This is a genomic window from Pseudoxanthomonas sp. LH2527, assembly GCF_022539275.1.
In the GTDB taxonomy this organism is placed as follows: Bacteria; Pseudomonadota; Gammaproteobacteria; order Xanthomonadales; family Xanthomonadaceae; genus Pseudoxanthomonas_A.
The window spans coordinates 1-43046 of sequence record NZ_JAKZBW010000036.1 but is presented as its reverse complement, the minus strand read 5'-3'; the positions used below and the strand labels follow the sequence as shown (position 1 = coordinate 43046).

General features: G+C 68.6%; 44 protein-coding genes and 1 tRNA gene. 24 read left to right on the top strand and 21 right to left on the bottom strand.

All coding sequences use genetic code 11. The features are described 5' to 3' along the window. Positions 1–625 (top strand): hypothetical protein (locus MMG85_RS16645; RefSeq protein ID WP_241047050.1); only part of this gene is annotated, 625 nt, incomplete at its 5' end. A gap of 95 nt (positions 626–720) precedes the next feature. On the opposite strand, the gene MMG85_RS16640 is transcribed toward MMG85_RS16645, so the two are convergent. From MMG85_RS16640 to msrB, 5 genes are all read right to left on the bottom strand, one after another. Further along, on the bottom strand, positions 721–1011 hold the full coding sequence (locus MMG85_RS16640) for a DUF4031 domain-containing protein (RefSeq protein WP_241047049.1): 291 nt from the start codon (positions 1009–1011) through the stop codon (positions 721–723). Next, positions 1008–1415, bottom strand: coding sequence for a DUF3037 domain-containing protein (locus tag MMG85_RS16635; protein WP_241047048.1), 408 nt, complete (start codon positions 1413–1415; stop codon positions 1008–1010). Before MMG85_RS16635 ends, MMG85_RS16640 begins: the two co-directional genes overlap by 4 nt. Then, positions 1402–2175 (bottom strand): HipA family kinase, encoded by a 774-nt coding sequence (locus MMG85_RS16630; RefSeq protein ID WP_241047047.1) that lies wholly within the window; start codon positions 2173–2175, stop codon positions 1402–1404. The genes MMG85_RS16635 and MMG85_RS16630 overlap by 14 nt, the downstream gene beginning before the upstream one ends. Positions 2176–2209: 34 nt before the next feature. Next, entirely contained in the window at positions 2210–3265 is a 1056-nt protein-coding gene (locus tag MMG85_RS16625) for a CorA family divalent cation transporter (protein WP_241047046.1), read from the bottom strand. A gap of 91 nt (positions 3266–3356) precedes the next feature. Beyond that, entirely contained in the window at positions 3357–3824 is a 468-nt protein-coding gene (msrB, locus tag MMG85_RS16620) for a peptide-methionine (R)-S-oxide reductase MsrB (RefSeq protein ID WP_241047045.1), read from the bottom strand. Positions 3825–3941: 117 nt separating this feature from the next. Here msrB and MMG85_RS16615 point away from each other — a divergent pair, with 117 nt between their 5' ends. Then, positions 3942–4736 carry a hypothetical protein gene (locus tag MMG85_RS16615; protein ID WP_241047044.1) on the top strand — a complete coding sequence of 265 codons (795 nt, stop codon included), beginning with the start codon at positions 3942–3944 and terminating at the stop codon, positions 4734–4736. 36 nt (positions 4737–4772) lie between these two features. Here the strand turns inward: MMG85_RS16615 and MMG85_RS16610 are convergent, their stop codons facing one another. Both MMG85_RS16610 and MMG85_RS16605 read right to left on the bottom strand, forming a co-directional pair. Beyond that, a complete protein-coding gene (locus MMG85_RS16610; RefSeq protein WP_235578516.1) occupies positions 4773–5288 on the bottom strand; it encodes a DUF3016 domain-containing protein in 516 nt (171 codons plus the stop codon). 168 nt (positions 5289–5456) lie between these two features. After that, a complete protein-coding gene (locus MMG85_RS16605) occupies positions 5457–6365 on the bottom strand; it encodes an AraC family transcriptional regulator (RefSeq protein ID WP_241047043.1) in 909 nt (302 codons plus the stop codon). A gap of 199 nt (positions 6366–6564) precedes the next feature. Between MMG85_RS16605 and MMG85_RS16600 the strand changes: the two genes are divergently transcribed. From MMG85_RS16600 to MMG85_RS16585, 4 genes are all read left to right on the top strand, one after another. After that, positions 6565–7299, top strand: coding sequence for an SDR family oxidoreductase (locus tag MMG85_RS16600; RefSeq protein ID WP_241047042.1), 735 nt, complete (start codon positions 6565–6567; stop codon positions 7297–7299). A gap of 78 nt (positions 7300–7377) precedes the next feature. After that, positions 7378–8412 (top strand): aldo/keto reductase, encoded by a 1035-nt coding sequence (locus MMG85_RS16595; protein WP_241047041.1) that lies wholly within the window; start codon positions 7378–7380, stop codon positions 8410–8412. 171 nt (positions 8413–8583) lie between these two features. After that, entirely contained in the window at positions 8584–9864 is a 1281-nt protein-coding gene (locus tag MMG85_RS16590; protein ID WP_241047040.1) for an amidohydrolase family protein, read from the top strand. Between the two features lie 10 nt (positions 9865–9874). Then, the gene (locus tag MMG85_RS16585) at positions 9875–10531 is read left to right on the top strand and encodes a DsbA family oxidoreductase (RefSeq protein ID WP_241047039.1); all 657 of its coding nucleotides are present in this window, start codon (positions 9875–9877) and stop codon (positions 10529–10531) included. On the opposite strand, the gene MMG85_RS16580 is transcribed toward MMG85_RS16585, so the two are convergent. The 3 genes from MMG85_RS16580 to MMG85_RS16570 form a co-directional block, all read right to left on the bottom strand. Further along, positions 10521–11021, bottom strand: coding sequence for a DUF1579 family protein (locus tag MMG85_RS16580; protein ID WP_241047038.1), 501 nt, complete (start codon positions 11019–11021; stop codon positions 10521–10523). The two genes, MMG85_RS16585 and MMG85_RS16580, sit on opposite strands and share 11 nt — an antisense overlap. A gap of 89 nt (positions 11022–11110) precedes the next feature. Further along, entirely contained in the window at positions 11111–11323 is a 213-nt protein-coding gene (locus tag MMG85_RS16575) for a hypothetical protein (protein ID WP_055939429.1), read from the bottom strand. Positions 11324–11458: 135 nt separating this feature from the next. Further along, the gene (locus tag MMG85_RS16570) at positions 11459–12091 is read right to left on the bottom strand and encodes an arylesterase (RefSeq protein WP_277399924.1); all 633 of its coding nucleotides are present in this window, start codon (positions 12089–12091) and stop codon (positions 11459–11461) included. Between the two features lie 142 nt (positions 12092–12233). Between MMG85_RS16570 and MMG85_RS16565 the strand changes: the two genes are divergently transcribed. After that, positions 12234–12914, top strand: a complete 681-nt coding sequence (locus MMG85_RS16565) for an ABC transporter ATP-binding protein (RefSeq protein WP_345778864.1) — start codon at positions 12234–12236, stop codon at positions 12912–12914. Continuing rightward, positions 12911–15412 (top strand): FtsX-like permease family protein, encoded by a 2502-nt coding sequence (locus MMG85_RS16560; protein WP_241047037.1) that lies wholly within the window; start codon positions 12911–12913, stop codon positions 15410–15412. Before MMG85_RS16565 ends, MMG85_RS16560 begins: the two co-directional genes overlap by 4 nt. 134 nt (positions 15413–15546) lie before the next feature. Here MMG85_RS16560 and MMG85_RS16555 read toward each other — a convergent pair whose 3' ends face one another. From MMG85_RS16555 to MMG85_RS18495, 4 genes are all read right to left on the bottom strand, one after another. Continuing rightward, the gene (locus MMG85_RS16555; RefSeq protein WP_241047036.1) at positions 15547–16770 is read right to left on the bottom strand and encodes an RtcB family protein; all 1224 of its coding nucleotides are present in this window, start codon (positions 16768–16770) and stop codon (positions 15547–15549) included. Positions 16771–16977: 207 nt separating this feature from the next. Further along, positions 16978–18096 (bottom strand): slipin family protein, encoded by a 1119-nt coding sequence (locus tag MMG85_RS16550; RefSeq protein ID WP_241047035.1) that lies wholly within the window; start codon positions 18094–18096, stop codon positions 16978–16980. Between the two features lie 431 nt (positions 18097–18527). Continuing rightward, positions 18528–18596, bottom strand: a tRNA-Ser gene (locus MMG85_RS16545). A gap of 432 nt (positions 18597–19028) precedes the next feature. Next, positions 19029–19154, bottom strand: a complete 126-nt coding sequence (locus tag MMG85_RS18495; RefSeq protein WP_277399923.1) for a hypothetical protein — start codon at positions 19152–19154, stop codon at positions 19029–19031. Positions 19155–19372: 218 nt separating this feature from the next. Here MMG85_RS18495 and MMG85_RS16540 point away from each other — a divergent pair, with 218 nt between their 5' ends. The 4 genes from MMG85_RS16540 to MMG85_RS16525 all read left to right on the top strand — a co-directional run bounded on the left by MMG85_RS16540 (position 19373) and on the right by MMG85_RS16525 (position 22369). Further along, positions 19373–20386, top strand: a complete 1014-nt coding sequence (locus tag MMG85_RS16540; protein WP_241047052.1) for a class I SAM-dependent methyltransferase — start codon at positions 19373–19375, stop codon at positions 20384–20386. A 4-nt stretch (positions 20387–20390) separates the two neighbouring features. Next, positions 20391–21098 (top strand): pseudouridine synthase, encoded by a 708-nt coding sequence (locus MMG85_RS16535; protein ID WP_241047034.1) that lies wholly within the window; start codon positions 20391–20393, stop codon positions 21096–21098. After that, positions 21095–21784 carry an HAD family phosphatase gene (locus MMG85_RS16530; RefSeq protein ID WP_241047033.1) on the top strand — a complete coding sequence of 230 codons (690 nt, stop codon included), beginning with the start codon at positions 21095–21097 and terminating at the stop codon, positions 21782–21784. Before MMG85_RS16535 ends, MMG85_RS16530 begins: the two co-directional genes overlap by 4 nt. 72 nt (positions 21785–21856) lie before the next feature. Then, positions 21857–22369: a transposase gene (locus tag MMG85_RS16525; protein WP_241047032.1), complete on the top strand. Its 513-nt coding sequence runs from the start codon at positions 21857–21859 to the stop codon at positions 22367–22369. 58 nt (positions 22370–22427) lie between these two features. Here MMG85_RS16525 and MMG85_RS16520 read toward each other — a convergent pair whose 3' ends face one another. The 3 genes from MMG85_RS16520 to MMG85_RS16510 are packed head-to-tail and all read right to left on the bottom strand — an operon-like array spanning position 22428 to position 24195. Continuing rightward, positions 22428–22973 (bottom strand): DUF1415 domain-containing protein, encoded by a 546-nt coding sequence (locus tag MMG85_RS16520; RefSeq protein ID WP_241047051.1) that lies wholly within the window; start codon positions 22971–22973, stop codon positions 22428–22430. A 10-nt stretch (positions 22974–22983) separates the two neighbouring features. Next, entirely contained in the window at positions 22984–23466 is a 483-nt protein-coding gene (locus MMG85_RS16515) for a YajQ family cyclic di-GMP-binding protein (protein ID WP_055939451.1), read from the bottom strand. Between the two features lie 30 nt (positions 23467–23496). Then, on the bottom strand, positions 23497–24195 hold the full coding sequence (locus MMG85_RS16510) for a DUF2306 domain-containing protein (protein WP_241047031.1): 699 nt from the start codon (positions 24193–24195) through the stop codon (positions 23497–23499). A 78-nt stretch (positions 24196–24273) separates the two neighbouring features. Here MMG85_RS16510 and MMG85_RS16505 point away from each other — a divergent pair, with 78 nt between their 5' ends. Both MMG85_RS16505 and MMG85_RS16500 read left to right on the top strand, forming a co-directional pair. Beyond that, positions 24274–25158 carry a DMT family transporter gene (locus tag MMG85_RS16505; RefSeq protein WP_241047030.1) on the top strand — a complete coding sequence of 295 codons (885 nt, stop codon included), beginning with the start codon at positions 24274–24276 and terminating at the stop codon, positions 25156–25158. A 24-nt stretch (positions 25159–25182) separates the two neighbouring features. Next, on the top strand, positions 25183–25740 hold the full coding sequence (locus tag MMG85_RS16500; protein ID WP_241047029.1) for a DUF1453 domain-containing protein: 558 nt from the start codon (positions 25183–25185) through the stop codon (positions 25738–25740). Positions 25741–25848: 108 nt separating this feature from the next. Here MMG85_RS16500 and MMG85_RS16495 read toward each other — a convergent pair whose 3' ends face one another. Then, on the bottom strand, positions 25849–26484 hold the full coding sequence (locus MMG85_RS16495; RefSeq protein ID WP_241047028.1) for an OmpW family outer membrane protein: 636 nt from the start codon (positions 26482–26484) through the stop codon (positions 25849–25851). Positions 26485–26816: 332 nt separating this feature from the next. Between MMG85_RS16495 and MMG85_RS16490 the strand changes: the two genes are divergently transcribed. The 7 genes from MMG85_RS16490 (at position 26817) to MMG85_RS16460 (ending at position 36515) form a co-directional block, all read left to right on the top strand. Next, positions 26817–27266: a DUF1801 domain-containing protein gene (locus MMG85_RS16490; RefSeq protein WP_241047027.1), complete on the top strand. Its 450-nt coding sequence runs from the start codon at positions 26817–26819 to the stop codon at positions 27264–27266. 5 nt (positions 27267–27271) lie between these two features. Continuing rightward, positions 27272–28297 carry a LacI family DNA-binding transcriptional regulator gene (locus MMG85_RS16485; protein ID WP_241047026.1) on the top strand — a complete coding sequence of 342 codons (1026 nt, stop codon included), beginning with the start codon at positions 27272–27274 and terminating at the stop codon, positions 28295–28297. A 241-nt stretch (positions 28298–28538) separates the two neighbouring features. After that, positions 28539–31553, top strand: coding sequence for a beta-phosphoglucomutase (pgmB, locus tag MMG85_RS16480; protein WP_241047025.1), 3015 nt, complete (start codon positions 28539–28541; stop codon positions 31551–31553). Positions 31554–31627: 74 nt separating this feature from the next. After that, positions 31628–34030, top strand: coding sequence for a TonB-dependent receptor (locus MMG85_RS16475; protein WP_241047024.1), 2403 nt, complete (start codon positions 31628–31630; stop codon positions 34028–34030). Between the two features lie 162 nt (positions 34031–34192). After that, positions 34193–35437 (top strand): MFS transporter, encoded by a 1245-nt coding sequence (locus MMG85_RS16470; protein WP_241047023.1) that lies wholly within the window; start codon positions 34193–34195, stop codon positions 35435–35437. Positions 35438–35498: 61 nt separating this feature from the next. Further along, entirely contained in the window at positions 35499–35954 is a 456-nt protein-coding gene (locus MMG85_RS16465) for a DMT family transporter (RefSeq protein ID WP_241047022.1), read from the top strand. A gap of 3 nt (positions 35955–35957) precedes the next feature. Then, on the top strand, positions 35958–36515 hold the full coding sequence (locus tag MMG85_RS16460) for a DNA-deoxyinosine glycosylase (RefSeq protein ID WP_241047021.1): 558 nt from the start codon (positions 35958–35960) through the stop codon (positions 36513–36515). Here MMG85_RS16460 and MMG85_RS16455 read toward each other — a convergent pair. Continuing rightward, positions 36477–37235, bottom strand: a complete 759-nt coding sequence (locus MMG85_RS16455; RefSeq protein ID WP_241047020.1) for a hypothetical protein — start codon at positions 37233–37235, stop codon at positions 36477–36479. The two genes, MMG85_RS16460 and MMG85_RS16455, sit on opposite strands and share 39 nt — an antisense overlap. 274 nt (positions 37236–37509) lie before the next feature. Here MMG85_RS16455 and MMG85_RS16450 point away from each other — a divergent pair, with 274 nt between their 5' ends. From MMG85_RS16450 to MMG85_RS16440, 3 genes are all read left to right on the top strand, one after another. After that, positions 37510–38937, top strand: coding sequence for a dihydrolipoyllysine-residue acetyltransferase (locus tag MMG85_RS16450; protein WP_241047019.1), 1428 nt, complete (start codon positions 37510–37512; stop codon positions 38935–38937). A 77-nt stretch (positions 38938–39014) separates the two neighbouring features. After that, complete coding sequence (lpdA, locus tag MMG85_RS16445; protein ID WP_241047018.1) at positions 39015–41189, top strand: dihydrolipoyl dehydrogenase; 2175 nt, start codon at positions 39015–39017, stop codon at positions 41187–41189. After that, positions 41186–41794, top strand: coding sequence for a hypothetical protein (locus MMG85_RS16440; RefSeq protein WP_241047017.1), 609 nt, complete (start codon positions 41186–41188; stop codon positions 41792–41794). Before lpdA ends, MMG85_RS16440 begins: the two co-directional genes overlap by 4 nt. Before the next feature lie 40 nt (positions 41795–41834). Here MMG85_RS16440 and MMG85_RS16435 read toward each other — a convergent pair whose 3' ends face one another. Together MMG85_RS16435 and MMG85_RS16430 are read right to left on the bottom strand one after the other, a co-directional pair. Then, entirely contained in the window at positions 41835–42038 is a 204-nt protein-coding gene (locus tag MMG85_RS16435) for a DUF2061 domain-containing protein (RefSeq protein WP_241047016.1), read from the bottom strand. 106 nt (positions 42039–42144) lie between these two features. Then, positions 42145–43046: hypothetical protein (locus MMG85_RS16430; RefSeq protein ID WP_241047015.1), on the bottom strand; the 902-nt coding region annotated here is incomplete at its 5' end.

Below are 43046 nucleotides of genomic sequence, written 5' to 3'. Positions count from 1 at the left end.
TGCACCCGCGCCACCTCCTGCGCCGTCCGCGATGCGCGGCACGTGGAGCATCGGCGGCGCGCGCAACGGCGACGCGTATGTACTGATCGACGACGACCGGGTGACGATGGCGGGGCACAGCGACGACATCCGCATCGCCAGGACGCTGCAGCAGGGCAAGACGCCGGTGCTTTGGCTGCGTCAGGACGGCAAGGAATACATCGTGCGCGACGTCGCCACCGTCAAGCAGGTGAAGGCGGCGCACGCGCCGGTCGAAGCGCTGGGCGCGGAGCAGGGCAAGCTGGGCGAACGGCAGGGCGCGCTCGGCGAACGCCAGGGCGAGCTGGGCATGAAGCAGGGCGAGCTGGGCATGAAGATGGCCGCCATCGGCGTCGAGCGGGCGGCCGCTTCGTTGCGGGACAACGACACTCGAGACGCCGCCAACGACCGCCGCATGAAAGCGCTGCAGGACGAACAGGAGGCCTTGGCCCGCCAGCAAGAAGCGCTGGCCCGTCAGCAGGAGCCACTCGCGCGGCAGCAGGAAGCGCTGGCGCGCAAGCAGATGGCCGCCACCGACCAGCTGCGGCGCGATGTCGACCGCCTGCTGGACGAGGCGATCCGCAGCGGCAAGGCCCAGCGACTCTGATCGCCCTGACGTAGAGCGGAGCTTGCTCCGCTGCCCTCCGATCCGATGACCGGATCCTGGAAAGGCCGCGGCCGAGCAAGCCCGGCTCTACGCCATCACGGGGCTGCCGCCGCGCCGCTCCACTGCGAGCGCGCGATGCGGATGATGGCGCGGACCTGCTCGCGGTCGCGGTGGCGGGAAATGGCGATGGCGCCGTGGCGCAACGCCGCCTCCCGCAAGGCCGCGGTCACGTCGTAATGCGCGCCGCTGCGTTTGTCCTGGAAGGCGCGCCGGGGCATCCCCAGGCGCGCGGCCATCGCATGCAGTTCGTCCAGCGTATCGGCCATCAGGTGCGCCCAGCGCTGTCCCCGCCACAGCGTCACCGCATCGTCCACGTACACGCTCATCGCGGCGCGGTGGCCTTCGGGGGCCGCACCATGCGGTCCATCAGGTGGTCCAGCGTCGCCGGCAGGTCGCCGCAGCGGCCCATGTGCACCGGCGAGGTCTGGATGATGGAACTGCGCTTGGCGGTCAGCCAGTGGAAGCGCGCACGCGGCGGCAGCAGGCCGATCGGCGCGGCCGCTTCGCCGCCACGGCAGATCGCCGGGATGGACGCCAGGTGGCGGCGCAGCGAGTCGATGTCCAGCGTGGGATCGAGCGCGCGCAGGCGCGCCTCGTCCAGTTCGATGCGCGCTTCCAGGAAGCCCGCGCGCTCGCACGACAGGATGATGCCGACGTTGGCGAATTCCTCGCGCTCCACGCGCGGCACCACACGGATCACCGCGTAGTCGTAGGTGTCATGCGCGTGCACGGATCGCCTCCTGCACGAACGCATCCCGCTGCGCCACGCGCCGCGTCAGGTACTCCACATAGGCGGCGCGCTGCGCGTCCGGCGCGCCGAACGCATCCGGTCCCTGCAGCCAGGCATCGGGTACCGTCGCGACGATACCGGCGATCGCATCGCCGGACAGCCGCGACGCCAGTTCCGCATCCACCTGCGCCAGTCGCGATGCCCAGCGCAGCAGCACGTGGTCGCGGATCAACGGGAAAGGCTTGCCCGCGCCTGCGACGTCGCCGTCCCAGCCATGGTGGAAGTACAGCGCCGCGCCGTGGTCGATCAGGTAGAGCCGGCGGTGCCACATCAGCAGGTTGGGATTGCGTGCGGTGCGGTCGACATTGCTGATGAAGGCGTCGAACCAGACGATGCGCGAAGCGAGGTCGTCGTCGGGCTGTTCGGCGACCGGATCGAAATTCACCGCGCCCGGCAGGTAGTCCATCGCCAGGTTCAGGCCGGCGCTGGCCTTGATCAGGTCCTGGATCTCCGGGTCGCCTTCGGTGCGGGCGAGGTCCGCGTCCAGTTCCATCAGCGCCAGTTCCGGCATCGGCAACTGCAGCGTCTTGGCCAGGCCGCCGGCGATCAGTTCGGCGACCAGCGCCTTCGGTCCCTGGCCGGCGCCGCGGAACTTGAGCACGTACAGGCCGTCGTTGTCGGCTTCGACCACGGCGGGCATCGAGCCGCCTTCGCGCAGCGGGGTGACGTAGCGGGTGGCGATACGGAGCGGGAGGGTCATCAGGCCGGCAGGATACCGCGCCTGCGCCCCCGGCTCAGGTCGAACGCGACACGCCCATCCGCCGCAGCGCCAGATACACCACCACGCTCGATGCCACGCCGAGCAACAACGCGAACGCCAGGCCGTGCGTGCTGTGGGCGAACGGCAGCCCGGGCAGGTTCATGCCGAACAGGCCGGCCACCAGGCTGGGCGGCAGCAGCAGGGCGGTGATCATCGACAGCACATACAGGTGCCGGTTGGTGCGCTCGGCGAGCTTCGCGGCGACTTCGTCCTGCAGCAGGCGCGCGCGCTCCTGCAGCGTGGCGACGTCGCCATCCAGATCGTCGAAGCGCTGGTTGAGGCGCGACACCGCGGGCAGCAGTTCGTGCCCGGTGTCGGCCGGATGGCGCTGCTCGAACTGCTTGAGCACGCGCCGCATCGCGGTGAGCGGACGGTGCAGGCGCACGGTCTGGTGGCGCAGCTGCGCGAGGTCGCGCCGCTCCTCGCCGATGCTGTCGGCCAGCACGCGGTCCTCGATGCGGTCCAGCCGCACCGACAGGCCATCGCTGCTGCGCTCGACGGTGTCGGCGAAACGCGCGGCGACCAGTTCCAGCAGCCGCACCGGCGAATCCGCGTCGGCGCCGGCACCGACCGCACGCCGCGCCGCCTCGACCGAACGCAGCGCCTGCCGCCGCGCGGTGACCAGCAGCGTCGGCGTCAGCGCGAAATGCAGCCAGCCGATGCCGTCGTCGCCGCGCAACTGGCCTTCGGCGGCAAGGTCGACGCCGCGCTGGTGCGTCCAGTCGACGAAGACGCCGTGGACCGCATCGTCTTCGAGTTGCAGGTTGACGTGAGAGTCCGGCGCCAGCAGCGTGGCGCACGCATCCTCCGGCAGGGCCAGCCCTGCGACCACCTGGGCACTGCGGGCATCGCTGAGGTCCAGGTGCAGCCAGTGCCAGTGACCGTCGGTGGCCTGCACGGCATCCAGGTCGCACCGCCCGGCATCCAGCGCGCGGGCGCGGCCGTCCGCGTCGAACCGGTACAGCCAGAGCGCGCCGGGCAGGCCGGAGAACGGCGACGGGCGGGCTTCGGGATCGACGGGCGGAGCCATGTGTTGCAGCCGTGCGGCAGTCGCGAGACGGTGGGATGACCGTCAGGCTACCGTCGTCATGTGCCGGTCTCGTGACAGGCGTCGCGGCGGCCTATCCGGCCGGTTGCGCCTCGGCACCGCCGCGCTGCAGGGGGTCGGGCAACGCCTCGCCGTTGGGGGTGAAGGCCAGCGACACCGAATTCAGGCAGTGGCGCTCGCCGGTCGGCGGCGGACCATCCGGGAACACGTGGCCCAGGTGCGACTGGCAACGCGCGCAGACGATCTCGGTGCGGACCATGCCGTAGCTGCGGTCGTGGATGCGGCCGACATGCGCTTCGTCGACGGGCTGGAAGAAGCTCGGCCAGCCGGTGCCGGAATCGAACTTGGCGCTGGAACGGAACAGCGGCAGGCCGCACAGGCGGCAGGTGTAGACGCCGTCCTTCTTGTTGTCGAGGAACACGCCGCAGAACGGCGCTTCGGTGCCGTGCTGCAGCAGCACGCGCCGCTCCTCGTCGCTCAGTCCGGCGACCAGGGTGTCGCGCTGCGCGGCGGTGGGCGGGGTGAGGTCGAAAGCCGTCATGGGCGTGCTCCGCAGAAAAGGTGTGACCGATATGGTGCCGCCATCGGCGTGCTGCAAGTCTGCACTATGATCGGCAGACCCAAACGAGAGGCAGGGATGCGCAGGCTTTCGACTTTCATGATCATGCTGCTCGCTACGCCTGCCGCTTCAGCACAGTCGCCGGCCGCATCGACGGCGCCCGCATGCCTCGATGCACGGCAGGTGTCCGAACTGCACCAGGCCTCGCCCAGGCACCTGGCGGCGCTCGATCGCAGTGGCCAGCGTTTCCGCATCGACCTGGGGGAAGACTGCCCGGGCAGTCCGGGCGTCCATGCGCAATTGCTGGTGCGTGGCGGGCGCGCCTGCGGCAGCGCCGGCGAAGCGGTGCGTATCGGCGCCGCCACGTGTCCGATCACGGGCGTCACGCCGGTGGAGGCACGCGACTACGCCGCGCTCGCCCGCGCAGCCTCCGCGATGGCCGAACAGACCGTCGCGACCACGCTGCCGGCGGTCGAAGTACGCGGCGAGCGCCGTCGCGGTTTCGGTGGCTCGTCGAGCTACTGCTTCGACACCCGCTATCTGCGTTCGTGGTCCGAGGACGGCAAGGGCATGCTGGTGGAGGTGTCGCCCAAGCGCTCCGGCGGACACCGCTACTACCGCGTCGAACTGCCGCAGGCCTGCCCCGATCTCGATTCCGCGCCGGCCATCAGCTTCCGCTCCGGCGTGGGCATCAGCCTGATCTGCGGCAACCCGGGCGACCGCGTGGTCGCCGACGGAACCGGCGACAGCGTGTCGTTCGACGCTTCGTCGGCGTACCCGGTCAGCGACGACGTGCGCGCGTCGCGCTTCCGTGCCGGCATGCGCTTCCAGTGCACGGTGTCGGCGGTCTACCCGCACGAATCGGAAGACGGAAACGGACAGGCCCCGCGCTGAGCGGGGCCTGCGTGCGTTGCGCGCCGTGCCGGGGGATCAGGGCGTCGAGCTGAGCGCCGCCGCGTTGTTGCGGAATTCCTTGCGCAGCCAGTCGTCGATCAGGCGCTTCTCGTAGCGCAGGTGGTCGTTGTTGTTGATCTGCGTGCCCATCAGGAAGGCGTGGTCGACCAGCTTGCGTTCGCCCTCGGCCACGACCTGGCCGTCCGCCCCCTTCAGGGTGAAGGTCAGCGTCATGCGCGGCGGATACAGATCCTTGACCACCCGGATGTCGTTCATGCCGATCCGCACGGTGGGATCGTAGTGGCCGGCGCGGTCGATGTCGGAGATGGTGACGTCCAGGGTCTGGCCGCGCGCGAGACGCTGGCCCGCTTCATCGCGCAGATAGGTGGCCAGTTGGGTGACCCAGGTGCCCCGTTCGGCTTCCCAGCGGTTGCCGCTGAACTTGATCTCGCTGAACTGCGCGGGATCGGACCAGCTGACGCTGACCGCGCCGCCCTCGGCGGGCACGCTGCGGGGCAGGTTCGGATCGGTGACGGTCTTCGGTGCCGCCATCGCGGGCGCGGCGGTGGCGAGCGCGACCAGGGCGGTGAGGAGCAGGGCAGGCGCCTTCATGACGGATCCTCCGTGGGAGTCACATGAAGTGTGCGCCCGCCGGTGGGGTGAAACAACACGGCGGCGCGCCACGCGCCGCGCGGCGTTCAGTCCCGGTTTGCAGGCCGTTCACAGGCTGCGCAGTCGCTCCACGTCGCGCACCGGCGGTGCGCCGAACATGCGGCTGTACTCGCGGCTGAACTGCGAGGGGCTTTCGTAGCCCACGCGATGGCCGGCGCTGGCAGCGTCCAGCACTTCGCTGAGCATCAGCCGGCGGGCTTCCTGCAGGCGCAGCTGCTTCTGGTACTGCAGCGGGCTCATCGCGGTGACCGCCTTGAAGTGATGATGCAGCGCTGAGGTGCTCATGTGCACCTCGCGGGCGATGTGGTCGATGCGCAGCGGCTTGGCGTAATGCTGGCGCAACCAGTGGATCGCCTTCGCCACGCGCTGGCCCTGGCTGTCGGCGATGCCGATGTGGCGCAGCATCGCGCCCTGCGGGCTGCACAGCACGCGGTAGAGGATCTCGCGCTCCACCAGCGGCGCCAGCAGCGGGATGTCGCGCGGCGTATCGAGCAGCTTCACCAGCCGGATGGTGGCCTCCAGCAGTTCCACGCTGCTGGGTGCCAGGCACAGGCCGCGCGAGGGGGGTGGCAGCGGGGCTTCCGCCGATTCGGCCTGGGTGACGAGCTCGGCGATGGTGGACGGCGAGAGCTTCAGGATCAGGCACAGGTAGGGCGCGTCCGCGGAGGCCTGGGTCACCTGCGCGGTGACCGGTAGGTCGACCGAGGCCACCACGAAGCGGCTGGCGTCGTAGTCGTACACCTCGTCGGCCAGGATCGCGCGCTTGGCGCCCTGCACGATCAGGCACAGCGCGGCTTCCTGCACGCCGCGCATCGGCAGCTGCATCGGCGCGCTGAGGCGGGAGAACTGCAGCGTGGGGATGGCGGTGGTGTGCAGGCCGTCACCGTGGGCGGATCGTTCAATCAGGCCGGCCAGTTCGCGGAGGCAGCCGTCGTGGGCGGGCGTGGTGTCGGGCATGGCAAGGCCTTGGCGGGGGCGGACGTGGGGGTGAAGCGAGTCTACGCAGCGCGCCGCCGGATGGAACCGCTTGAAGGTGCCCGGCGCAGGATCAGGCAAGCATCGTGGAGGAACCGGATATCGACGCCCCGACCCCGGCGCCCAGACTGCGCACCGTCCCGGCGCAGCCCGCGCCGTGCTTCCCCCAACGAGGTGCCCCATGTCCGGAATCGAAGGAAAAGTCATCGCCATCACCGGTGCCAGCAGCGGTATCGGCGAAGCCGCCGCGCGAGAACTGGCGCGCCGCGGCGCCCGCGTGGTTGTCGGCGCGCGCCGCACCGAGCGGCTCGAACAGCTGGTCGCCCGCATCGAGGCCGACGGCGGCATCGCCCGCCAGCGCGCGCTCGACGTCACCCGTCTGGACGACGTGCAGGCCTTCGTCGAATTCGCCCGTGAGCAGTTCGGCCGGCTCGACGTGATCGTCAACAACGCCGGCGTGATGCCGCTGTCGCCGTTGTCCGCGCTGAAGATCGACGAATGGAACCAGATGATCGACGTCAATATCCGCGGCGTGCTGCACGGCATCGCCGCCGCACTGCCGGTGATGCAGGCGCAGGGCGGCGGCCAGATCATCAACGTCGCCTCCACTGCCGGCCATCGCGTGTGGCCGAGCGCGGCGGTCTACTGCGCCACCAAGCACGCTGTGCTGGCCATCTCCGAAGGCCTGCGGCAGGAACACGACACCCTGCGCGTCACGGTGGTGTCACCGGGCGTGACCACCAGCGAGCTGGCCGAAACCACCAGCGATGCCGGCATCAAGGCGTGGCTGCAGGACTTCCGCCAGGTGGCAATCCCCGCCGAGGCCGTCGCGCGTGCCATCGCGTACGCGGTTGAGCAGCCCGATGATGTCGATGTGAGCGAAGTCATCGTGCGTCCGGCGGCGAGCGCGAACTGAGCGTTCCACCCCGAGGGGTTGCCGTCGCAGGGTCGGGGGAGTGCAATGGCGCACTCCCCCCGCTTCAGGAACCTCTCCATGGAATACCGTTACCTCGGCGCGTCCGGTTTCCGCGTGCCCGTCCTTTCCTTCGGCACCGGCACCTTCGGCGGCCAGGGCGCACTGTTCAGCGCGTGGGGCAGCACCGACGTGGCCGAGGCGCGGCGCCTGGTCGATGTCTGCCTCGATGCGGGCCTGAACATGTTCGACAGCGCCGACGTCTACTCGAAGGGCGCGGCCGAGGAAATCCTCGGCGAGGCCATCAAGGGCCGGCCGCGCGATTCGCTGATCATTTCCACCAAGGCCACGTTCCGCTTCGGCGACGGCGAGAACCAGGTCGGTTCCTCGCGCCACCACCTGATCAACGCGGTCGACGGCGCGCTCAAGCGCCTGGGCACCGATTACATCGACCTGTTCCAGCTGCACGGCTTCGATGCGCGCCCGCCGGTGGAGGAAGTGCTGTCCACGCTCGACACGCTGGTGAAGGCCGGCAAGATCCGCTATCTCGGCGTGTCCAACTTCTCCGGCTGGCATCTGATGAAGTCGCTGTCCGCCGCCGACCGCCACGGCTGGACGCGCTACGTCGCGCACCAGGCGTACTACTCGCTGGTCGGTCGCGACTACGAGTGGGAGCTGATGCCGCTGGCCGCCGACCAGGGCGTGGGCGCGGTGGTGTGGAGCCCGCTGGGCTGGGGCCGGCTGACCGGCAAGATCCGCCGCGGCCAGCCGCTGCCGGAAACCAGCCGCCTGCAGTCGCAGACCGCCAACGACGCCGGTCCGCAGGTCGACATGGATTATCTGTACGACGTCGTCGACGCGCTGGACGAGGTCGCGCAGGAAACCGGCAAGTCGATCCCGCAGGTCGCGCTGAACTGGCTGTTGCAGCGCCCCACCGTCAGCACCGTGGTGATCGGCGCGCGCAACGAGGAACAGCTGAAGCAGAACCTCGGCGCGGTCGGCTGGCACCTGACCACGGAACAGGTGGCGAAGCTGGATGCCGCCAGCCAGCGCCCGAAGCCGTACCCATACTGGCACCAGGCCGGCTTCGCCTACCGCAATCCCACGCCGGTCTGATTGCGCCGCCATGACCCCGTAGGAGCGCCCCATGGGCGCGATGCTCTTTGTGCGGTCGTTCGGAAAGCATCGCGCCCATGGGGCGCTCCTACAGGAGATCGATCGAGGGATAGCCATGCCTGGTGGAAGGACTTGCTAGAGTCACGCCTCTTTGCCCGTTACGGAGTTCCGATGCGCCTGTGCGTCCTCGCCGCTGTCCTGTCCGTTGCCTGCGCACCCGCGTTCGCCGCCACCACCTACATCAAGGCCGGGCGCCTGCTCGATGTCGAATCCGGGCGCCTGCTGGCCGACCAGGCCATCGTCATCGAGGACGCGCGCATCACCGCCATCGGCCCGGCCGCGAGTACGCCGGTACCGGCCGGCGCCACGGTGCACGACCTGTCGGCGAAGACGGTGCTGCCCGGCCTGATGGACGCACACGTGCACCTGCATGGCGACGCCGACCTGCAGGGCTATCGCCGCCTCGCGATCTCGCTGCCGGCAGCCGCCATCAAGGGCGCGAAGAACGCACGCACCACGCTGCTGGCCGGCTTCACCACCGTGCGCGTGCCCGGCTCGCCCGGTTACGCCGACGTGGCGCTGCGCGACGCGATCGCCACCGGCGAAGTCGACGGACCGCGCATCCTCGCCGGCGGCGTGTCCATCGGCATCACCGGCGGCCATTGCAGCGACAACAACCTGCTGCCGGCCGAATACAAGGCCGTCGGAGAAGGCGTCGCCGACGGCCCGTGGGCGGCGCGCCAGAAGGTGCGGCAGAACGTCAAGTTCGGCGCCGATTTCATCAAGACCTGTTCCACCGGCGGCGTGCTGTCCAAGGGCACCGAAGTCGGCGCGCCGCAGTACTCGCTGGAGGAACTGAAAGCGCTCGTCGACGAAGCGCATGCGCTCGGCCGCAAGGTGGCCTCGCACGCGCACGGCGCCACCGGCATCCGCAACGCGCTGCTGGCCGGCGTGGATTCCATCGAGCACGCCAGCTTCATCGACGACGAAGGCATTGCGCTGGCGAAGAAGAACGGCACGGTGCTGGTGATGGACATCTACAACACCGAGTACATCCTGGGCGAAGGCGAGAAGGCCGGTTTCCTGCCCGAGTCGCTGGAGAAGGAGCGCCGCGTGGGCGCCACCCAGCGCGAGAACTTCCGCAAGGCGCACCAGGCCGGCGCGATCATGGGCTTCGGCACCGACGGTGGCGTGTATCCGCACGGCCTCAACGCGCGCCAGTTCTCGCGCATGGTGCAGTTCGGCATGACCCCGCTGCAGGCGATCCGCTCGGCCACGATGGTGAACGCGCGGCTGTTCGGCATCGACAAGGACGCCGGTGTGCTGAAGCCGGGCTACTACGCGGACCTGATCGCCGTCGACGGCGATCCGTTGCAGGACGTGGCCGTGCTGGAGACCGTCGGCTTCGTGATGAAGCAGGGCCGCGTGTACAAGAACACCGCCAACGACTGAGGCGCCGCGCATGTCCAAGCCCGTGAAGATCGCTTTCGTCTCCGACGTCGCCTGTCCGTGGTGCGCGATAGGTCTGGCCGCGCTGGAACGCGCCATGGCGGCCATCGGCGGCGACCTGCAGGTCGAGCTGCGCTTCCAGCCGTTCGAGCTGAATCCCGACATGGCGCCGGAAGGCGAGGCCATCGCCGATCATCTCGGACGCAAGTACGGTCTGAGTGCGGAGCAGCTGGCGCAGAACGGCGAAGCATTGCGCCAGCGTGGCGAAGCCCTGGGGGTGCGCATCGACCTGCAGAAGCGCGACCGCATCTACAACACCTTCGATGCGCATCGCCTGCTGCACTGGACGGGCGAGCAGGGCGCCGCACAACAGCTGGCGCTCAAGCGCGCGCTGCTGCAGGCGTACCACAGTGAAGGCCGCAACGTATCCGACCTCGACACCCTGGTCGCCATCGCCGCGTCCGCCGGCCTGGACGCCGCCGAAGCACGGCGCATCCTGGAGACGGACACCTACGCCGCGCAGGTGCGCGAACGCGAGCACTTCTACCAGCAGCGCGGCATCCGCGCGGTGCCGTCGGTGATCCTCAACGACCGCCATCTGGTACAGGGCGGGCAGCCGCCCGAGGTGTTCGAGCAGGCGCTGCGGCAGCTGGCGGGCATCAGCGGCTGACGCGTGTGTAGCGGGTCTCCACCGCGCGCATTTCCTCGCGCTGCGGGGTGATGTTGAACATGGTGATGACCAGGGTGTCCGGGTCGGGTTGTTCCAGCGTTGTCCGCCAGCCCCAACGCGGGCCGCCCTGTCCGTCGCCGTAGCTGCCCAGCATGTCGGGCGCGAGCGCGCTGCCGCCGCCGGTCGAGAACATGATGCTGGTGCCGGTGCCGAAACTTTCCACCCAGGCCGACTCCCAGTTCCCGTCATCCAGGTGGTAGCCGTAGATCACGAAGCCCTCGATGGGTTCGTCATTGAAGCGGGTTTCGTACTCGTGGGTCAGGAAGCGCCCGCCCAGCACGCTGCGGATGCGTCCGCGCTGCGGCGCTTCGCAGGCCAGTTCATCCGGGGTGAACCATAGCCGGAAGCGGCCCTCCCAGTCGCCGGCCATCTGCGCGAGTTGCCGGTGCCGGCCGTCCGCCAGCGATGCCTCGAAGGCCTGCTTGCCCATGCGGAAGATTCCTGGGAGGGAGGGCGGATCATGCCATCCCGACGCGGGCCGCGGAGGCCGGCCCGCGTCCGCGGAGTGACGCGCGCAGCTCAGCCGTGGCGGGCCAGCAGCACGGATTCGTTGCTGGGCATCTCGACCACCACGGCGGTGGGGATGCCGTGGTGCTGGTGCAGGGTGGCGGCAAGCAGCTTGGCGTTTTCGCGCGCGTCGCCGAGGTTGTCGAACCAGTTGCGGCCGTACTGGCCTTCGTAGAGCTGCCAGCCTTTGGCGTTGGCGGCGATGGTGAACAGCAGGCGGGGCATGACGTACTCCAGTCAACACGCCGGGCAGGGAACCGGCGGGGAGACTGTGCGCCTATGTGCCACTTATCACATTCGGCGGATACCCCGGTCCAGCGTAGGAAAAGTCCTGCGCGGCTGTAGGTGGGCCGCCCGGTTTCAACGCAGCAGGGGTTCGAGCGCTTTCCACACGTGGTCGCGCAACTTGGGTTGCGCACTGGCGACGGGATGCAGGTTGTCGGCCTGGTAGGCGTTGCGGTCGAGCGCGATGGGCTCCAGCAGGAACGGCAGCAAGGTGGTCTTGTATTGCCCGGCCAGCGCGCTGTAGTTCTGCTCGAAGCCGCGCGTGTACTCGGGCCCGTAGTTTGGCGGCATGCGCATGCCGATCAGCAGCACCTTCGCCTTGCCGGCCTGCGCCGCCTTGATCATCTTCTCGAGGTTGGCGCGGGTCTGCGCCAGCGGCAGGCCGCGCAGGCCGTCGTTCGCGCCGAGCGCGATGACGACGACGGCGGGCCTGTGCCGTTGCAGCTCCGCGGCGATGCGTGCCGCGCCGCCTGCGGTGGTCTCGCCGCTGATGCTGGCGTTGACGATGCGCCAGCCCGGCTTCGTCTTGCCGATGCGTTCTCCGGTCAGCGACACCCAGCCCTGCGCCGGGGCAAGACCGTAGGCGGCGGAGAGCGAATCGCCCATCACCAGGACGGTGCGTGCGCCCTTCGCCGGTGTGGCCGCGGCGGTCTGCGCTGCGACGGGCCGTGCAAACAACGCGACGAGCAGCAGCAACGACAGGCCCATGGCCCATTGCATGCCTGCACGGCGGGCCCCATACCTGTTCAAATTAAGAAACATTTAATCCGTGCTCCCGATGATCCACGAAATGACCGACGAGACGATCATGGCCGACGCCAGCAGACTCCCCCCTGAAGCCCCCGCCACCGTGCGCCATGCCGTGCTCGACGTACAGGGCCTGGGCAAGCATGTGCCGCTGCCCGACGGCGACCTGACGATACTCGACGACATCGGCTTCCGCATCGAACACGGCGACACGGTGGCCATCGTCGGCGCCTCGGGCTCGGGCAAGAGCACGCTGCTGTCGCTCCTGGCGGGCCTGGACGTGCCGAGCACCGGCGCGGTGACGCTGGATGGCGAGCGGCTCTCCGCCATGGACGAGGACGGCCGCGCACGCGTGCGCGGCGAGAAGGTCGGTTTCGTGTTCCAGAGCTTCCAGCTGCTGCCGTCGCTGACCGCGCTGGAGAACGTCATGCTGCCGCTGGAACTGCGCGGCGATGCCGATGCCGAAGGCCCGGCGCGCCAGATCCTGGAGAAGGTCGGCCTGGGCCAGCGCCTGGGCCACTATCCGCGGCAACTGTCCGGCGGTGAGCAGCAGCGCGTCGCGCTGGCGCGCGCGTTCGTCACCCGGCCGTCGCTGCTGTTCGCCGACGAACCCACCGGCAATCTCGATACCCATACCGGCCAGGCGATCATCGAGCTGCTGTTCGCGCTGAATGCGGATGCGGGCACCACGCTGGTGCTGGTCACGCATGACGACCATCTCGCCGCGCGTTGCCGGCGCCTGATCCGGCTGGATGCCGGCCGCCTGCAGGGCGCGGCCGCATGAAGACGCTGGCGCTGGCTTGGCGCCAGTTGCGGCGCGATCTTGCCGCGGGCGATGTCCGCATCCTGTTCGCGGCGCTGGTGCTGGCGGTGGTCGCGGTCACGGCCGTCGGCTTCGTCACCGATCGCGCAGAACGCGCGCTGGCGATCGAAGCGAACCGGCTGCTCGGCGGCGATGTCGTGGTGCGCGGCGATGCACCGCCGACCGACGCGCTGCGCACGCTGGCTGCCGCACCGGGCCTGCGGGTGACCGAGACGCAGGAACTGCAGAGCATGATCCGTGCGGGCGAGTCGCTGTCGCTCGGCGACCTGCGCGCGCTGGGGGAGGGCTTCCCCCTGCGCGGCAGCTTCCGCGTCGTTGATCGCGCCGGCGGCGCCGAGCGCGATGCCGGCGGCATTCCCGCGCCGGGCACGCTGTGGATCAGCCAGGCCGGTGCGGAGACCCTGGGCGCCAAGCCCGGCGACGACATCGGCATCGGCACGCGCACACTGAAGCTCGCCGCGCTGGTGACGCAGGAACCGGATGCGGCGCTCGACTACTTCAATGTCGCGCCCAAGGTCTTCCTCAATCTCGCCGACCTGCCGTCCACCGGGCTGGTGCAGGAAGGCAGCCGCCTGCGCTACCGGCTGGTGGTCGCCGGCGATGCCGCGGCGGTCGAAACGTTCACCGCCGCAGTGAAGCCGCAGCTCGCGCGCGGCCAGCGCATGGAAACCATCCAGGACGCGCGGCCGGAAGTGCGCTCGGCGCTGGATCGCGCCAGCCGCTTCCTCGGCCTGGCCGCGCTGGTGTCGGTGGTGCTGGCGGCGGTGGCGGTGGCGATGGCCGCACGCCGGCACAGCGAACGGCATCTGTCGGGCACGGCGGTGATGCGCTGCCTCGGCGCGCAGCAGCGCACGCTGGTCGGCATCCATGTCGGCGAACTGGTGCTGCTGGGCCTGGCGGCGTGCACGGTCGGCGTGCTGATCGCGTTCGGGCTGCAATGGGGCATCGGCAGCTGGCTGCAGCAGTCGCTGAAGATCGACATTCCGCCGGCGGGCCTGATGCCGGCATTGCAGGGTTATGGCGTCGGCATGATCGTGTTGCTCGCCTTCGGCGCGCCGCCGGTACTGGCGCTGCGTCGCGTGCCGGCCCTGCGCGTGCTGCGCCGCGACCTCGATCGCACCGAGCCCAGCGCGTGGCTGGTGGCGCTGACGGGTTTCGTCGGCCTCGGCGCGCTGCTGTGGTGGAAGGCGGGCTCGCCGACGCTGGGCACGGCGATGCTCATCGGCATCGTCGGTACCCTGGCCGTGCTCGCGCTGCTGGCGTGGTTGCTGATCGTGCTGGTGCGCCGCGTCCGCTCGCGGCTGCGCGGCAGCCTGCGTTACGGCCTGGCCAACGTCAGTCGCCGCGCGGGCACGTCGATCGCGCAGGTGTCCGCGCTGGGCCTGGGCCTGATGGCGCTGCTGCTGCTGACCTTCGTGCGCACCGACCTGCTCGACCGCTGGCAGCTGGCGTTGTCGGCCAATGCGCCCAACCGCTTCATCATCAACGTGCAGCCGGACCAGGTGGAGCCGGTGAAGGCCTTCATGCAGGCACGCGGCCTGTCGACGGTCGATCTCTATCCGATGATCCGCGGCCGCCTGGTGGAACACAACGGCAAGCCCGCCAGCGGTGCGGACTACGAGGGCGCCGACGAGCGCGCGCAACGGCGCGCCGATCGCGAGTTCAACCTGTCGATGGCGGCGACGCTGCGCGACGACAACAAGGTGACCGCCGGCGCGTTCTGGAGCGGGCGCACGCCGACGTCGCCGGAGCTGTCGGTGGAGGAAGAGTTCGCCGAAGACCTGGGCTGGAAGCTCGGCGACCAGGTGGCGTTCGACATCGCCGGCCAGCGCTTCGAGGGTCGCATCACCAGCCTGCGCAGCGTGGACTGGGAAAGCTTCCGGCCGAACTTCTTCGTGGTTGCCTCGCCCGGCGCGCTCGATGGCTACTCGGCCAGCTACATCACCGCGGTCAGCGTGCCGTCGGGTGACAGCGCCTTCACCCGCGAGCTGGTCAACCAGTATCCCAACCTGTCGGTGATCGACGTGGAGGCGGTGCTCAACCAGGTGCGCAGCACGGCCGAACAGGTCTCGCAGGTGGTGCAGGTGGTGTTCTGGTTCTCGCTGGCGGCCGGATTGCTGGTGCTGATGGCGGCGGTCAGCGCGAGCCAGGACGAGCGCCTGCTGGAAGGCGGTGTGATGCGTGTGCTCGGCGGCAGCCGTCGCCAGCTGCGGTTGGCGCAGGCGTCGGAGTTCGCCGCCATCGGCCTGCTGGCGGGCCTGGTCGCGGCGATCGCGGCCTCGGTGCTGTCGGGCGTGGTGGCCACGCAGGTGTTCGACCTGCCGTGGAAGGCGAACTGGCAGCTCGCGGCCATCGGCGGCGGCCTCGGCATGCTGGCCGCACTCGGCGCCGGCCTGTTCGCCGCCCGCAAGGTGCTGGATGCGCCGCCGTCGGTGACGTTGCGCGAACTGCAGGGCTGATGCTGCGGTTGTTGTAGGAGCGCCCTCGGGCGCGATGCTCTTGCCCTTGCTGCGGGCCGAAGAAGAGCATCGCGCCCGAGGGCGCTCCTACATAAAAGAACGGGTGAGCCGAAGAAAAAGGGGTGAGCCGAAGCTCACCCCTTGATGCACACCACCTGGCGCAGCGTGTGGACCACCTCCACCAGGTCGGACTGCGCCGACATCACCGCGTCGATGTCCTTGTAGGCCGCCGGCGACTCATCGATCACGCCGGCGTCCTTGCGGCATTCGACGTGCGCCGTGGCTTCGCGGTGCTGCGACAGCGTGATCTGCTGACGCGCGGCGGTACGGCTCATCACGCGGCCGGCGCCGTGGCTGCAGCTGTGGAAGCTGTCCGCGTTGCCCTTGCCGCGCACGATGAAGCTCTTTGCGCCCATGCTGCCGGGGATGATGCCCAGCTCGCCGGCACGCGCACTCACCGCACCCTTGCGGGTGACCAGCAGCTCCTCGCCACCGTGCATTTCCTTCTGCACGTAGTTGTGGTGACAGTTGACCGCCATCTTCTCCAGCTGGAACTTGGGCAGACGGTGGCGCATTTCGGCCAGGACGCGCGACATCATCGCCTCGCGGTTCTCGCGGGCGTAGTCCTGCGCCCACGACACCGCTTCCACGTAGTCGTCGAACAAGGGCTCGCCCTGCATGAAGAAGGCCAGGTCCTTGTCCGGCAGGTGGAAACCGAGCACGCGGTGCGCCAATTGCTCGCGTGCGCGCTCGATGAAGTACGTGCCGATCAGGTTGCCGGTGCCGCGCGAACCGCTGTGCAGCATCACCCACACGGCATCGCTTTCGTCGAGGCAGAGCTCGATGAAGTGGTTGCCGCCACCCAGCGTGCCGATCTGGCAGCCGAGCTTGTCGGTGCGCACCTTGCGGTGCTTCTGCTTGATGACGTCCAGTCGCTCGACCAGCCCCGACTGCGCGATGCGCGTGCCGATGCTGTCCGGCAGCTTCCAGTGCTCGCCGCCGCGACCGTTGCCGACCGGCACGCTACGCTCGATGCCCGAGCGCAGCTGCGCCAGGCTGTCCGGCAGGTCCTTCGCGCGCAGCGTGGTGCGCACTGCAGCCATGCCGCAGCCGATGTCCACGCCGACGGCCGCCGGGATGATGGCGCCGCGGGTCGGGATGACCGAGCCCACGGTCGCGCCCTTGCCCAGATGCACGTCGGGCATCACCGCCACCCACGGACCGACGAACGGGATGGACGCGATGTTGCGCAGCTGGTCGTGGGCCTGCGCTTCCAGCGGCACGCCGCGCACCCAGCCCTTGATCGGCGTGGCGCTGCCTTCGGCGTGCAGCAGTTCGAATCGGGATTGCATGTTCATGTGTTCACTCCATTGAAAGGATAGAGCCCCTTCCCCCGCGTGCGGGGGAAGGTTGGGATGGGGGCGAACGGCGCCGCAGCGTCATCTCCCGCCGGAGTCGAACCGCGTTCTCGCGTTCTCGCGCTCTCCGTGCGCCGACGCGTGCCGTGCTCCGGCGTGCCCCCACCCCAGCCCTCCCCCGTGGAAGGGGGAGGGGGCAGGTTCCTGCTACTTCAACGTCACCAGTTGCTTCAGCACGCCATCCAGGCCGCCGAACACGGTGAGCTTGTCGATCTTCTCGGTGACTTTTTCCAGGGCCTCGAGCTCCTTCAGGCGCATCAGCACCGGCGACTCGTCGATCAGCTTCGCGGTGTTGAGCAGGGAACGCGTGGCGTTCGCCTCCTCGCGGCGACGGATCACGTTGGCTTGCGCCGTCTTCTCCGCCTGCACCAGCCCGTTGAGGATCTCCTTCATCTCGCCCGGCAGGATCACGTCCTTCACGCCGACGCCCAGCACTTCCACGCCGAGGCCGCTCAGCTGGCCTCGCACGTAGGCGAAGATGTCGGCGTCCAGCGACGCCTTGTCGCCCAGCAGTTCGTCCAGCGTCCTGGCCGAGACCACCTTGCGCAGGCCGTACTGCAGCTCGCGGTAGACGAAGTCGCCGACCTTGGCCACTTTGGTCCGCGCAGCGACCACGTCGGTGACGCGGGTGCTGGCGGCCAGGTTCACGCGCAGGCTGACCTTGTCGCGGGTCAACAGTTCCTGGCCCGACACTTCGATCGTCTGCACGCGCAGGTCGACGACATCCACGACCACGTTCTTCTGGAAGTTCCAGAAGGCATGGCTGCCCGGCGCCAGCGTGCGCTCCAGCCTGCCGTCGATGAAGACCAGGCCGGCGAACTCCGCCGGCACATCGGCCACCACGGCCAGCTTCGACAACGCGCCCAACTGGCGCAGGCGACGCGCGACGGCGGCCTCCACGTCCAGCGAAGCCAGCGTCACCGCCTGCACTTCGACCTTCACCAGGCCGATCCAGTACAGGCGCCGCGTGCCGGGCGGCAGCACGTCTTCCAGCTTGCCGTTCTTCAGCACCAGGCCGACCTGGTCCACGCCGATGTCGGCGAGCACGAAGACCTCGCCCAGGCCTTCGCCCAGGCGCGCGATCAGCGCGTCGACGTCATGGCCGGCGTATTCCGGCGCAGCGATGTTGAACGTGCGCACCTCGATGCGACCCATCGGGTCGAACCAGCGGTACACGCCGGGCGCGAGCAGTTGCTCGAACCGACGGTTGCGATACACCAGGCCGCGCTCGCCGTCACCGATCACGACCCTCTTGGTCCAGAACATGGCGTTGTTCTCCTTGTTGGCTCTGGTGGTTCGATCCGATGGGCAAACACCGACGCGGCGGATCGAGTCCCGCGACGATGGTGTGCCGTCCGCGACATGCGGACAGCGGAACAAGGCGGAAACGCCCCTGGACGGAGGCGGTGCGGGCAGCCGGCGCTGTTGGCGGAGGCATCGTGGCGCTGGGGCGATCCGCAGATCGCATCAAAGGCCATGCGCATCCGCGTCGAGGGCGCGGTGCCGGCACCGTCACCGCTGCGGTGCGCTGTCTTTCTGCAATCCATCGCGGAGAGACGTTGCGCCGCACTGGGCGTTTCCTGGGTGGGACTTGCGTCCCTGTTTCCAGATTTACAGTCTGGTGTTGGAGCGGGAATCGAACCCGCGACACTCGGATTTACTGTCCGATGCTCTACCCATCTGAGCTATCCAGTGGTGGCGTGCCGGAATCGAACCGGCGACTTCGGGTAGCGCCCGCTGCTCTATCCAACTCGAGCTAACGCCTTCGAGGAACACCTTCTCCCACGCTTCGGCATACGCCACGGCAGCGCCGCGCGCACCGGACGGGACACAAGCCCGTACCGCGGTAGCGTGTTCGATCGATGCTCCGCATTGCCGGCGGTCGCCCACCGGCAATCCGTTCGGGCGCCAGGCGCCCTTGTTGATGTCCTTCCCATCTGCAGCCCGCGTCGGGGCATCACGACGCAGCGCACATGCGCCGGTCGCAGCCGCGCCCCAGCCTCGGGACGCGCACGTGCGCTACCCGGATGCCCCAGGGCGGAAACGAATTTCCGTGATGGAAAGAAACGAACCTGTTCGATGCATGCGCATCCTCCGCGAACGCTGAAAACAAAACGCCCCCGGGACTTGCGACCCGAGGGCGTTCGCGTTTCCTCGGGAGATCGGGGTGGCCGATCTCCCAGGGAGTCAGCCGGATGTCAGGTGTCCAGGCGCCGTGCTGATTCGCTGCCGGGCTTGGCGGCGAAGGCATACGCATGCACGCGCAGGCCGCAGCGCGAGGGCTGCAGGTCAAGCGTGTTGGCGATGTCGTACGCGGGCTTCATGGAATGTGGTCTGGTGAAAAAACAGCCGCAGGGGCCGAAGGCCGCGCAAGATACGCCGGTTGTTTTGTTCGTGCAACACATTTTTCACTTTGTTTTTCATTGCCGACGGGCGGTGTCGGAAACGGGTGCCAGTGGCCAGCCGGTAGAATGGTCGCCTCCCTCCCTGTTGCGTGTCGCCCGTGGCCTCCCGATTCTCCGATCCCGCGCTCGACGCGTTGATGCTGCCCTTCGTCCAGGGCCAGCTCGCCTGGCCTTCGGGTCCGGTGCTGTTCCTGCGTGCCCGCGATGGTGCGGCGCTGCGCCAGTTCCCGCTCCCGCAGGTGGTTTGCGAACAGAGTTTCCGTCCCGATGCCGAACTGCTGGAGCGCGCAGGACTGCGTGTGGTGGCCGACGCCGCGGAGGACGGCGTGCGTTACCCGCTGGTACTGGTGTTGCCGCCGCGCCAGCGCGAAGAAGCGCGTGCGCTGCTGGCGCGCGCGATGCAGCTCGCGTCGCCCGGCGGCGTGGTGGTCGCGGCGATGACCAACAACGAGGGTGCGAAATCGGGCGAAGCCGATCTCAAGCAACTCGGCGGCCTCGCCGGCACGCTGACCAAGTTCCATTGCCGCACGTTCTGGACGCGGCCGCTCGGCGAAGCCGCCGACGAGGCGATGTTGCAGCAATGGTCGGCGCTCGACGCGCCGCGCCGCATCGAAGGCGGCCGTTTCCTCAGCCGTCCGGGCGTGTTCGCGTGGAACCGCATCGATCCAGCCTCCGCATCGCTGGTCGAATGCCTGCCGAACGACATCGCCGGTCATGGCGCCGACCTCGGTGCAGGCTGGGGATTCCTGTCGCTGTCGCTGCTGGCATGCAATCCCGCCATCACCGCACTCGATCTCTACGAAGCCGAAGCACGCGCCCTGGCGTTGGCGAAGGCGAACCTGCTGGATGTCGGCGCGTCCGCCGCGCTCGGCTTCCATTGGCACGACGTCACTGCCGGACTGCCGAGCCGCTACGACTTCATCGTCAGCAATCCGCCATTCCACACGCAGAGCCGCGCGGACCGTCCCGACATCGGCCAGCGCTTCATCGCCGCTGCCGCCGAGGCATTGAAGCCGGGAGGGCGCCTGTGGCTGGTGGCCAACCGGCACCTGCCGTACGAGCAGACCTTGAACGAGCGCTTCGGCGACGTGCGCGTGGCCGGCGAACGCGACGGCTTCAAAGTGATCGCTGCGATCAAGGCGAGGCGGTAAGCCCATGAAGATCGTCAAGCATATCGCCAACCTCGGCTACGGCAGCCGCAAGCAGGTGCAGTGGATGTTCCGCGAAGGACGCATCACCGACGCCGACGGCGAGGTGCTGTACGCCGATGATCCCGTCGACCACGACCGCATCCGCGTGGACGGCGAACCGCTCGATCCCGCGCCGGGCCTGGCGATCCTGCTGCACAAGCCGGTCGGCTATACCTGTTCGACCAAGGACACCGGGCGCATCGTCTACGACCTGTTCCCGTCGCGATTTCGCGAGCGCTCGCCGGTGCTGTCCACGGTCGGTCGGCTGGATCGCGAGACCAGCGGCCTGCTGCTGCTCACCGATGATGGCGGCCTGCTGCACCGGATCATCTCGCCGAAGGCCAACCTGCCCAAGGTCTACGACGCCACGCTGGCCGAAGACCTGCGCGGCGACGAGGCGGCCCTGTTCGCCAGCGGCACGTTGATGCTGGAATCGGAACAGACGCCGCTGGCACCGGCGCAGCTGCACGTGATCGATCCACGGCATGCGCAGCTGACGCTCACCGAGGGCCGTTACCACCAGGTGCGGCGCATGTTCGCCGCCGTCGGCAATCACGTGCAGGCATTGCACCGCAGCCGCGTGGGCGGGTTGACGCTTGACGGGTTGCCTGAAGGCCAGTGGCGCATCCTCGATGCCGACGACCTGCGACGACTGTTCGAGTTCGCCGCATGAGTGCAGCGGGCCTGCCGTTCACCCCTGCGGCGGTGATCTTCGACATGGATGGCCTGATGCTGGACAGCGAGCGCGCCATCATCGACTGCATGGCCGAGGCCGCGCGCGACTGCGGGTACCACGACCTGCCCGAGGTGCTGTGGCTGTCGATGGTGGGGCATAGCGAAGCGGTGTGCCGGCACCTGCTGGATGAAGCCGTCGGCGAAGCGGGGCGCGATGCGATCCTGCAGCGTTCGCATCTGCTGTACGACGCCGTGGTGGCCGCCGGTGTGCCGCACCGGCCGGGCATCCTGGCGATGCTGGAGTTCCTCGAAGCCCGCGGCATGCCGCGCGCCGTCGCCACGTCCACGCGGCGCCCGCTCGCGCTGCGCAAGCTGGAAGCGGCGGGCCTGTTGTCCCGGTTCCATGCCATCTGCACCAGCAGCGATGTGCAGCATCCCAAGCCCGCGCCCGACATCTACCTGCTGGCCGCGACCTCGCTGGGCGTCGATCCCGCGCACTGCCTGGTATTGGAAGACTCGCCCACCGGCGTGCGCGCCGCGCTCGCTGCCGGCATGCACCCCATCCAGATTCCCGACCTGCTGGAGCCGGACGCCGCCGTGCGTGCCCTCGGCCACACCATCCTGCCGTCGCTGGATGATGCGCGCCTGCTGCTGGAGCGGCGGCTGTCCGCAGAGCTGCTGTAGGAGCGACGTAAGTCGCGACCGCACGGCAAAATCTGACCCGTTCTCCTGCCATATCCTGATGTCGCCCCGGCGATGACGGGAATCATGCTCGCAGGCATGGATCAATCCCGACACCACCGTCCTGCACAAGGTCATGCCGGGCTTCGCCGCGGGCGCAGGTCGATCGCGGGACAGGTCTATCTGGTGACCTTCGTCACTCGCGACCGGCGACCGTTGTTCGCGGATCCGACCATGGCTCACGACATGGCGCGTGCCATCACGGACAAGCGACTGTGGTATCGCTCACGCCTGATGGCCTGGGTGCTGATGCCGGATCATTGGCATGGGCTGATTGAACTGGGAGCGATGGAGACCCTTCCCGTCTGTATCCAACGCTTGAAAGCCAACACGTCCCGGTCTTTCCGGGTCGGACGGCAGCGGGAGGGTGTCTGGGCACCCGGCTTCCACGATCGCGCGATGCGGTCCGGTGACGATCTCAGGGTCGCGGCGCGCTATGTGATTGCCAATCCGCTGCGTGCAGGATTGGTTGATGCAATCGGAAAGTATCCGTATTGGGATGCTGTGTGGCTTGGGGACCGATCCTGAGCGCGGATGGCGTGCGGTCGCGACTTACGTCGCTCCTACAGAGGGGGCGGCTATTCCCTCACTCCCCAAACAATTTCGCCCAGCCTGCGTGCCCGAGCGCATCCAGCGTTTTGACGTTGCGCTCGACGATGACGTCGGGATCCGGGAAGGCCTCCACCGCGCGGTCGATGCTGGCTTCGCGCAGCAGGTGCAGGGTGGGGTAGGGCGAGCGGTTGGTGTAGTTGCTGATGTCGTCCGGCATGGTGCCGGCGAACTGGTAGTCCGGGTGGAAGCTGGCCACCTGGATGACGCCCTGCAGATCCAGTGCCTCGACCGCCGCGTCGGCGTTGTCGAGGAAGTCGTTGTAGTCCAGGAAATCGGTCAGCACGTCCGGGTGCACGATCAGCGTGGTGTCGACCTGCTCCGGATCGGTATCGCGCAGCATCACCAGCTCTTCCGCGAGTTCCTCCAGCAGCGCTTCCGGCGTGCTCGCATCGCTCAGCACGAAGCGGACCTGCTCCTTCACGTACACCGCCTTGGCGAACGGGCACAGGTTCAGCCCGATCACCGCGCGCTCCACCCAGCGGCGGGTGGCGTCGAGGGGATCGGGCGCGTCGCCGGCCATGGCGGGCGACTCAGTCACGGAAGTTGTCGAACTGCAGCGGCAGGTCGAACTCGGTCTTCTTCAGCAGGGCGATGACGTCCTGCAGGTCGTCGCGCTTCTTGCCGGTCACGCGCAGCTTGTCGCCGTTGATCTGCGCTTCCACCTTCAGCTTGGCGTCCTTGATCGTCGACACGATCTTCTTCGCCAGCTTCTGCTCGATGCCCTGCTGGACGGTGATCTTCTGGCGGGCGCCGGCGAGGTTGGTTTCCACGTCGCCGAACTCCAGGCAGCGGGCATCGATCTGCCGCGCGATCAGGCGCGCGCGCAGGATGTCGGTCATCTGCTTGAGCTGGAAGTCGCTGGGCGCGGACTGGGTGATCAGCTTCTCTTCCAGCACGAACTTGGCGTCCACGCCCTTGAAGTCGAAGCGGGTGGAGAGTTCGCGGTTGGCCTGGTCCACGGCGTTGGTCAGCTCGTGGACGTTGACTTCGGACACGACATCGAAAGAAGGCATGGGGGAAATCCTGTAGCGGGACGCGGAATTCTACCGTGCGCCGGGAAGCGGCATGGCATCGCGCGACGCGGATGGCGTTGCCGAACGCCAGCGCCGCGCAAGGCGGCGGACCGCCTCGCACACCAGCAGCGGTACGACCCAGCTGGCCCACAGCAGGGCCGCGATCAGGTCGGGGGAAGGCGCAAGCCCGGCGGTGATCGCGACCGGCAGCGAGAGGCGGAAGATGATCGGCGCCAGCGTCACCGCGTAGTTGCGGACCATCCAGCGCCGGTGCCGGTCCACCGCGCCGCGGCGGATGGCGACCAGCCCGGTCAGTCCGGTGGTGAGCCAGGCGAGCGCGGTCGCCGCGAACGCCAGGCGGATGGCGAACGGTGCCGGTGAGGTGGCGATCAGTCCGGTCGCGCCGGTCGCCGCCACCAGCATGCCGATCAGATAGACGCGGCCAGACAAGCGATGCAGCCGCGGGTTGCGTCGGCGCCACTGGGTCAGGAACTGCACCGGGCCCAGCAGCACGGTGGTGAGGCCGCCGGCCAGATGCAGCCACAGCCAGCCTCGTCGCGTCATGAACATGCCATAGGCGCCCGAATCGAGATGCCGGTACTTGGCATAGGCGTTGAGCAGGAACTCGATGCTGGCGATGCCGAGCAGCAGCCACAGGCCCGCCCAGGCCAGGCGCAGGGCGAGGCGCGGACGCGACGGCGCAACGGAGCGTGGGACGGTGCCTGTCATCGGTCTGGCTGCACGGGTGGCTGCGCGCAGGGTAGCGCACGTGCGGCGGAACGCGGCCGGCAACGGCGATAATGGCGCATGCCCGCCTCCCGCCCCTCCCTCGCTTCCGCCGTTCTGCTGATGCTGGCGGCCGTGCTGATGTTCGCGTTGATGGATGCGGGACTGAAGCTGCTCTCGGCCGAGTACCCGCCCTTGCAGGTCGCTGCACTGCGCGGACTCTCCTCGCTGCCGCTGGTGACGCTATGGGTCCTGGCGACGGTGCCTGCGCGGTCGCTGCTGCGCGTGTACTGGCCGCTGCACCTGCTGCGCGGCGTGCTGGGCATCGCGATGATGGCGGGGTTCGTGTACGGCCTGCGGACGATGCCGCTGTCCACGGCCTACGCGATCACCTTCGTCGCGCCGCTACTGGTCACGGCGATGGCGGGTCCGTTGCTCAAGGAGCGGGTGGGACCGGCGCGCTGGGTGGCGATCTTCATCGGCCTGGCCGGGGTGCTGGTGATCCTGCGCCCGACCGGCGAGGGCATGTTGACCGGCGGCGGACTGGCCATCCTGTTGGCCGCGATCTGCTATGCGATGGGCGCGGTCACGGTGCGCATGCTGGCGCAGCGCGACAGCACGCAGGCGATGGTGTTCTGGTTCGTGGTGCTGCTGTCGGTGGGTGCGTGGCTGCTGGCGTTGCCGACGTGGAAGCCGCTGCAGCCGGCGCATGGCTGGATCATCGCCGGCGTCGGCGTATCCGGCTCGCTGGCGCAGGTCGCGCTGACCGAAGCCTTCCGCCGCGGCGAGGCGTCGCTGATCGCGCCGCTGGAATACACCGCGCTGCTGTGGGGCGTGCTGCTGGACGTGGCGCTGTGGTCGGTGCTGCCCGACGGCGTCACCTGGATCGGCGCCGGCATCATCGTGGCGAGCGGGCTGTATCTGCTGCGCCGCGAGAAGGTGCATGTGGAAGCCGAGCATCCCTGACACGCATTGCGGCATGATGCGCGCATGCCCATCGTCCTCGTCCTGGTGTTCGTCTTCCTCCTGCTTGCCCTGTGGGTGCTGCTGCTGCCGCTGTCGCTGTGGCAGCGTTACCGCTACGGGCGCTCACGGCGCATGGCGCGCGGCTGGCTGCTGGCGTTCAATGCGTGGAGCCTGCTGGTGTCGGTCGCGATCTTCGTCGCGGTCAGCGCGTTCGGCCTGCTCTGGTGGCCCGACAGCCTGCTGGGCGCCGGCGCGGGACTGGCGGCGGGTGTCGTACTCGGCCTGATCGGTGTGTGGCTGACGCGCTGGGAGGTGGCGGCGCAGGGCGTGTTCTACCAGCCCAATGCCTGGCTGGCGCTGTTGCTGGTGACCATCGTCGCCGGCCGCATCGTGCTGGGCATGGTGCAGATGGTGCAGTACTGGCGTTCGGAGAATGAGCCGGCGACGCATGCGCTGCTCAGCGGGCATGGCAGCCTGCTGGCAGTGGCCGGGCTGTTGCTGGGCTATTACCTGGTGTACGCCTGGTGCGTGAAGTGGCGCGTTGCGCGGCTGGAGCGGCTGCGCGGCCTCGGTGCGCGCTGACCCGTCGATCGCGGTTTTCGCAATCCACGTAGCGGAATGAGTTCCGCTCAACGAAAAAGGCGGCGGGCCCGGAGGCCCGCCGCCATATCGACGCGTTGGAGCAAGGGATCAGAAGCGCGCGCCGATACCCACACCCACGACCCACGGGTCGATCGTCAGTTCCTCGCCGGTGCCCTGGCCGGCCACGCGCACGCCGGCGTCGCCCTTCATGTAGCGCACGTCGGTGCGCGCGAACCAGGTCTCGTTGATGTTGAAGTCCATGCCGGCCGTGGCGATGGCGCCCTTGGCGGTCTCCAGGCCCACGTGCGCACCGTCACCGCCGATGCTCTCGTTGCTGAAGTTGGACTCGTAGTAGCCCAGGCCCAGGAACGGACGCATCACCTGGTCGGGCGTGCCGAAGTGGTACTGGCCGCTCAGCGCGATCGGCTGCTGGTCGACGGTGCCGATCTTGCCGGCGCCGTCGGCCTTGACGCGGTGGTTGAACTTGTCGGCCGCGCCCCACAGTTCGACCGCGATGTTGGGCGTGGCGTACCAGCTGGCGCTGATGACCGGCGCGACATCGCCATCGATCTTCAGGCCGGGCGCCGGATCACGGTCGGGCTTGAGGATGGCGGCGCCACCGACTACGGCGAAGCGCTTGTCGTAGGAGGAGGATGCGGTATCGGTGGTCGCGTCCTGCGCAAAGGCTGCAGGGGCGGCGATGAGGGAGGCAATGGCAATCGTGATGGTACGAAGCGACTTCATGGGGGTGTCTCCTGTTTTGTTTTCTTATGTCCCCGACGAGCGATGCGATGCGATGTCATGCGTCGTGTCCGTCAGGGCGAGCGCACCGTAACCATCCGCGCATGAACGCCTGCCAGGTCGCGACGTGAACCATTCGCAAACCAAGCGGAATATCGCGCGTGGTTCATTCGCATTTCACTGCGCGTGCATGTCGCTGACTGGAGCGCTCGCGCGATGACCCGCGCCGTCAGGCGGCGCTGGCGTCCTCCCGCCGCACGTCGCGCCAGCCCGCAGCGGTCCACGACAGCGGTCGCGTGGTTGCGCTAACCTCGGCGCAACGAGGAGCGATGCCCATGGCCAGCAGCAAGGCGAAGACGGTCGATGAATACCTGGCGGAACTGCCGGAGGAACGGCGGGCCGTGATGTCGGCGGTCCGCGAGCTGGTCAACCGGCACCTGCCTGCCGGTTACGTCGAGACGATGAACTGGGGCATGGTCAGCTGGGAGATCCCGCTGTCGCGCTATCCGGTCACCTACAACAAGCAGCCGCTGTCATATGTGGCGCTGGCGGCGCAGAAGCAGTACTACGCGCTGTACCTGACGCTGTGCTACGAGAACTCCGCCCAGGACGTGGTGCTGCGCAACGCCTACGCCGACGCCGGCATCAAGCTGGACATGGGCAAGAGCTGCCTGCGCTTCAAGGGGCTGGACGACCTGTTGCCCGAGGTGATCGGCGCGGTGATCGCCTCCACTCCGGTGGACGCGCGCATTGCACACTACGAAGCCAGCCGCGCACCGAAGTGACCCGCATGCCTCCCTCCAAACGCAAGCCGCGGGCCCGCGCCGACCTGCCGACGCCCGGTGGGCACCTGACCATGGCGGACCTGGCCAAGGTGGCCGGCGTCTCCGCGATCACCGTCTCGCGCGCGCTCCGCGACAGCCCGCTGGTGAATGCGGAGACACGCGAGCGGGTGCGCCAGGTCGCGCAGCAGTACGGCTATTCGTTCAACGTGAGCGCGCGCAACCTCAAGCTCCGCCGCAGCATGACCGTGGCGGTGGTGGTGGAGATGAAGCCCACCGTGGAACGGCAGATGTCCGGTCCCTATCCGCTCGACCTGCTGGGCGGCATCACCCAGGAGCTCACGTCCACCGGCTACAGCGTGCTGCTGACGTCGCTGCAGGGCGGTTCGCTGCCGAACGTGCAGGCGGCCGACGGCGTGATCCTGCTCGGGCAGGGCGCGCACGAGGATGCCATGCATGAAGTACAGCGCTGGGGACGGCCGATGGTCGTGTGGGGCGCGGTCAGCCGGCACGAGTCGCAGGTGGTCGTGGGCAGCGACAACCGGCGCGGCGGCGCGCTGGCCGCCGAGCGCTTCATCGCGCTCGGTCGCCGGCGGCCAGTCTTCCTCGGCGATCCGGCGCACGGCGAATTCGCCGAGCGGCTGGAGGGTTTCGGTGAGGCGCTGGCCCGCCATGGCATCACCCCGCTGACGCCCACCGTGGCCAGTTTCACCGTCGGCGCTGGCGCGGAGGCCGTGCATGCCCTGCTGGAAACGCATCCGCAGGTCGATGCGCTGTTCGCCGCCAGCGACCTGCTGGCCATCGGTGCGATCCGCGCGCTGATCGAGCGCGGCCGCCGGGTGCCGGAAGACGTGTCCGTGATCGGCTACGACGACACCCCGCTGGGCGCCACCTACGTGCCGCCGCTGACGTCGGTGCACCAGAACTTCATCGATGCCGGCGTGCTGCTGGCGCGCAAGGTCCGCGCCCTGATCGAGGGCGAGGCGGCCGGTTCCGAGACCCTGCCGACCCATCTGGTGGTCCGCACGACCTGAGCGCAGGACGCTGCTGCATCGCAGCGGCTACCCGGTGGACATCCGCTGTGGCGACGGTGCCGCTCGTTCGTCACAACCTGTTGAATCTTAATGACTTGATGGCGCATGCGCGCTGCTGTCGCGCTGGCCAGCACCGGCTCTGGACATGAGTTGACATCGATAACTTGACATCGATAACAACGGCTCCTAGCGTGCCCTCCGCCCGGGCTGCCAGCCCGGCCAGGACCAGGCCAGCGTGGGGATGTCGGTGGAACAGGGCAGGAAAGAAACAGCAGTCAACCTCGGCGATGCCGGCCCGGACCCGCAGGATCCGTGGCGGCTCACCCATCGCGGGATCGACCGCGCGCGGGCCGCCCGTGACGAGACCCTGTTCGCCCTGGCCAACGGCACGCTGGGCGTGCGCGGTGCGCTGGAGGAAGGCGACAGCGCCAGCGACGGCTCGTTCCTGTCCAGCGTGTTCGAACAGAACCCGATCCACTACCACGAGCGCTTCCCCGGCTTCACCCGCAGCACCGATACCCGCGTGCCGGTGGCCGAGGGCAAGCACATCCGCCTGCAGCTGGGCGACGTTCCGCTGCGGCTCGCGGACGCGGAGTGGCTGGACTTCGAGCGCACCCTGGACCTGGCGGCCGGCACGCTGCACCGGCGCCTGCGGCTGAAGACGCCGCAGGGCCACACGCTGCAGATCACCGCGCAGCGCGTGGTGCCGCTGGCCGAACGCGCGCTGCTGGCGATCCGTTTCGAAGTGGCCTCGGTTGATTACGCGGGACCGCTGACCCTGACGTCGTCCATCGAGACCGGTCGCCAGGCGGTCGAGCAGGGCGATGATCCCCGCATCGGCGTGCATGGCGGCAAGGGCCTGCAGGTCGCGGACGAACACGCCGATGCCGACAACGCGCGGCTGACCCAGCGCACCCATCACAGCGGCGTGGCGCTGGTCTGCGCGCAACAGCATCGCCTGTCGTCGGGCCTCGCCTTCGAGGGTGCGCGGGCGGAAACCGGGCGCGTCGAGCAGCGCTTCGTTGCCACGCTGGCGCCCGGCGCGTCGGTGGTGATCGAGAAGTTCGTCGCCTACGACGATGGCAACGGCCGCGCCGCCGATGGCGTGGATGCCGTGCTGGCCCGCGCGCAGGCGGCCGGGTTCGAGGCCATCGCCGCGGCCCAGTCGGCTGCGCTGCAGGAGTTCTGGCGGCACGCCGACCTGTCGGTGGCCGGCGATCCGGCGGCGGAACTGGCGCTGCGCTTCAACCTGTTCCATCTGCTGCAATCGGCCGGGCGCGACGGCATCACCGGCACCGCGGCCAAGGGCATCACCGGCGAAGGCTACGAAGGCCACTGTTTCTGGGACACCGAGGCCTTCGTGCTGCCGGTGATGGCGTTCACCGCGCCGGAGGTGGCGCGCGCGATGCTGATGTACCGCTACCGCACGCTGGACGGCGCGCGCGACACCGCGCGGGCGATGAACCACGCACGTGGTGCGCTGTACCCGTGGCGCACCATCGCCGGCCGCGAATGTTCCGCGCACTATCCCAGCGGCTCGGCGGCTTACCACATCAACGCCGCCATCGCGTACGGGATCGGGCTTTATCTCGACGCCAGCGATGATCTCGATTTCCTCAGCGAGGCTGGCGCCGAGATTCTTTTCGAGACCGCGCGCATCTGGCCGCAGGCCGGGCATTTCAATCCGCGGCTTGACGGCGCGTTCTGCATCCACGAAGTGACCGGTCCCGACGAATACACCACCCTGGTCAACAACAACTGGTACACCAACCGCATGGCGCAGCGGCACCTGCAGCGCGCCGTGCAGGCCTGGAACCGCCTGTCGGCGGATCGTCCGGAGGCGTTGCACGCGCTCGCGGCGCGCATCGGACTGGAGGCCGACGAAGTCGCGCTATGGCAGCGCGCCGCCGAGACGATGTACCTGCCACTGGATGAGGCACTCGGCATCCATCCGCAGGACGATGACTTCCTGGCCAAGCCGCGCTGGCCGTTCCCGAAGCGCGAAGGCGCGCACCGTCCGCTGCTGCTCGATTACCATCCGCTCACGCTGTACCGCCACCAGGTCTGCAAGCAGGCCGACGTGGTGATGGCGCTGGTGCTGGCGGGCGACGGCATTCCGCTGGGCAGCAAGCGGCGCGACTTCGACTACTACGAAGCGGTCACCACCCACGACTCCACGCTGTCGGCGCCGGTGTTCGGCATCCTCGCCAGCGAAGTGGGCCAGGACGAAAAAGCGTGGCAGTACTTCGACGCCAGCCTGCGCGTGGACCTGGACGACCTGCACGGCAACACCGACCACGGCGTGCACATGGCGGCGATGGCGGGCAGCTGGCTGGGACTGGTGCAGGGCTTCGGTGGCCTGCGGGTGGTGCAGGGGCGGCTGCGGTTCTCGCCCACGCTGCCAGCGGCCTGGAAAGGCTACGGTTTCAACCTGCGCTGGCGCGGCGGCGTGCTGCGGGTGGACGTGGATGCGCGCGGCGTGCGCTACCGCCTGGACGAGGGCGTCGCGCTGGCGTTCGGCCACGCCGGCACCGACGTGCACCTGACCCGCGGACGCGAAGCGGTGTTGCCGCTGGCCGTGCCGGCGCCGCCGAAGGCGACGTTCCCGCGGGACTGCAAGGCGCTGATCTTCGACCTGGACGGCGTGCTGACCGATACCGCGCATACGCACTACCGCGCGTGGAAGCGGCTGGCCGACGAAATCGGCGTGCCGTTCGACCTGCAGGTCAACGAGCGTCTGAAGGGCGTGGACCGGATGGCGTCGCTGGAGATCATCCTGGAGCGCGCCACGCGTGCGTATTCGGCCGACGAGAAGCGCGCATTGGCCGACACCAAGAACGGCTACTACGTGCAGGAGATCGCCCACGTCGGGCCGCAGGACCTGTTCGATGGTGTGCGCGAGGTGCTCGATGCCGCCCGCGCCGCCGGACTGAAACTGGGCCTGGCTTCGGCCAGCCGCAACGCGCCCATGCTGCTGGACAAGCTGGGCATCGCCGACCGTTTCGACTACATCGCCGACGCCGGCCGCGTAATCCGCGCCAAGCCCGACCCGGCCATCTTCCTGGATGTCGCGGCGGCGCTGGGCGTGCCGCCGCACCGCTGCATCGGGGTGGAAGACGCCGCGGCCGGCATCGAAGCCATCCATGCCGCCGGCATGGCGGCCATCGGCATCGGCGACGCGCGCGCGCTGCGCCATGCCGATGCCGTGATTCCCCGCATCGCCGAGTTCGACCTGAGGACGTTCGTTTCGCCTTGACCGCACGTGGCCACAGAAGCCGCGGCGGCAGCCTGTCACTACAACAACAATCGCACTACGTGGAGGGAGAGACCATGCAACACACCAAGCACCCGATGCGCTACGCCCTGTCGGCCGCCATCGCGCTGGCCCTGGCGCCGGCGCTGGCGTCCGCACAGGATGCCGCGCCGGCCGCCGCCAACGATGACGCGACCACGCTGGACGCGGTGGTCGTCAGCGGCACGGCCAAGTTCAAGGGCCTGCGCAAGCGCGACGCCAGCTTCTCGATCAGCACGGCCACGCCGGAACAGATCCAGGAAACCGCGCCCACCAGCACCGCCGACCTGCTGAAGATCGTGCCGGGCGTGTGGGCCGAGGCCAGCGGCGGCGGCACCGGCGCCAACGTCTTCGTGCGCGGCATGCCTTCCGAAGGCGATGCGCCGTTCTTCACCCTGCAACTGGACGGCTCGCCGATCTTCCCGCCGCCGACGCTGTCGTTCCTGGAGAACACCACGCTGTTCCGCATCGACGACACCATCGCGCGTGTCGAAGGCCTGCGCGGCGGTCCCAGCCCGATCTATTCCAACGGCCAGCCCGGCGTCACCGTCAACTTCATCCAGAAGAAGGGCGAGGACACGCCGGAAGGCCTGGTGCGCATGACCCTGGGCACCGACAGCCTGCGTCGTGTCGACTTCTACAGTGGCGGCCCGCTGAGCGCGGACAGCGGCTGGTACTACAGCGTGGGCGGCTTCTACCGCGAGACCGACGGGGTGCGCCAGACCGGCTTCCCGGTGGAGAAGGGCGGCCAGCTGAGCGCCACGCTGACCAAGCGCTGGGCCGAAGGCGAGTTCAACCTCTACGCGCGCCACACCGACGACCAGAACACCTTCTACACCGCGGTGCCGCTGGTCTCGCGCAACAACGGACAGGACATCTCCAGCTTCCCCGGCCTGGATGCCACCACCGGCACGCTGGTCGGCGACGACTTCCGCCGGGTGACGCTGCCCACCGGCGTGGGCAACCAGACCATGACGCGCGACCTGGCCGATGGCCGCGGCGTGGACATCGACGTGTTCGGCGGCTCGCTGGACTGGTACGTCGGCAACTGGACGATCAGCGACAAGTTCAATTACCTGAAGGGTGATGCGCCGACCTACGCGCTGTTCACCGGCGCCAACCCGCAGACGCTGTCGTCCTACATCACCGATACCTACGGCGCAGGCGTCACCGGCACCGGCAGCTTCGTCAACGGCGGCGGTACGGTCGATCCCAACCAGCAGGTGCTGACGGCCGGCTTCTGGGTGGTGGACAAGGAAATCAGCTCGTTCACCAACGACCTGCGTTTCAGCGTCGACCTGACCGAGCGCAATTCGCTGACCTTCGGCGTGTACTACGCCGACTACTCGTCGAAGGACCGCTGGTGGCTGGGCAACAATATGCTGCTGACGGCGCAGGACAACGCGCGGCGGGTGAACCTGGCGCTGTCCGATGGTCGCGTCGCCACGCGTGATGGCTTCGTCGGCACCGCGTTCTACAACATCCGTGGCGACTACGATGGCCAGAACACCGCCTTCTTCATCGCCGACGAGTGGACCGTCAACGACCGCATCCGCCTGGATGCCGGCGTGCGCTACGAGCGGCAGGAAGTGAACGGCACGGTGTGGGATCCGATCACGGTCGACCTGGACGGCGACCAGAACACCCTGTACGACAACACCACCTCGGTCTCCACTACGCCGCGCAGCATCGACCAGAACGACAGCGACGTGTCGTGGACGGCTGGCCTGAACTACACGCTCAACGACAGCGTCAGCCTGTTCGGCCGCGTCAACTCGGGCTTCACCTTCCCGCAGTTCGACAACCTGCGCGACGGCGCCAACAACAAGACCGAGATCGACCAGTACGAGCTGGGCCTGAAGGCGGGCGGCGAGACGTACGAGATGTACCTGACCGCGTTCTACAACGACTTCACCGGCCTGCGCTATCAGGCGTTCGACAACAACGGCAACAACGTGGTCATCATCGGCGACTCGAAGGCGCGCGGCCTGGAGTTCGAGGGCGCGTGGCGGCCGTTTGGCGGTTTCGAGCTGGCGTGGAATGCGACCTGGCTGCGCGCCAAGTACGGCGACTTCTCCACGTTCGACGGCAACCAGGTGGTGCGCCAGCCGAAGTTCCGCACGCGGCTGACGCCGAGCTACTACTGGTCGATGCCCTGGGGCGACCTGAAGGTGTTCACCACCTACACGCATGTCGGCGATCGCTATTCCGATCCCGCCAACGGCCAGGTGCTGCCCGAATACGACACCTGGGACATCGGCGCCAGCGCGCACGTGGGCGACCACTGGGAGTTCACCTTCTCGGGCCGCAACGTCACCGACGAGATCGCGCTGACCGAGGGCAATGCCCGCGTGCTGGGCAACGCGACCAGTGGCGGCGTGTTCATGGGGCGTCCGCTGGAAGGGACCTCGTACCAGGCCTCCGTCGCCTACCGCTGGTGACGCACAACGGCCCGCGCTGCCGTGGGCCGTTTTCCGCCGTCGCGCCGTCTCTCCCGGCGCGGCGGCGCATCCCTCTTCAGCGTGCTGCGCCGCCAGGCGTGGCCGCTCCCGCGCAGGCCGGCCGATGCGGCTAGGATGCGTCCGACCCGACCGGTACCGCCGATGACACGCACCCGCATGATCCTGGCGATGATCCTGACGTACATGATCTTCGCCATGCTGTTGAATTCCGTGGGCACGGTGATCCTGCAGTCCATCCAGGGCTTCGGCATCACCAAGGTCGACGCCAGCCTGCTGGAAGCATTCAAGGACCTGCCCATCGCCATCACCTCGTTCCTGGTGGCGTCGTTCCTGCCGCGGCTGGGCTATCGCCGCGCGATGATGCTCGGCCTGCTGCTGGTCGCCGCCGCCTGCGTCGCGATGCCGCTGCTGCAGGCGTTCTGGGCCACCAAGCTGCTGTTCGCCACGGTCGGCGTGGCGTTCGCGCTGGTGAAGGTGTCGGTGTATTCCAGCATCGGCCTGCTGACCGAAGACGCCAAGGCGCACGCCGCGCTGACCAGCACGGTGGAAGGCTGGTTCATGGTCGGCATCCTCGGCAGCGCCTGGCTGTTCGCCGCCTTCATCAACGCCGACGCGCCCGGCGATCCGGTCTGGCTGGACGTCTACTGGGTGCTGGCGGGGCTGTGCATCGCGGTGGTCGTGCTGCTGGCCACCTGCACGCTGGACGAGCGCGCGGCGCAGGATGGGCATGCGGCCGGCGAATCCTTCATCGACATGTTCCGCCTGCTGGCCTTGCCGCTGGTGGTGGTGTTCCTGGTGTCGGCGTTCCTCTACGTGCTGATGGAGCAGGCCATCAACACCTGGCTGCCCACGTTCAACCGCGAGATCCTGCACCTGCCCACCACGCTCAGCGTGCAGGCGGCCAGCATCTTCGCCGGGTCGCTGGCGTTGGGGCGGCTGGGCGGGGGCGTGCTGCTGCGGCGCCTGCCGTGGTTCTGGCTACTGTCGGGCTGCGTGGTGGCGATGGCGGTGCTGGTGCTGCTGGCGCTGCCGCTGGCGGTCAACGTGCAGGCGCGCGAGGGCATGTCCTGGTGGAACGCGCCGGCGGCCGCCTATGTGTTCCCGATGATCGGCCTGCTGATGGCGCCGATCTATCCGGCGATCAATTCGGTGGTGCTCAGCGCGCTGCCGAAGTCGCGGCATGCGGCGATGACCGGACTGATCGTGGTGTTCTCCGCGCTGGGCGGCACGACTGGTTCGTACGTGACCGGGCAGTTGTTCGCGCACTTCGACGGGTCGCGTGCGTTCTACCTGCTGTTGGCGCCGATGGCGATGCTGCTGGTGTCGATGGCGCTGCTGCAGCGGGCGGTGTCGAAGCGGCAGGGTGGCGTTCCGCACGTCGCCTGATGCGCATGCGTTGACGCCACGTGGCGTATCGTTCGTCCCTCTTCCCTGGACGAGATGACGCATGAACGCGACCGGCGTGGCCCTGGCCCTCTTCATCGGCATGCTGTTGCCGCTGCAGGCGCTGATCAACGCCTCGTTGGGGCGGCAGACGTCCGGGCCGCTGTTCGCCTCGCTGTGCTCGTTCCTGGTGGGAACGGGCGTGCTGTTGGCGTGGTGGCTGCTGACGCGGCCGGTGTTCGTGCCGGCCGCGCTGGCGAAGGTGCCGTGGTGGGCGTGGACCGGGGGCGTGATCGGCGCGCTGTTCGTCGCCTCGGCCACCTTGCTGGTGCCGCGGCTGGGCGCGGCGTCGCTGATCTGCCTGGTGGTGGCCGGGCAACTGGTGGGCTCGGTGGTGCTGGACCACTTCGGCGTGCTGCACGCGCGCCAGCCGGTGGATGCGCTGCGCGTGGTCGGCCTGCTGCTGGTCGTCGCCGGTGCCCTGCTGGTGGTGAAGCCGTGGCAGGCGAGCGGCGGATAAGCGATGGATGAGGTGCTGACCGGGCTGCCGCCGGTGGTGGCGCCCGACTGCCGCGTGCTGGTGCTGGGCTCGATGCCGGGCACGGCGTCGCTGCAGGCGGCCCGCTACTACGCGCATCCGCGCAACCGGTTCTGGCCGGTGATGGCCTCGCTGGCCGGCGTCGCCGTGGAAGCGCCCTACGAGGAACGGCTGGCGGCGTTGCAGCGGGCCGGTATCGGCCTGTGGGATGTGATCGGCGAATGCCGCCGTGCCGGCAGCCTGGACAGCGCGATCGTCCGCGGCAGCGAGCGGCCCAATCCGGTCGCCGGCCTGGTGCAGGAGCTTGCCACCCTGCGCGGCATCGCCCTCAACGGCGGCACTGCGTCGTCGCTGTTCCGGCGGCATGTCCAGCCGCAGCTGGATGACGCCTGGACGCAGCGCGTGCAGCTCATCGCGCTGCCCTCGACCAGCCCGGCGCATGCGGCGATGGACCTCGCGCGGCTGCGCGAGGCATGGGATGTGCTGCGGCCGCTGCTGCCTGCTTCAGGCGTGCGCGGGGCGAGCCGGCGCACGCAGCCGTAGCCACACGGTCTGCACCGCCAGCACGGCGGCCACGGCAATGGCGACCCGGGCGGCGGTATCGCTGCCCGGCACGGTCCAGCCCGACTGCTTCACGTAGACCGCAGCCAATGCCCACAGCGCGGCCGCCGCGAACGGCAGGTTGCCGCGCATCCGCTGGTTCGCCACGAGCAGCAGGGTGGCAGCGGCGGCGAACAGCACCAGCGTCCACGGCAGCATCGCGTCGGTCGGCAGCAGCCGATAGGCGACGATGACCTGCGCCGTGTTGAGGAATGCCGCCAGCGACAGCCAGCCGGCATGCAGCGACAGCGGCGCCCAGGCCCAGCCCGTGAGGCCCGGCGTCCCTTCACGCGCGGTGGAAAGCTTCAGCGCGCAGGCCAACAGACAGCCCAGCGCCGACCAGATGATCAGCAGCGCCAGCCAGAACAGTTGCTGCGAGAACACCGGCATCCACAGAGCGGTCAGCGCGAAACCGGCCGCAGCCCAGGGGCGAACGCCCGCCAGCGGCGCCTGGCGCGCGCGCGACGAAAATGCCTGCCAGGCGCCGAACACCACGTCCCACAGGAAGATCAGGCCCCAGATGGCGAAGGCGTAGCCCGCCGCGACGATCAGCGTGGGATAGCGATCCGAGACCTCGCCGTTGGTGGGGCCGAGCATGCCTTGCTGGGACAGCCAGGACACCACGGGCATGGCGAGCGACGAAAGCAATACCAGCCAGCGCATGGGAATCTCCTTGATGGAATGGGCGGCGATGCTAGGGGCGAGCCCGTGAACGCCGTATCCAGATACGCGCCGGCGACGCGCTTGGATGAACAATGCGGCAGCGTATTGCGTCCGTTCGGCGCCTGCGTCGTCCGACCAAAGCGATACCACTGCGCGTCGCGCTGCGCGCAATGTCCCGCCGTGGACAGCAATTAACACCAATGAACGGTTGGCGCATCGCGCCGCTGCGGACACAATAGGGGTTCCCTCTTCACGCCCGCACCGGAGTAACGCCATGTCCGACATCAAGGAAGCCAAGGTCCCCGACATCGGTGACTACGACGGCGTACCGGTGATCGAAATCCTGGTGGCCGTGGGCGACACGGTGAAGAAGGACCAGGGGCTGGTGACGCTGGAATCGGACAAGGCCACGATGGAAGTGCCATCCGCGTTCTCCGGCGTGGTGAAGGAGATCAAGGTCAAGCTGGGCGACGAGATCGCCGAGGGCGCCGTCGTCGCGCTGATCGAAGTGAGCGAAGGTGCGGCCGAAGCCAAGCCTGCCGCCGCGCCCGCGCCGACCGCCACCGCCGAAACCGGCGCCAAGGTCGAGCCGGTCGCGGTCTCGCCGACCCCCGACAAGATCGCCCAGCGCGAGATCGCGCAGGAGCGCGCCGCACCGTCCGTGGCCCCGGCTGCCTCGCGCGTGCTGGACGACAAGCCCGGCATCGATCCGGAAGCCTCGCCGCCGCGCTCGCCGCCGGTCGAGTTCAACGCCGACCGCGTGCTGCCGGAAAAGGTCGCCTACGCCAGCCCCGCCGTGCGCCTGTTCGCCCGCGAGCTGGGCGTGGACCTGCACCAGGTGACGGGCAGCGAACGCGGTGGCCGTATCAGCAAGGAAGACGTGCAGAAGTACGTCAAGACCGCGCTGGCCGGTGGCGTGGCCGCGCCCGCCGCTGCGGGCGCACCGGCCGCCGCCGGTGGCGGCCTCAACCTGCTGCCGTGGCCGAAGGTGGACTTCAGCAAGTTCGGCGAGACCGAGGTGGTCGCGCTGTCGCGCATCAAGAAGATTTCCGGCGCCAACCTGGCGCGCAACTGGGCGATGATCCCGCACGTCACCCAGCACGACCACGCCGATATCACCGACCTGGAAGCGCTGCGCGTGGCGCTGAACAAGGAAAACGAAAAGGCCGGCATCAAGCTGACCATGCTCGCCTTCCTGATGAAGGCCAGCGTCTCCGCGCTGAAGAAGTTCCCCGACTTCAACGCCTCGCTCGATGCCAGTGGCGAGAACCTCACGCTGAAGAAGTATTTCCACGTCGGCTTCGCCGCCGACACGCCGAACGGGCTGGTGGTGCCGGTCGTCCGCGACGTTGACAAGAAGGGCGTCAACGAGATCGCGCAGGAAAGCGGCGAACTGGCCAAGAAGGCGCGCGAAGGCAAGCTCGGTCCGGCCGAGATGTCGGGCGGCTGCTTCTCGATCTCCTCGCTGGGCGGCATCGGCGGCGTGGCGTTCACGCCCATCGTCAATGCGCCGGAAGTGGCCATCCTCGGCGTGTCCAAGTCGTCGATCCAGCCGGTGTGGGACGGCAAGCAGTTCCAGCCGCGCCTGATGCTGCCGCTGTCGCTGAGCTACGACCACCGCGTGATCGACGGCGCCGCCGCGGCGCGCTTCACCGCGTACCTGGCACAGCTGCTTGGCGATATGCGCCGCGTACTCCTGTGAGTCCGTAGGGTGGGCCCCGGCCCACCTATCCGACCAAGCCACGGTGGGCCCAGGCCCACCCTACGAAAGAGAGCGGTATGGCGAACACGATTGAAGTCAAAGTCCCCGACATCGGCGATTACAGCGATGTGCCGGTCATCGAAATCCTCGTCGCTGTCGGCGACACGGTGAAGAAAGACCAGGGCCTGGTGACGCTGGAATCGGACAAGGCCACGCTGGAAGTGCCGTCATCGGCCGCCGGCGTGGTGAAGGAGCTCAAGGTCAAGCTGGGCGATGCGCTGTCGGAAGGCAGCGTGGTGGCGGTGCTGGAAGCGGAGGGTGCTGCGGCGTCTGCGCCTGCGCCGGCCGCAGCGGCAGCTTCGCCCCCATCCCAGCCTTCCCCCGCGAGCGGGGGAAGGAGCGCGTCCGCGTCGCCTTCGGCATCGGCTCCTGTCGCACCGGCCGCCGCTGCGCCCGCGCCGTCCGGCGGCGGTGGCCTGATCGAAGCCAAGGTGCCCGACATCGGTGACTACGACGGCGTGCCGGTCATCGAGATCCTGGTCGCCGTGGGCGACACGGTGAAGAAGGACCAGGGCCTGGTGACGCTGGAATCGGACAAGGCGACGATGGAAGTGCCGTCGCCGGCCGCCGGCGTCATCAAGGAGATCAAGGTCAAGCTCGGCGATGAACTCGCCGAAGGCAGCCTGGTGGCGATCATCGAAGGCGAGGGCGCCGCCGCATCGGCGCCCGCCAAGCCCGCCCCGGTGACGCCGTCGCCGGCCGCGCCCGCCGCGCCTGCGACCTCGGCGCCGAAGCCGGCGCTGGGCACCGGCAAGCCCGCGGACATCGAGTGCCGCATCGTCGTGATCGGTTCCGGCCCGGGCGGCTACACCGCCGCGTTCCGCGCCGCCGACCTCGGGCTGGATACGGTCCTCATCGAGCGTTACGAAGCGCTCGGCGGCGTCTGCCTCAACGTCGGCTGCATCCCGTCGAAGGCGCTGCTGCACGCGGCCGCCCTGATCGATGAGGCCTCGCATTCGGACGACATCGGCATCAGCTTCGGCAAGCCGAAGATCGACCTGGACAAGCTGCGCGGCTTCAAGCAGGACAAGGTGGTCGGCCAGTTCACCAAGGGCCTGGCCGGCATGGCCAAGCAGCGCAAGGTGCGCACGGTGACCGGCGTGGCGAAGTTCGTGTCGCCCAACGAGCTGGAGATCGTCGGCAGCGACGGCAAGACGCAGCTGCTGCGCTTCGAGCAGTGCATCATCGCGGCCGGTTCGCAGGCGGTGAAGCTGCCCAACTTCCCGTGGGACGACCCGCGCGTGATGGATTCCACCGACGCGCTGCAGTTGGCCGAAGTGCCGAAGAAGCTGCTCGTGGTCGGCGGCGGCATCATCGGCCTGGAAATGGCGACGGTCTACCGCGCGCTGGGCGCCGAAGTGACCGTGGTCGAGTTCATGGACCAGCTGATGCCGGGCGCCGACAAGGACCTGGTGAAGCCGCTGGCCGACCGCCTGAAGAAGCAGGGCGTGATCATCCAGCTGAAGACCAAGGCCGCCAAAGTCGAGGCCTCGAAGAAGGGCATCACCGTCCACTTCGAGAGCGCCACCGAGGGCCAGAAGCCGGAGCTGGAATCGGGCACCTGGGACCGCGTGCTGGTCGCCGTGGGCCGTTCGCCCAACGGCGGCAAGCTCGATGCCGACAAGGCCGGCGTCAGCGTCACTGACCGTGGCTTCATCCCGGTCGATGCGCAGATGCGCACCAACGTGCCGCAGATCTTCGCCATCGGTGACCTGGTCGGCCAGCCGATGCTGGCGCACAAGGCCACGCACGAAGGCAAGCTGGCGGCGGAAGTCGCGGCCGGCGAGAAGAAGGAGTGGGTGGCGCGGGTGATTCCGTCCGTGGCCTACACCGACCCGGAAATCGCCTGGGTCGGCGTGACCGAGACCGAGGCCAAGGCCAAGGGCCTGAAGATCGGCGTGGGCAAGTTCCCGTGGGTGGCGTCGGCGCGCGCGGTCGGCATCGGCCGCGGCGAAGGCTCCACCAAGCTGATCTTCGACGAGCACACCCATCGCATCATTGGTGCCGGCATCGTCGGCGTGCACGCGGGCGACCTGATCGCCGAACTGGCGCTGGCCATCGAGATGGGCGCGGAAGCCGGCGACATCGGTGCCACCATCCATCCGCACCCCACGCTCAGCGAGTCGGTGGCGATGGCTGCCGAGGTCTACGAAGGCACCATCACCGACCTGTACATCCCGAAGAAGAAGTGATCCGCCTGCTCGCCCGCATCTGGCTGGCGGGGGCTCTGTTGACCTCCAGCACTGTCGCGTGGGCGTGCCAGTGCGGTCCGGTGGGCTCGCGTGACCTCGATGATCTGGCGGCGCGGAATGCCTACGTTGCCTTGGTCCGGGTTTCCGCTGTCGAACTGGTGCGTGAGTCCGCGCTGCGGAATTTTCTTGGCGACGCTCCCTCGTCGGCCAGGTTGTACGGAACCCCGTATCAGATCGGCGGAGCCGTCGCTCGCTATGTGCTGGTGGAGCAGATCAAGGGCAAAGCGCTTACTGGGATCCCCCGGTTGGAATACGAGTTAGCCACCGGTTGTACGAGGGGCGTCGCGCCGGGAGATTTCCTGCTGTTGTTCTGGGATCAGCCCGGCACGGTGCTTAAACCCGGGGCATGCGAGTCGCGGATCGTCAATCTGGGGGCGTACCTGGGCTTCGATCACTTGCTGTTGGCGGGACTGCGCGAAAACGTCGCCTCAGGTCGCCCCATGCATCCCTGCGACCTGGATTCGGGCCTGCCAAGTGACGATGCAACTTGCATCCAGCGCAGAACGCAGTCAGAGGCTTTGGACAAGGCACTGGGCAATCCGTAGATCGGATTGTCAGGACCCTCAGCCCTTCTTTGAGCCTTTCTCAGGCCGGCAACGGCATCGCCCTCGCTGCCCGGCGCGCCTCGATCCGCTTCCACACCTTCTCGTGGAAGTGGAACACCACGGTGTTGCAGGCCGGTTCGATCAGTGCCAATGCGCCACCCACCAGCAGGCTGCCGGTGAACAGGTAGCCCAGGGTGAAGGCCACCGCGAAATGCAGCATCGCGAAGCTCAGGGTCTTGTTCACGGCGGGGCTCCAGATGAGAACTGGTCTCAAGTATGGGCGCCCCGCACGTGTCGTCCAATGAAACGTTCTGCTGGAAACGATAAGCGGTGGCTATCGATCAGTCGGCTCAGAACCGGAAGGTCACGCCGGCCATCGGTCCGTGGACCTTGAACTGTCCGGTCAGTTTGCCGGCGACGTCGACCGTGCCTACGCCGGTTTCCGGCGGCGCCTCGAACGAGCCGCGATAGTCGTTGCTGAGCTTCAGGCGGAACCAGTCATAGCCCACGTGAATGCCCAGACGCTCGGTCACCAGGTATTCGACCAGCAGGCCCCCGCGTTCGAAATGGCCGCGTTCGTCGATGAAATCGCCCCAGCGGGTATCCAGATACTGGGCCTGTGCCTCCACGCGCAGGCGCTCGGTCGGCGCCCAGCTGACCCGCGTGTGCAGGTTGGGCGACGTGCCGTCCTTCTTCCAGCGGAACGACTCCCACTGCGGGTCGACCTCGCCGGTGCCCGTGCTGGTGCCGGTACCCCGGGCTTCCAGCGTCGCATGGGTGACGCCGGCGCCAAGTGCCCACTGGAACCGCGGGGCATCGACTACGGCGAACTCGTAGTTGAGGCTGGCCAGCTCGAAGCTGAGGCGGCCATCGATGTCGATGGCCGGGATTTCCACCGGTTCGCCGGGAATCTCGACCTCATCGAAGATGTTGCCCGGGTCGACCCAGTCGCCATCGAAGTTCCAGGACTGGTTGCGCCGGTAGTCGTAGTAGTTCAGGCGCAGCGACTGCCGGGGCGACATGTGGAAGGCGAGCTCGCCGCGCGGCCGCCAGCGGCCGTCCGAGTCGATGCTGCCCGCCGCCGCCAGGTCCTCCGAGCGCTCGCCATCGGTGGCGACGCCGGTGCCGTCGAAGCGGATGTTGGCCTCGGGATTGAAGGCCGACAGCCGGATCTCGAAGCGGGCGTCGTCGGCGAAATCCTGTGCAGCGGCAGCGGACGTGGCGCACGCCAGCGGCAGGCAGGCGAGGAGGG

Coding starts and splice junctions, on each gene's coding strand:
- MMG85_RS16640 (WP_241047049.1), bottom strand. CDS start 1,011: ATGAGCGTGTACGTGGACGATGCGGTGACGCTGTGGCGGGGACAGCGC.
- MMG85_RS16630 (WP_241047047.1), bottom strand. CDS start 2,175: ATGACCCTCCCGCTCCGTATCGCCACCCGCTACGTCACCCCGCTGCGC.
- MMG85_RS16625 (WP_241047046.1), bottom strand. CDS start 3,265: ATGGCTCCGCCCGTCGATCCCGAAGCCCGCCCGTCGCCGTTCTCCGGC.
- msrB (WP_241047045.1), bottom strand. CDS start 3,824: ATGACGGCTTTCGACCTCACCCCGCCCACCGCCGCGCAGCGCGACACC.
- MMG85_RS16615 (WP_241047044.1), top strand. CDS start 3,942: ATGATCATGCTGCTCGCTACGCCTGCCGCTTCAGCACAGTCGCCGGCC.
- MMG85_RS16610 (WP_235578516.1), bottom strand. CDS start 5,288: ATGGCGGCACCGAAGACCGTCACCGATCCGAACCTGCCCCGCAGCGTG.
- MMG85_RS16605 (WP_241047043.1), bottom strand. CDS start 6,365: ATGCCCGACACCACGCCCGCCCACGACGGCTGCCTCCGCGAACTGGCC.
- MMG85_RS16600 (WP_241047042.1), top strand. CDS start 6,565: ATGTCCGGAATCGAAGGAAAAGTCATCGCCATCACCGGTGCCAGCAGC.
- MMG85_RS16595 (WP_241047041.1), top strand. CDS start 7,378: ATGGAATACCGTTACCTCGGCGCGTCCGGTTTCCGCGTGCCCGTCCTT.
- MMG85_RS16590 (WP_241047040.1), top strand. CDS start 8,584: ATGCGCCTGTGCGTCCTCGCCGCTGTCCTGTCCGTTGCCTGCGCACCC.
- MMG85_RS16585 (WP_241047039.1), top strand. CDS start 9,875: ATGTCCAAGCCCGTGAAGATCGCTTTCGTCTCCGACGTCGCCTGTCCG.
- MMG85_RS16580 (WP_241047038.1), bottom strand. CDS start 11,021: ATGGGCAAGCAGGCCTTCGAGGCATCGCTGGCGGACGGCCGGCACCGG.
- MMG85_RS16575 (WP_055939429.1), bottom strand. CDS start 11,323: ATGCCCCGCCTGCTGTTCACCATCGCCGCCAACGCCAAAGGCTGGCAG.
- MMG85_RS16570 (WP_277399924.1), bottom strand. CDS start 12,091: ATGGGCCTGTCGTTGCTGCTGCTCGTCGCGTTGTTTGCACGGCCCGTC.
- MMG85_RS16560 (WP_241047037.1), top strand. CDS start 12,911: ATGAAGACGCTGGCGCTGGCTTGGCGCCAGTTGCGGCGCGATCTTGCC.
- MMG85_RS16555 (WP_241047036.1), bottom strand. CDS start 16,770: ATGAACATGCAATCCCGATTCGAACTGCTGCACGCCGAAGGCAGCGCC.
- MMG85_RS16550 (WP_241047035.1), bottom strand. CDS start 18,096: ATGTTCTGGACCAAGAGGGTCGTGATCGGTGACGGCGAGCGCGGCCTG.
- MMG85_RS18495 (WP_277399923.1), bottom strand. CDS start 19,154: ATGAAGCCCGCGTACGACATCGCCAACACGCTTGACCTGCAGCCCTCG.
- MMG85_RS16540 (WP_241047052.1), top strand. CDS start 19,373: ATGCTGCCCTTCGTCCAGGGCCAGCTCGCCTGGCCTTCGGGTCCGGTG.
- MMG85_RS16535 (WP_241047034.1), top strand. CDS start 20,391: ATGAAGATCGTCAAGCATATCGCCAACCTCGGCTACGGCAGCCGCAAG.
- MMG85_RS16530 (WP_241047033.1), top strand. CDS start 21,095: ATGAGTGCAGCGGGCCTGCCGTTCACCCCTGCGGCGGTGATCTTCGAC.
- MMG85_RS16525 (WP_241047032.1), top strand. CDS start 21,857: ATGACGGGAATCATGCTCGCAGGCATGGATCAATCCCGACACCACCGT.
- MMG85_RS16520 (WP_241047051.1), bottom strand. CDS start 22,973: ATGGCCGGCGACGCGCCCGATCCCCTCGACGCCACCCGCCGCTGGGTG.
- MMG85_RS16515 (WP_055939451.1), bottom strand. CDS start 23,466: ATGCCTTCTTTCGATGTCGTGTCCGAAGTCAACGTCCACGAGCTGACC.
- MMG85_RS16510 (WP_241047031.1), bottom strand. CDS start 24,195: ATGACAGGCACCGTCCCACGCTCCGTTGCGCCGTCGCGTCCGCGCCTC.
- MMG85_RS16505 (WP_241047030.1), top strand. CDS start 24,274: ATGCCCGCCTCCCGCCCCTCCCTCGCTTCCGCCGTTCTGCTGATGCTG.
- MMG85_RS16500 (WP_241047029.1), top strand. CDS start 25,183: ATGCCCATCGTCCTCGTCCTGGTGTTCGTCTTCCTCCTGCTTGCCCTG.
- MMG85_RS16495 (WP_241047028.1), bottom strand. CDS start 26,484: ATGAAGTCGCTTCGTACCATCACGATTGCCATTGCCTCCCTCATCGCC.
- MMG85_RS16490 (WP_241047027.1), top strand. CDS start 26,817: ATGGCCAGCAGCAAGGCGAAGACGGTCGATGAATACCTGGCGGAACTG.
- MMG85_RS16485 (WP_241047026.1), top strand. CDS start 27,272: ATGCCTCCCTCCAAACGCAAGCCGCGGGCCCGCGCCGACCTGCCGACG.
- pgmB (WP_241047025.1), top strand. CDS start 28,539: ATGTCGGTGGAACAGGGCAGGAAAGAAACAGCAGTCAACCTCGGCGAT.
- MMG85_RS16475 (WP_241047024.1), top strand. CDS start 31,628: ATGCAACACACCAAGCACCCGATGCGCTACGCCCTGTCGGCCGCCATC.
- MMG85_RS16470 (WP_241047023.1), top strand. CDS start 34,193: ATGACACGCACCCGCATGATCCTGGCGATGATCCTGACGTACATGATC.
- MMG85_RS16465 (WP_241047022.1), top strand. CDS start 35,499: ATGAACGCGACCGGCGTGGCCCTGGCCCTCTTCATCGGCATGCTGTTG.
- MMG85_RS16460 (WP_241047021.1), top strand. CDS start 35,958: ATGGATGAGGTGCTGACCGGGCTGCCGCCGGTGGTGGCGCCCGACTGC.
- MMG85_RS16455 (WP_241047020.1), bottom strand. CDS start 37,235: ATGCGCTGGCTGGTATTGCTTTCGTCGCTCGCCATGCCCGTGGTGTCC.
- MMG85_RS16450 (WP_241047019.1), top strand. CDS start 37,510: ATGTCCGACATCAAGGAAGCCAAGGTCCCCGACATCGGTGACTACGAC.
- lpdA (WP_241047018.1), top strand. CDS start 39,015: ATGGCGAACACGATTGAAGTCAAAGTCCCCGACATCGGCGATTACAGC.